The following is a 57671-nucleotide window of genomic DNA, read 5'->3' as shown; positions in this document are numbered from 1 at the left end:
CCCCGGGCACAAGCAGCGTGCCACCGACGGCGTGCTGGCCACGGTCGCCGGGGGCTACTGCCTGCGGCTGCCGCCCGCGCACCTGGACAGCACCGGGTTCCTCGACCTGTGCGCGCTGGCCAGGTCCCTCCGCGACCGCGATCCCGACGCCGCCGCCAGGCAGTTCCGCGCGGCGCTCGACCTGTGGCGCGGCACCCCGCTCCAGGGTGTGCCGGGGCCGTTCGCGCAGGCGGAGCGGGAACGGCTGACCGCGCTGCGGCTGTCGGCCGTCGAGGACTACGCGCGGCTGATGACGGGCCTGGATCGCACCGACATCGTTGTCCAGGAGCTGACGCAGGTCATACGCGACCACCCGTTGCGCGAGTCCGCGCACGCCCTGATGATGACCGCACTCGAACGCGGCGGCCAGCGCGACGAGGCCATGCGCCTCTACGAACGCCTCGACCGCCGGCTGCGCGCGGAGCTGGCGGTGCGGCCCGGGGCCCGGCTGCGCGAGCTGTACCGGCAGCTGCGCGAGGGCAGCGCGTTACGGGTGCCCGGGCCGGGCGGCGCCAGGGCGCCCGGCGCACCTGCCGCGCCCGCGGCCTTCGGCGGACCGGCCGGACCGGTGGCGCCCGGCGTGTCCACGGCACCGGCGGCGGTGCCGGCCGCACCCGGTGAACGCGCCGCACCTCACCGCTCCGCCACACCCGCCGCCCCGCCCCCCGGAGCCCCCGCGCACGCACCGGCGGCCGGCTCCGGCCACGGGGCCGACATGCGCCAGCTGCCGCCGCGAGCGGGGCGGTTCGTCGGACGGCACAGAGAACTGGCGCGGCTCGGGGAGGTGTTGACGGCGGCCGGGGAGGGGCCGCGGCTGTGTCTCGTGACGGGCAGCGCCGGTACGGGCAAGACGACGCTGGCGATGGAATGGGCGCACCGGAACCTCGAGAAGTTCCCCGACGGCTGTCTCCACGTCGAACTGCGGGGCTTCCACCCCGGTGCGCCGCCGCTCAGTGCGGGCGAGGCGCTCTACGACTTCCTCGTGGCGCTCGGCGTCGCCCCGGACCGGATACCGCTCACCGGCACCGCCCGGTCCGCTCTGTTCCGGTCCCTGACCAAGGACCGCAGGCTCCTCGTGCTGCTGGACGACGCGCACTCCACCGAGCAGGTGCTGCCGCTGCTGCCGACCGGGGCGGGCTGCGCCACACTCGTCACCAGCCGCCGCCGCCTCGACACCCTGGTGGTGCGCAACGGCGCACACGCCCTCTTCCTCGGACCGATGAGCCACGAAGGGGCCCGCGAGCTTCTGGACGCCTGCGCGGGCGTCGGCCGCACGCGCCCGGAACCCACCGCGGCGGACGAACTCGTGCGGTACTGTGCCGGGTTGCCGCTCGCGGTCGCCGTCATCGGCAACCGCGTGGTCAGCAGCCCCGGGATGCCGCTGAGCGAACTGCTGGAGCGGGTGCGGGCCGGCGGCAACCGGCTCGACGTGCTCTCCTCCGGCGTGCCGGACACCGGCGTCGACCTGCGCACCGTCTTCCGCGCCTCCGTCGAGGAGCTGTCGCCGCGGGCGCGGGAAGCCTTCCGCCTGCTGGGCCTGTTCCCCGGCACACACATCGACCTCCGGGCGGCCGGCGCCCTGCTGAACCGTTCCGCCCGCGAGTCGGCCGCGATCCTCGCCGAGCTGACCGCGAACACCCTGCTCACCGAGGCCGGCCCGGACCGTTACCGGTTCCACGACCTGCTGGGGGAGTTCGCCCGCGAGGAGGCCGAGGCGCTGCTCACCGAGGAGGAACTCGCCGGGGCCCGCCTGCGCCTGCTGCGCTGGACACTGCACGCGGTAGGCGAGGCGAGCGCGCTGATCGCGCCGCGCCCGGTGCGGGACCTCCTGCCCGCGCAGCCCACCCCCTGGTCCGCCGGCGGCCCCACCGACCGGCGCGGCGCCGTGCGCTGGCTCACCGCCCACCAGCACAGCCTGGTGGCCATCAGCGAACTGGCGCTGAACTGCGGCCAGTACGACCTGGCCTGGCGCATCCCGGTGGCCCTGACCTCCTGGTTCTACCTGCACAAGAACTGGTCCCTGTGGCTGCGTTCGCTCCGGGTGGGCGCCTCGGCGGCGCGCCGGGCGCAGTCCCGCGAGGGGCAGGCACAGATCCGGGCCGCCTCCGGCCTCGCCCACCTGTACCTGCGCCACTACCGCCGCGCGCGCAAACAACTGGTCCGCGCGGCGGCGGAGTTCCAGCGGACGGGCGAGGACTGGCAACTGGGCACCGTCCTCGTGCCGCTCGGCGACCTGTACCTGCGGACCGGACGCCCGGCCCAGGCCGCGCACGCCTACGAGACGGCCCGCCGCGCCTATCAGCGGGCCGACGACCACTGGGGCACCGCCTGGGCCCTCAGCGCGCTGGGCCGCGCCCTGATGGCGGCCGGGAGCCCGGGCCGTGCGACCGACGCGCTGCAACGCGCGATGGGCCACTGGCACAAGTCCGGCTACCCGCGCGGCGAGGCGGACGCCATGATGCACCTCGGCCAGGTGTACCTGACCCGGGGCAGCGTCCGGGACGCCGAGCGCTACCTGCACCGGGCCGACGCCCTGTACCAGAGCCTGGGCGACGGTTACCGGCACGCGCAGGCGCTGGTCTGGATCGGCAGGCTGCGCGCGGCCACCGACGACCGGGCGGGCGCCCGCGAGGCGTGGCGGTCCGCCCAGGAGGTCTTCGAGGGGCTCGGCGCCCCCGGGGGCGCCGAATGCAGCCGCCTGCTGAGCGACTGCTGAGGGCTCCTCGCCGAGGCCCGCCGACGCGGCTCCCGACCGGGGCCCACCGGGCAGGGAGGGCCGCCGGGCGGGACGGCCGGCAGGGAGGCCCACGGGCGGGAAGGCCCGGGCAGGCACGCGGGGCGGGGTCAGATCAGCCCCTCCCGGAGCGCCCGGGCCACCGCCTGCGCGCGGTTGCGGGCCCCCAGATGTGAAATGACGGAGCGCACCGAGTTCTTCACGGTGCGCTCCGAATAAGCGAGCTTGACGGCGATCTCGCTCGTACAGAGCCCCTCCGAGACCAGCCGCAGCACTTCGATGTCGCGCGGGTTCAGCCCCATGAGGGTCTGGCCCGCCGGTTCCAGCACCTTCTCCTGGAGCTGGCCGAGCTGAACCACCAGGGACCCCTGGAGCGACGGCGGGAAGATCCCCTCGCCGTTGTGCGCGCAGTGCACGGCGCGGTCGATGAGCGGGCCGTCGGTCTCCGCCCGGCTCAGTACCCCGTGGATGCGGCAGGTGACCAGGTTGTGCAGGCAGATGGCCGGTATCTCCCCGACCACCAGGACGTGCTTCGCGCGGCACCGCTCCGCCTGCTCACGCAGCCGGCTCAGCTCCGTGCCGGTCACCGCGTGCGAGGCGTACACGACGACGTCCGCGTCGGCCGCCGAGCCGACCAGGGACACCGACCCGGGTTCCAGCTCCCGGAGCATCGCCCTCAACCCGGTGGCGGACAGGGTGTCGGACGCCTGCGGGTGCACAAGTACGGCGGACATAACTCTCCCGACGGCCGAGCAGCGTTCGTGTCGGACCATTGTTTCCGCCCGCTCTGAAGACGCTCTGTACGCCGTCTCAATGCGCCCCGCACCAGCCCTCTCGCCCGCCGCCGGGCCGCCGGTCCGCAGACCCGCCGGCAGTCCGGCCGACCGCCCCGCCGGCCGTGGAACTGCGCGCCGGGGCGGTGACGGCGCCGCTCGCCGGCCCCCGGGGAGTGGCGTGTCCTGAGCGGGAAGCCCGGTGCAACCTGTTCGTGATCAGTGACCCCCTGTTGCGCTACGCGCGTTGAACATAGGCTCCGCACAGCCTGAACAGCCTCGTACTCACACAGGGGAGCCCATGACCCACCCGATCCGGCCAAGACGCCGCGCCCACCGGATACTCGGAGCCGTGGCGGCTCTGGTCACGGCCGGTGCGCTGAGCGCGGCGGCCGCGCCCGCGAACGGCGCGCCGGCAGCCCACCGCCACGGGCACGGCGGGCCTGCGGTCGACGTCCAGTTGCTGTCGTTCAACGACTTCCACGGGAACCTGGAGCCGCCCGCCGGTTCCTCCGGGCAGGTCACCGAGACCGAGCCGGACGGGACGACGAAGAAGATCGACGCGGGCGGCGTCGAGTACCTGGCGTCCTCGCTGCGTACGGCGCGCAAGGGCCACCCGTACAGCGTCACGGCCGCGGCCGGTGACCTGATCGGTGCGAGCCCGCTCCTGTCGGGTCTGTTCCACGACGAGCCGACCGTCGAGGCGATGAACAAGCTCGGCCTGGACGTGACGAGCGTCGGCAACCACGAGTTCGACGAGGGCGCGACCGAACTCGCCCGCATGCAGAACGGCGGCTGCCACCCCAAGGACGGCTGCTACGAGCCCGGCCGGACCTTCGGGGGCGCCGACTACCCGTATCTCGCCGCCAACGTGACGGACGAGAAGACCGGCAAGCCGATCCTCAAGCCCTACTGGGTGTGGAAGCACAACGGCGTCAAGATCGGCTTCATCGGCGTGACGCTGGAGGGCACGCCGGACATCGTCACCGCCGAGGGCGTCAAGGGACTGAAGTTCCACGACGAGGTCGCAACCGTCAACAAGTACGCCGACATCCTCGACAGACAGGGCGTCAAGTCAATCGTCGCGCTCATCCACGAGGGCGGCCGGCCCGCCTCCGCCTCGTACGACTACGACTGCGACTCCCCGGGCGCCGGCGACGGCATCTCCGGACCGATCGTCGACATCGCCGAGAACATCACGCCCAAGGTCGACGCCCTGGTCACCGGTCACACGCACCAGGCGTACGTGTGCACGATCCCCGACCCGTCGGGCCGGCCGCGCATGGTCACCTCGGCGTCCTCGTACGGCAAGCTGTACACCGACACCACGCTGACCTACGACCGCCGCACGCAGGACATCGTCCGTACCAGCGTGAAGTCCGCGAACCACGTGGTGAGCCGTACCCAGCCGAAGGCCGCCGACATGACGGCACTCATCTCGCGCTGGAACGCGCTGGCCGCGCCGGTGGCCGACCGGCCCGTCGGCTACATCTCCGGCGACATCGACGGACGCGGGGCGACCACTCCCGAATCCCCGCTCGGCGACCTGATCGCGGACGCCCAGCTCGCGCACGCCAAGTCGCTCGACCCCAAGGCCGCGTTGGCGCTGATGAACCCCGGCGGCATCCGCTCCGACCTGGTCTACAAGGCCAGCGGAAGCGAGGGCGACGGCGTCGTGACGTACGGCGAGGCCTTCACGGTCCAGCCGTTCAGCAACACGGTCAACCTGGTCGACCTCACGGGCGCTCAGCTGGTCACCGCTCTGCAGCAGCAGGTCAGCGGCCCGAACGAGGCCTCACCGAAGATCCTTCAGGTCTCGCGGGGACTGACCTACACCCTGGACCTCACCCGGTCGGGCGCGGCCCGCGTCGTCGCCGGCTCCGTCCGGCTGAACGGGACGCCGATCGACCCGGCCGCCACGTACCGGGTGGCCATGAACTCCTTCCTCGCGGGCGGCGGCGACGGCTTCACCGAACTCGGCAAGGGCAACAACCCGCTGGTCGGCGCGGACGACCTGAAGGCGTTCAACGACTACCTGACGGCCAACTCCTCGGCGGCGGCGCCCATCGAGCCGCCGGCCGCCGACCGGATCACCGTCCTGCGGTAGCGACGTCCGAGGGCAGGGAGCGGGGCGGCCGGGGGCACGGTGCCGCACTGCCTGCGTGCCCCCGGCTCACGGCACGGGCCAGCGGCCCGCGCCCGGGGGCGGTTGCGGAGAAGTCCGCAACCGCCCCCGACCGTCGCCGAGGCTCGCTCCGCGCCGGCACCGGCTCAGCCGGTGTGGAGGATCCGGAAGCGGTCCGGTTGCGCCGGGTCCCGGTCGACGACCTGGACCGGTGCCCACTCCCACTGCCACACGCTGATGCCCGGTGCGCGGGAGAACCGGATCGGCCCGCGGGTGCCCTCGACCGCGACGTGCGGCCAGGCCGCGGCGGTGCGCGCCCGGTCGTCCGTGCCGTGGGAGCGCAGCACGTCGGCGAGGACGGCGATCGTGTCGTAGCCCTCGAAGGCGACGAACGACGGGGCGGCGCCCGACTCCTCGCGCAGAGCCGTCCCGACGCGTGCGCCGAGGGGACCGAAGCGCTCGGGCAGGTAGCGCAGGAACGGGACCGCGGCGCCGTCCTCACCCAGCGAGGCCGCCCATCCGGTGAACTCGGGCTGCCCGGCCGGAGCCCCGATCAGGACACCGGCCAGGCGCGGGTCACGGCGTACGGCCCGGACGACCGGCACCGCCGGTTCCGGGTGACCGGCCAGCAGGAGCAGGGCCGTCGCGCCGCTGCCGGCGAGTTCGTCGCACAGCGCCGCCGGGGTGAGCGCGCGCACGTCGAGTTCGACGACCGAGCCGGCGCGCGGGGTGAGACGGTCCCGCAGGATGCGGGTGCCGGACGCCCAGTAGACGCTCGGCTCGGCCGCCACGGCGATACGGCTGTGGCCCGCGCCGAGGAGGAAGTCCGCGTAGATCCGCCAGCCGTGGGACTGCGCCGGGGGCAGCCGCGCGACCCAGTCCGTGGGCTGTTCGGTGAGTGCGTCGAAAACGGCCGACGAGCACAGGAACGGCACGCGCAGGGCGTCGGCCCTGGCGGCGGCGGCACGGGCGACGACGCTGTGGTACTCGCCCGCCAGGGCGGCCACGCCCAGGCGGGCCAGCTCGTCCACGGCTTCCGCGGCCCTGCCCGGATCGGCGGCGGTGTCCCTGACCAGCAGTTCGATCGGCCTTCCGGCGATCCCGCCCGCGTCGTTGACGTCCCGAACGGCCAGTTCCAGGCCGGCGAGCAGGTGCCGGCCCGCCTCGGTCCAGCCGGGGCGGGTGAGCGGCACGAGCGCGCCGATCCGGACGGGCGTCCCGCCGGCCCGTGCCGCTTCCGGTGACGATGATGGCGTGTGCATGCGTGGGCGTCTCGCGTCTTCTGTGGGACGAACCGGCCGCGGCTCGGCCGGCCGGATCGCGGAGTGAACGGGGGCGGCGCCGACAGTAGCCGAGCGGGCCACGGACTCCTGCGCCGCCCCTGCGGAGCGGTCCGGCCTCCGGAACAGCCGCTCGGGCCGGGGCCGTTCGGTGCGGTGCTCCCCTGGGCCGGGCCGGGAACCGGCGCGCACCCGCCGCCCGGTGGACGCCCCCTTGACTGCGGCTCCGGGCGGCCCGACACTCCAGAGAGGAATCCTAGTGAACGGGTAGGGAATCATGAGGCGCCTTGAGCCGGTGACCGGCCGTGCGAGCCGTACGTCCCGGCCGTCGCCCGCGCCCGGCGCGCCCCCGCGTGACCTGCCCCCGCGCGGCGCGCCTTCCCCGCCCGGCGCGCCTCCGGGCAGCCGGCGTTCCCCGCTCGCCGGGCCGCCGCTCGCCTCGCCCCTGCTGACCTCGCGCCGCCACATCGACCTGCTGCGCGTCTGCAGCGCGCTCGGCGCACCCGCCGCCGCCCAGGGCGCACTCGCCGCCCCCACCCCGCTCGGCGCCCTCCGCGCCCTCCGCTGAGCCGGGCGCCCCAGGTCCGCAGGCCCGGGGCCCGGTTCCACGCTTGACACCGCTTCCGCGGCGCGTGCCCCCGCGCGTGCCCGTACCCGGGGAGACCCATGTCCGTCACACCGCAGGCCGCCCGTCCCGCCACCCGCCCCGCACCGGCCTTCCGGGGGCGCATCGGCCGGGACGCGCGCAGCGGCCACTACGCCGTGCCCGGCCGCTACCGCCTCCACCTGTCCACGGCCTGCCCGCAGGGACTGGCCATCGCCGTCACGCACAGCCTGCTCGGCATCGGGGACAGCTGTCCGGTGACGTTCCTGCCGGCCGTGCCGGACGGTCCGGACGGCGGGCACTCGGCCCTGCGCCCGCTCTACGACGCGAGTGCCCACCGCCACCCGGGACCGGCCCTCGCGCCGGTCCTCAGCGACGGCTGGTCGGGCCGGATCGTCAGCACCCACGCCCCCGACATCACGCGCGACCTGGACCGTCACTTCGGCGACGGCAGGGCTGCCCTGTACCCCTGCGGCTCCGCCGACGCCGACGCCGACCCGTGGAACGACGTCGAGGCCGTCGAGCGGTTGTGCGCGCGGGGTGTCGAGGAGGCCGCCCAGCGCGCCGGGCGGGCGGACGGCGACCCCGCGGAACGCGCCGGGGCGCTCGACGTCCTGTTCCGTGCCCTGGACGAACTGGAGCACCGGCTGAGGGACCACGACCACGTCGCGGGTCCCCGGCTCACCGCCGCCGACGTGACGCTGTGGGTCACCCTCGTCCAGCTCGACACCGTGCACCGCCACCACCTCGACGCCCGTGCCGTGCACCGCGTCGCGGACCACCCCGCCCTGTGGGGCCACGCCAGGCGTCTCACCGCGCACCCGGCCTTCGGCACCCACCTCGACCTGGCCGGGACCGCCCGCCGCCACCAGGCCCGCTGCCGGGGCCGGGAGGCGGCCGGCGCGGCCGTCCCGATCCTCGACTGGGCCGCCCACGCGGACCGCGCCAGGCGGGCCGGCCGGCCCTGAGACCGCGGCGCCGGCCGGCCCGCCGGACCGGCCCGCCCGGCTGTCTGGCCGGCCGGTGCGCCTGCCCCGTCCGACGGACGGACCGGCGCCGACTTCCGCACGGACGACTGACTCGACTCGGAGCTGCGAACAAGACGGGCGCCCGGCTCGCGACGCCCGGCACGCACGGTCGCGGCGTTGCCGAGAGGCCCTGGCAGCTCCGCCGCAAGGACCTTCCGGTGCCTTGAGCTCGCACGCGCCGGGCGCCGCGAGCTGATCGGACTCCCCTTTCGTTCGCGGCTCTCACGGCTCGGAACGGCCGCGCACGGGTGCCTCGCACCCGCCCGGGCCGTACGGCCCCGGGGACTTCGGAGGGCCGCCGTCCGACCGTCGGGCGACAGGTGAGGGACATGGACGCAGCTCCCCGGACGGCCGCAGGCCTTGGCCCCGGGCCGCGTACCGGCGTCCGCGCCTGGTCGCAGACCGCGCCGTCGACCTGCTGCGGGTCAGCAGCGCGCTGTGCACCGCCGGGAGGCGCCCGCCGCCGGGACTGACGACCTCCGGCCCCGCGCGGCCCCTGGCCGCGCACCGCCCGGACCCGGCTTCCGGCCTCCGCTCGGGGGGGGGCGGGGGAGCGGTACGAGCGGGGTTCTCCTCCTCCGCAACCCCTGGTCCTCGGTCACCTCGCCACGCCCGGCCGCGCCTGCGGTTGCTCACCGCCGTCCCGCCCGTGCTCCGTCCGTCCTGCCGGCGGTCCCGCTCAGGCGGCGCCGAACGCGCAGAACGCCCACCCGGTCGCCTGGTGCGTCGCGTCGCCGGGCACGGCGGCCCGGGCGTCGCGCAGCGCCTCGGCCAGGGAGAGCCCGGCACCGATGCCCTTGTGCAGCGCGAGCATCAGCGGCACCACCGCCTCGTCGTTGACGGGCGCGCTGCACGCCACCACCCCGGCCGTGCCCAGCGGCAGCAGCGCGGTCACCAGACCGAGCAGCTCGTCCGCGCCGACGGAGGCGAACCGGGCCGTGTCGCAGCAGGACAGGATGATCCGGTAAGGGCTGCGGTCCAGGCGCTCGAAGTCGTGCACGATGAGCGGACCGTCCGCCATCGTCAGCGACGAGAACAGCGGGCTGTCCGCGCGGAAGGTGCCGTGCGCGGCGATGTGCGCGAGCGCGGCACCGTCCAGCTCCCGCAGCACCCGCGAGACGTGCGCCGCGCCCTCCTCCAGCACGGTCGCCGTCCCGTACCGGCCGGCCAGCTCCGCCACCTCCGCACCGCCGGTCGCGAGCCCCGGGCCGCGCACCAGGACCGGGCGGCCGACCGGCGGCGGCGCGGTCTCGCGCGCCCGCAGCCAGCTGCCCGCCGACGGGGACACGCTCAGCACCCGCTCGCGCAGCGCCGGCAGCAGCGCCCACGGCACCCGGTGCAGCGAACCCGGCGGCACCACCACGACCGGACCGGAACCCAGCTGCCCGGCGGCCGGACCGAGCAGCAGCTCCTCCAGGCGGCGGCCCGCCGCCTCCACCAGCGGCAGCCGGGCCGCCGCGCCGGGATGCGCCAGCCGCCGCAGTCCCGCCTGCACGTGCTCGGCCTCCGTCACCGCGTCCGCGAGCCGCCCCGCCTCGAACCGCCGTACCCGCCCCTGCCCGCACAGCAGCACGTGCACCCGCCCGTCCAGCACGGCCAGTTCGACCAGGCACCCGTCCCCGAGCCGCTCCAGCAGCCGGGCGGGCGCGAAGCGGTCGCCGCCGCCGGGCGCCTCGCCGCGCAGGTGCAGGGTGCGCGAACGGATCTCGCGCTCCAGGCGCCGCTGCTCGCGCTCCAGGGCGGGCACCGGATGACCGTCCTGCCGGGCCTCCTGCGCACGGGCCGCGATCTCGCGGAACGCGGTCAGACCGCTGAGCAGCGCCGGATCGGCGGGCGGCCGGGTGGGCGGCGCGGACAGCACGGTGGCCCGCCAGCGTTCGCTCCACACCAGCAGCCGCCGCGGGCTGCCGGAGGCCAGCGCCGCCTGCTGGGCCAGCGCGGCCAGTTCGGCGCCCTGCGCGGTCGCCCGGGCCCGCAGCTCGGAGGCGCCCAGCGTCATCCGGTGGTCGTCGAGCACGTCGAGACCGCGCCGGCACGCCTCCAGCACACCCCGGCCCGAACCGGCCGCCCGCGCCCGCAGCGCCTGCGCGGCCCAGCCCGTCATCCGGGCCAGTGGCGGCCCGCCGCGCCGGCTGCGCGCGGCTACCGCCAGATGCCGCTCGGCCTCCGCGGGGCGGCCCAGGGCGAGCGCGATCCGGCCCGCCAGCAGCGCCGCCTCGGGGGCGGCCGGCGAACCGAACGCCGCCAGCTGCCCGGCCACCGCCGCCGCGTCCGCGACCAGCCGCCCGGAGCGGCCTCCGGTGGCGGCCCGCGCCTCCAGGAGCACCAGCCGGGCGTGCGCCGCCCACCAGGCGCGCCGCTGCCCGCCGAACAACCGGACCGCCTCCGCCGCCCGGGCGATCGCCGTGTGCGGGTCGTCGGCCAGCCGCGCCGCGCGCGCCGCCGCCAGCAGCAGCTCCGCCTTACGGGTCGACTGCCCGCCCAGCCGGTCGAGTTCGGCGATCGCCGCGTCCGCCTCGGCCAGCGCCTCCGGCGCCAGACCGGCCGCCATCAGCACCTCGCAGCGCCGGATGTTCAGCATGAACGTCGGCGTGCCCAGCTTGGCGTACCGCTCCTCGGCCTCGTCGAGCAGCCGCAGGGCCGCCGGCACGTCACCGCGCCGGAACGCCGCCAGACCGCGGCTCTCCACGGCGTCCGCCTTGTCGTGTTCCTGCCCTGTGGTGTCCCACAGCGCCTCGGCCGCGGTGAAGTCGGCGTCCGCCCGCTCCACCGCGCCGAGCGCCAGGTGCACGGTGGCCCGCAGCGTCAGCGCCCGCGCCGTCCAGATCACGTCGTCGGCCTGGCGCAGCACCCCCACCGCGCGGCGCACGTCCTCCAGCGCCTCCCGGTGCCGCCCCAGCACCCACCACACGTACGCCCGCCGGTACCTGACCCGCGCCCGGGTGTGCCCGGTCCCGCGCGCCACCCCGCGCTCGAACGCCGCGAGCCCCTGCCGGGTGCGCCCCGCGTGCACCAGCGCCACCCCGAGCGTGGCCAGCACGTCGGCCTCCCGCTCGGCCGACTCCGCCCGCGCCGCCAGGTCCCGGGCCCGCCGCAGGTGCCGCAGGGCCAGCCGCAGGTCGCCGAAGTCCCGCTGCCAGATACCGATCACCTGGTGCGCCACCGACGCGTGCAGCGGCGAGGGACGGGAGTCGAGCAGCGCACGGGCCCGCGCCAGCGCCTCGCCGGGGTCGGCGAACACCATCGGCAGCAGGTCGAGCACCGATTCGCTTCCCGCTGTCACCTACCGGATGGTAGTGGTCCTCGTGCGGCCCCGGAACCGCGTCCCAGGGCTCCGGCACCCCGCCCGCTGTATCAACCGGGGCCCCCGCGGCTCTGACTGACGACCACCGTCCCGACGGGAGGACACGCGCGCCATGGCACCACAGCGTTTCCACGAGCAGTTCGCGCAGATCCAGCGCTCGATGCCGCACGTCCCGCTGGCGATGGGCCCGGACGACTCCGCCGAGTTCCTCTACGAGAAGGGCGTGGTCCTCGCGCGCGACGGCGAGGAGGCCCAGCTGGTCGAGGACACGGTGCGCACCCACTTCGAGGCGGCGCCGGAACTGACCGCCGACCGGGTGCGCCGGGCGGGCCCCCAGGCCAACCGCACCGGCGTCACGCGGATCCAGGTGGGCGACGCCGGGGAGGGCGGCCGCGGCGGCGACCTCGCCGTCGCGCACGCGCTGCGCGCCCTGCGCGAGCACGAGGGACGCGCCGGACGGCGGCTGGTCAGCCGCAACCACGTGGTGTCCATCGCGGTCAACGCCTGCCCCGGCGACGAGCCGGTGCCCGCACCGCGCACCGCGGGCACCAACCCCGCCCCCGACAGCACCCCCTACGACCCGGACACCGCCGTGGACGTCCTCGTCGTCGACACCGGACTCATGCACGACCACGGCGCCGTTCCGCTGCTCGCCCGCGTGCGCGGCGACCGCCAGGTCCGGGAGACCGACGAGAACGGCGTCCTGGAGCAGTACGTCGGGCACGGCACGTTCATCGCCGGACTGGTCGCCGCGGTCGCCCCCAACACCGACATCACCGTCCGCGGCAGCCTCAACGACGCGGGCGCCGTCCTGGAGTCCGACTTCGGGCACCGGCTGTTCGAGGCCGTCGACGCCGGTGGCTGGCCCGACATCATCAGCCTCTCCGCCGGCACCTCCAACGGCCGCACCGACGGCCTGCTCGGCGTGGACGCCTTCATGCGGGAACTGCGCGCGCGGGGAACCCTCCTGGTCGCCGCCGCCGGCAACAACTCCAGCGCCACGCCGTTCTGGCCCGCGGCCTACGCCGACCGGCCCGGCTACGAGGACTCGGTGCTGTCGGTCGGCGCGCTGCGCGGCGACGGCGAACACGGCGCCTGCTTCAGCAACCACGGCCACTGGGTGAAGGCGTACGCCCCCGGCGAGCGCCTCACCAGCGCACTCACCGGCTTCGAGACGCCCGTGCCGTACGTCTACCGGCACTCCACCTACGACGCCTGCCGGTTCGGCTTCCGCTACGCCTGCACCTGCCAGTGGCCCCGGCACGCCGGCCTGTTGAGCGAGGACGGCGACAGGACCCCGGCCAAGCCGGACCAGGTGATGTTCGACGGGTACGCGCACTGGAGCGGAACCTCCTTCGCCGCCCCCGTGGCCGCCGCCATGGTCGCCGCCCACATGACGGCCCACGGGGAACGCGACCCGAGAGCCGCCCGCCGCCGGCTCCTCGCCGCCAACCGGGAGTACGCGGAGGTGCGCGGGGCGCACGTACCGGCGCTGCGCCCGCCCACCTGGCGGCCGGTCCCCGTCCGACGGCCGGCTCCGCCGGCATGAGAACCGGAACGCTCCCCTCCACGGCGTACGATGACAGGCCGTACACGAGGGGTGGAACGGTGGACCGTGCAGATGTCGGCGTGCTCGTCCAGTCCGCGGTCGACGGTGACGCGGCGGCCTGGAAAGCACTGGTGGAGGGGCTGAGCCCGCTGGTGTGGTCGGTGGTGCGCGCCCACCGGCTCTCCGACGCCGACGGGCACGAGGTGTACCAGACCGTCTGGTTCCGCTTCGCCCAGCACCTCGGCCGGATCAGGGAACCCGACAAGGCGGGCTCGTGGCTGGCGAGCACCGCCCGCAACGAATGTCTCAGGACGCTGCGGAGCCTGAGCCGGCTGACGGTGACCGACGACCCGCACCTGCTCGACGGGGTCAGCGAGGTCGGGGCGCCCGAGCAGTCGCTGCTCGACGCCGAGGAGGCCGCGGCGCAGAGCGAGCGGATCCGGCGGCTGTGGCAGGAGTTCGAGAGACTCGGCGACCGCTGCCGCCAGTTGCTGCGGGTCCTGATGGCCTCGCCGCCGCCCAGCTACCAGGAGGTCTCGGCCGCGCTCGGCGTCGCCGTGGGCAGCATCGGACCTCTGCGCCAGCGCTGCCTGCGGCGCCTGCGCGCACGACTCGACGACGCACGGGGGACCTCGTGAACGACCAGACCGGCAACCACGACCACGACTGCGAGGGCGGTGACGTCACGGAGGCGGCACAGGGCCTGCTGGAGGAGGAACTGCGGCAGGCCGCCGCCGTCCTCGACCCGGTCCCCGACGAGCTGCGCCAAGTCGCCCTGGAGGCCTACGCGCTGCACGACCTCGACGCCCGGATCGCCGAGCTGACCTTCGACTCGCTGCTCGACGCCCTTCCGGTCAGGGGCTCCGGGGAGGTGCCGCGGATGCTGACCTTCCAGGCGGGTGACCTGACCGTCGACGTGGAGGTCAGCGGGGACGGCCTGCTGGGGCAGGTGATGCCGCCGCAGCCGGCCCGGATCGAGGTGCTGCACGGCCCCCGGCCCGGCGCCCGGCTCACCGCCGACGACCTGGGCCGCTTCGCCTCCCAGGCGCCGCCCGCCGGCCCGTTCGCCCTGCGACTGCGCACGGGCTCGGACGTGGTGGTCACCGAGTGGCTGCGGGCGTGAGCCGCGCGGGGGCGCCCGGGGCGGTCCTCACCAGGTGACCGGCAGGCTCTGCGGGCCGCGGATCATCGTCCTGCGGCGCCAGGCGACGTCGCCGGGCGGCACCGCGAGCCGCAGCCCCGGCAGCCGGTCGAGCAGGGTGTCCACGAGCAGTTCGGTCTGCAGCCGGGCGAGGACCGCGCCGGTGCAGTAGTGCGGGCCGTTGCCGAAGGCCAGGTGCGGGTTGGGGTCCCGGTCGGGGTCGATGGTGTCCGGGTCGGGGAAGACCGCCGGGTCACGGTTGGCGGCCAGGTAGGAGACGTAGACGGGATCACCCGCGGCGATGCGCACGCCGCGCAGCTCGACGTCCTCCAGGGCGATCCGGGCCAGGCCCACGGTGCTGCGGTGCGGGATGTGGCGCAGCAGCTCGTCCAGGACCGGGCCGCGCTCGGCGGGCCGCTGCCGCATCCGCGCCATCAGCTCCGGCCGGGTCAGCAGCAGGTACAGCATCTGCCCGCAGTTGTGGGTGACGGCCTCGCCGCCGATCTGCAGCGGCCCGGCCAGGCCCACCGCCTCGTCCTCGCTGATGTCGCCCCGGCCCACGGCCGCGCCCAGCAGCGACAGCACGTCCTGGCCGCCGCTGTCCCGGCGCGCCCGGATCGTCCGCGCGATCCACCCGTACATGCCCTCCTTGGCGCGGTCGGCGGCCTCGGCGCCCCCGCACATGGAGATGATCTGCCGGGTCCAGGTGTGCACCTGCTCCCGTTCGGCGGGCGGCACCCCCATCACCTCCGCGACCACCGCGATCGGGAAGGGTTCCAGGATCCGCTCCACCAGGTCCGCGGGCGGGCCGGCGCGCAGCACCGGCTCCAGGAGCGCGTCCAGGAGTTCCTGCGCGCGGGGCCGCAGCCGCTTCATCGCGCCGACGGTGAAGGCGCCGGCGACGGGCCTGCGCAGGCGGTTGTGGTCGGGCTGGTCGGCCCAGGCGAGCGAACCGGGCCGCGGCTTGAAGTGCGGGGCCAGCCGCGTCACCTGGCGGCCGGTGACCTCGGCACGGCTGAAACGCGGGTCGTTCGTGATCAGCTTGACGTCGTCGTAGCGGGTGGCCAGCCACGCCCAGCCCTCACCGTGGGGCAGCCGTATTCGGGTGATCGGTCCCTCGCGCATCAGCGCGGCGAGTATCGGGTCGAACTCCGGGCCGTCCAGGTCCAGTGCGGGCCACTCCCGCACCGGGGGCGGCGAGGGGGCCGGCGGTTCCGCGGTGATCGGCACGACCCGGGCGGCGGGCCGCGGAGCCACCCGGTCGGGTGAGGGCGTCGTGATCTCCTGCGTCATGCATCCACCCTCACCGCGACGGGAGCGCTTGTCGCGTGGGAGTGCTCCGGCGTTGGGCCGTGCGAGGGACCGGTGACGCCGGGCGCCGGGTCCGGTGACGGCGCGCGCCGCCTGCGCCGACGGCGCCGCGGCCGGTTCGGTGACCGCGTCGCTCCGGGCGACCGTATCGCTCCCGTGCCCCGGTCCCGGCGCGCGGCACGTCCGTCGGCGCTGGCGGTGACCGCGTCGCTCCCGGTGCGGTGACGGCACCGCACCGGCCGTCCCGGCGCGCTCCGTACGGGTGCCGCGGACGGCTCCGCCCCGGACCGCGTGGTGCGGGCCGGGGCGGAGCGGGCGGACCGTCAGGTCGGAGGTGTCACCCGGGTCAGCCCAGGGTCGCCAGCGTCTCGTTCCAGGTGGCCGACGGACGCATCACCTCGGCGGCCTTGGCCGGGTCGGGCTGGTAGTAGCCGCCGATGTCCACCGGCTTGCCCTGGGCGGCGATCAGCTCGTCGACGATCTTCTGCTCGTTCGCCGCGAGGGCCTCGGCCAGCGGCGCGAACGCCTTGGCGAGGTCGGCATCGTCGGTCTGCCGGGCCAGCTCCTGCGCCCAGTACAGGGAGAGGTAGAAGTGGCTGCCGCGGTTGTCGATGCCGCCGACGCGACGGGTCGGGGACTTGTCCTCGTTGAGGAAGGTCGCCGTGGCGCGGTCGAGGGTGTCGGCGAGGACCTTGGCCCGGGTGTTGCCCGTGGCCTCGGCGTACTGCTCGAAGGACGGCACCAGCGCGAAGAACTCGCCGAGGGAGTCCCAGCGCAGGTAGTTCTCCTTGACCAGCTGCTGCACGTGCTTGGGCGCGGAACCGCCGGCGCCGGTCTCGAAGAGGCCGCCGCCCGCCATCAGCGGGACCACCGACAGCATCTTGGCGCTGGTGCCCAGCTCCAGGATCGGGAACAGGTCGGTCAGGTAGTCGCGCAGCACGTTGCCGGTGACGGAGATGGTGTTCTCGCCGCGGCGGATGCGCTCCACCGACAGCTTGGTCGCCTCCACCGGGGAGAGGATCTTGATCTCCAGGCCCTCGGTGTCGTGCTCCGGCAGGTACTGCTCGACCTTGGCGATCAGGTTGGCGTCGTGCGCGCGGGTCGCGTCCAGCCAGAAGACGGCCGGGTCGCCGGTGGCGCGAGCGCGGGTGACGGCCAGCTTCACCCAGTCCCTGATCGGGGCGTCCTTGGTCTGGCAGGCGCGGAAGATGTCACCGGCCGAGACGGCCTGCTCGATCACGACCTCGCCGGCCTGGTCGACGAGACGGACCGTGCCGGTGACCGGGATCTCGAACGTCTTGTCGTGGCTGCCGTACTCCTCGGCCTTCTGCGCCATCAGACCGACGTTCGGGACGGAACCCATGGTGGACGGGTCGTAGGCGCCGTTGGCGCGGCAGTCGTCGAGGACGGCCTGGTAGACGCCCGCGTAGGAGGAGTCCGGCAGGACGGCGAGGGTGTCGTGCTCCTGGCCGTCGGGGCCCCACATGTGGCCCGAGGTGCGGATCATGGCCGGCATGGAGGCGTCCACGATCACGTCGGAGGGCACGTGCAGGTTGGTGATGCCCTTGTCGGAGTCGACCATGGCCAGCTCCGGGCCCTCGGCCAGCTCGGCGTCGAAGGACGCCTTGATCTCGGCGCCCTCGGGCAGGTTCTCCAGGCCCTTGAAGATGCCGCCCAGACCGTCGTTCGGGGTCAGGCCGGCCGCGGCGAACGTCTCGCCGTACTTCGCGAACGTCTTCGGGAAGAAGGCGCGCACCACGTGACCGAAGATGATCGGGTCGGAGACCTTCATCATCGTGGCCTTCAGGTGCACGGAGAACAGCACGCCCTCCGCCTTGGCCCGGGCGACCTGCGCGGTGAGGAACTCGCGCAGTGCGGCGACCCGCATGACCGAGGCGTCGACGACCTCGCCCTTCTGCACGGGCACGGACTCGCGCAGCACCGTGGTGGAGCCGTCGTCGCCCTTCAGCTCGATGCGCAGCGCGCCGTCCTCGGCGACGACGACGGACTTCTCGGTGGAGCGGAAGTCGTCGACGCCCATGGTCGCCACGTTCGTCTTGGACTCGGCGGTCCAGGCACCCATGCGGTGCGGGTGGGTCTTGGCGTAGTTCTTCACCGAGGCCGGGGCGCGGCGGTCGGAGTTGCCCTCGCGCAGGACCGGGTTGACCGCGGAGCCCTTGACCTTGTCGTAGCGGGCGCGGATCTCGCGCTCCTCGTCGGTCTTCGGGTCGTCCGGGTAGTCCGGCAGCGCGTAGCCCTGGCCCTGCAGCTCGGCGACGGCGGCCTTGAGCTGCGGGATCGACGCCGAGATGTTCGGCAGCTTGATGATGTTGGCCTCGGGCGTCTTGGCCAGCTCGCCCAGCTCGGACAGCGCGTCGGGGATCCGCTGGTCCTCGTTCAGGTACTCAGGGAACACCGCGATGATGCGCCCGGCCAGCGAGATGTCACGGGTCTCCACAGCCACACCCGCCTGCGAGGCGTACGCCCGGACCACCGGCAGGAAGGAATACGTCGCCAGGGCCGGGGCCTCGTCAGTGTGTGTGTAGATGATGCTCGAGTCAGTCACCGGGTGCTCCGCTCCACGTCTGCAACATTGCTCGACATCAAGATATCTCGTGATCGGCCTCGGCTCGACAGGGGTCCGCGCCGGATCCGGCCACCACACGGCCGACGGGCCGGATCCGCCCGCGCGGCACCCGCCCGGACCGTGTCCGTGCGGGCACCCCGTGCGTGCGGTGACCGGCGGGACCCCGCCGGTGCGGCGCCCGCCCGCGACCCCGGCCGTACGGGCACCCCGTCCGGATCCGGTTCCGTGCGGGCGCCCGGCCGGTGCGGCGCCTACCCGGCCGTCGTCCGCACGAGGACGCGGCCGTGCCGGGACCCGCCCGGATCCGGTCCCGTGCGGGCACCCGCCCGGACCCGGTCCCGTGCGGGCGCCCCGTCCCGGTCCGGTCCCGCGCGCGGGCACCCGCCCGGACCCGGCTCCTACGCCGAGACCGCGCCGTCCCCCGCGCCGCGCGGCTGCGGTATGACCACCGGGCTCTGCTGGAGCGCCACCGTCCGGGTCGGGGCCGGGATGCTGATGCCCTCCCGGCGGTAGCGCCGGTGCAGCCGCTTGATGAACTCGTGCTTGATCCGGTACTGGTCGCTGAACTCGCCGACGCCGAGGATCACGGTGAAGCCGATCCGCGAGTCCCCGAAGGTGTGGAAGCGCAGGGCGGGCTCGTGCTCCGGCAGCGCCCCGGTGATCTCGTGCATCACCTCGGCGACCACCTCCAGCGTCACCCGTTCGACGTGCTCCAGGTCGCTGTCGTAGCCCACGCCCGCTTGCACCAGGATCGTCAGCCGCTGCTCGGGCCGGGTGAAGTTGGTCATGTTCGTCTTGGCGAGCTGCCCGTTGGGGATGACGACCAGGTTGTTGGAGAGCTGGCGGACCGTCGTCTGACGCCAGTTGATGTCCTCCACGTAGCCCTCCTCGCCGGTGCTCAGCCGGATGTAGTCGCCCGGCTGCACCGTCTTGGAGGCGAGTATGTGGACCCCGGCGAACAGGTTGGCGAGGGTGTCCTGCAGGGCCAGCGCGACCGCCAGACCGCCCACGCCCAGGGCGGTGAGCAGCGGGGCGATGGAGATGCCCAGGGTCTGGAGCATCACCAGGAAACCGATCGCCAGGACCAGTATCCGGGTGATGTTGACGAAGATCGTGGCCGACCCGGCCACCCCGGAGCGTGACTGCGTGACCGTCCGCACCAGCCCGGCGATCACCCGCGCCGCGGAGAGCGTGACCACCAGGATCAGGAAGACGGTCAGCGCCTGGTGCACATGGTGCCGGGCGGCCCGGGTCAGCGGCAGGACCGCCGCCGCGCCCGCCGCGCCGCCCGCGATGGCCGCCCACGGCACCACCGTGCGCAGCGCGTCCACGATGACGTCGTCACCGCTCCAGCGGGTCCGCTTGGCGTGCCGGGCCAGCCAGAGCAGCAGCGTGCGCGACAGGAAGGCCACCGCCACCCCCGCCGCCACCGAGATCCCGGCGAGGACCAGATCGTCCAGGGTCACGGCGCGGTTCACCGGCCGCCTCCGCGCAGAGCGTCTGCACGATGGGTGGCCGTCCACGGCCGTGGGCGATGCTGCGTCACGTGATCACCTGCTCGATTTTCGGATGCGCGACCGCTCATCCTGCCCCATGCGCAAGGGTAGTTCGTACATGACCGGCGCCCGGGGCGCACGCCACCGGAGCCCGGGAGCCATCCGGCCGGCGCCCCGGGCGCGCCCGTGCGCCCTCACCCCCCGCGGCCCGGTGTTGACCTCAACGTTGCTTGAGGTCCTAGGTTCTCCTCCATGAGTATGGAGACCACCGCCTGGACGCAGCTGCACAGCGTGATGAACGCCCAGCAGGAGCGCCGCCCCTTCGCCCGCGAGACGCTGCGCCGCATCGGTGCCTTCGCCCGCCCGCACCGCCGCCGCATCGCCCGCTTCGTCGCCCTCGGAGTGGTGACCGCCCTGCTCGCCGTGGCCACCCCGGTCCTCGCCGGACGAGTCGTCGACGCGATCGTCTCGCGCGGCGACCGGGCCACCGTCGTCCACCTCGCCCTGCTGATCGCGGCCATCGCGATGGCCGAGGCGGCGCTCGGCATCCTCGGCAGACGCCTGTCCGCGACCCTCGGCGAAGGACTCATCCTCGACCTGCGCACCGCGGTCTTCGACCACGTGCAGCGCATGCCCGTCGCCTTCTTCACCCGCACCCGCACCGGCGCGCTCGTCTCCCGCCTCAACAACGACGTCATCGGCGCCCAGCGCGCCTTCAGCAACACCCTGTCCGGAGTGGTGAGCAACGTGGTCACGCTGCTGCTCACGCTCGCCGTGATGCTCACCCTGTCCTGGCAGATCACCCTGCTCGCCCTCGTCCTGCTGCCGGTGTTCGTGATCCCGGCCCGCCGGATGGGCAGCCGCATGGCCCGCATGCAGCGCGAGGCGGCCACCCTCAACGCGGCGATGGGCACCCGGATGACCGAGCGGTTCTCGGCCCCCGGCGCCACCCTCGTCAAGCTCTTCGGCCGCCCCGAGGAGGAATCGGCGGAGTTCGCCGCCCGCGCCCGCCGGGTCCGCGACATCGGCATCCGCACGGCGACGGCCCAGTCCGCCTTCATCACCGCCCTGACCCTCGTCTCCTCCCTCGCCCTGGCCCTGGTCTACGGGCTCGGCGGCTGGTTCGCCCTGCGCGGCACCCTGGAGCCGGGCGCCGTCGTCTCCCTCGCCCTGCTGCTGACCCGCCTGTACGCGCCGCTCACCGCGCTCGCCGGGGCGCGCGTGGAGGTGATGAGCGCCCTCGTCAGTTTCGAGCGGGTCTTCGAAGTCCTCGACCTCCAGCCGCTCATCGAGGAGAAGCCGGACGCCCGCGAGGTGCCCGAGGGCCCGGTCGCGGTGGAGTTCGACGGCGTCCGCTTCGGCTATCCGTCCGCCGACAAGGTCTCCCTGGCCTCCCTGGAGGAGGTCGCGAGCCTGGACACCCGGGGCGGCGCCGAGGTCCTGCACGGCGTCTCCTTCCGCGCCGAACCCGGACAGACCGTCGCCCTGGTGGGATCCTCCGGCGCCGGCAAGTCGACCATCGCCCAGCTGCTGCCGCGCCTGTACGACGTCGACGAGGGCGCCGTGCGCATCGGCGGCGTCGACGTGCGCGACCTGAGCGCCGCCACCCTGCGCGCCACCCTCGGCATGGTCACCCAGGACGGCCACCTCTTCCACGACTCGGTGCGCGCCAACCTGCTGCTGGCCCGCCCCGATGCCACCGAGGAAGAACTGTGGGACGCCCTGCGCCGCTCCCGCCTCGACGACCTCGTCCGCTCGCTGCCGGACGGCCTGGACACCGTCGTCGGCGAACGCGGCTACCGGCTGTCCGGCGGCGAGCGCCAGCGGATGACGATCGCCCGGCTGCTGCTGGCCCGCCAGCGGGTCGTCATCCTCGACGAGGCCACCGCGCACCTCGACAACACCTCGGAGGCGGCGGTCCAGGAGGCTCTGGCCGAGGCCCTGGCGGACCGCACCGCGGTGGTGATCGCCCACCGGCTGTCCACGGTGCGCGCGGCCGACCTCATCCTCGTCGTGGAGGCGGGCACGGTCGTCGAACGCGGCACGCACGACGAACTCCTGGCGGCGGACGGCCGCTACGCGCAGCTGTACCGCACGCAGTTCGCCCAGCAGCGCCACCAGGGCGGACAGCGGCCGGGGGAGCGGCCCGGGGGAGAGCCGCAGGAAGGGGACCGTTCCACGGAGGGGAACCCGTCCACGGAGGGGGAGCAGCAGCCGGCCGGCGCACCGCCGGCCGCGGACAGCCCGGTCGCGGCGGGGCCCGTCACCGACGGCGCGGAGGCGGTGGCGTAAGCGCGGTGCGCCCGGCCGGACCGGTGCACCGTGCCGGGGTACCGCGCGGTGCCCCGGCACGGTGCACCGGCTCGGGCCTCCGCGTACCGGGATCAGGACCGTCGTGCGCCCTGGCCCGGCCCCGCGACCGGGCAGGGGCCGTGGTGCGTCCCGGACGGGCCCCGTACCGGGCCACGACCCTCGTGCACCGGGACCCGGACGCCACGGCGCCGCAACCGGGACCCGGGCGCCCCGGTCCAGGTGGCGGCACCGCCGTACGCCCGGCCGGGGGCCGTTTCTCAGCGAGGGCCGGTCGGCAGCAGCGTCCGCCGGTGCGTGGCGTTGATGACGGCCGCCGCCGAGGCGTACCAGGCGGTGAGCCCGGTCACGATGCCGAGCCAGCCGCCGACCTGCGTCATCACGCGCGGCGGCGCCCCGCCCTGGAACGCCCCGACGGCCAGGAAGACGTAGGTGAGCGTGAGCAGCACAAGCACCGCCAGCACGGCGAGGCTGACCCGCAGCGCGGCCACCGCCATGTAGGCGGTGAAGATGCCCCAGCCGAGCAGGTAGAGCCCGAGGGCGTTGTGCACGTCCCCGGCGACGCCGAGGTGCTGCACGAGCCACCAGTAGGTCAGCCAGAAGGCGCCGTAGGACATGAACGCCGTCGCGCCGAAGGTGTTGCCGCGCCGGAACTCGAACAGTCCCGCGACGAACTGCGCGATGCCGCCGTAGAACGCCGCGACGGCGAGCACCGGGAGGATCGCGCCGCTCTCCTTGAGGAGGCCGGTGTTGATGATGGACAGCAGCAGCGTGGTGAGCGCGAAGCCGGCGAGGCCCACCGGGGCCGGGTCCGCGTAGGCCCGTGCCTGGGGGTCCGCGGGCCGCGCCTCCTCACGGACGGAGCCGCTCGTGTCGTCAGCCATGACCACAAATCCCTTCGCCCCGAGGCCGGCAGGACGGGCCACCGGGTACCCCGGCCCGCGTACTCTCAGTCGGCGTCGGCGGGTGCCCCGGGAACGAAGTGACGGACGCCGGCCCGGCGCCGTGGCGCGCGACCGGGCGCCCGCCGCGCGCAGCCGCCCCGCCCCCGGCACGCGAGTCCGGCAGCCCTGACGTCCGCCTCCTCCGCCGGGCCCGCCGCGGCCGGCCCGGCCCGGCCCCCCCGGGTGTCCGTGTCAGCGCCTGGTGCGCCACAGCCACCCCGCGGCCGACGCGGGCAGGACGATCTCGACCGCGGCGGCGAGGCGCTGGGGCGTCACCCCGGCCGGGTCGACGAAGTACAGGAACACGTCCAGCGCGGCGGTCAGCACGACCGCGACGAGCGTGGCGAGCGACTTGTCCCGCACCGACCAGCGCGGCGAGATCCACAGCAGCACCAGCGCCGCCACCCGCGCCAGCACCCCCAGCGGAAGCCAGAGCACGGCCAGCAGCCCGACCAGCGCCAGCAGCAGCACCACGACCAGCGGCGGCAGGCCGCCCCGCCGCTGCCCCGCGTCGCTCTTCCCGGCCCGGGGACGGGCGCCGGCCTGTGCGTCGTGCGAAGTACTCAATTCGCACTCTCTCGCCGTGAACGGACGGGTACGGACCGTGTGACCACGGCACCTTCATGATCATCATGCCGGTCGGTCCGCCTCCGGAAGCGGAGAGTCCGCGCGGATGCGGCAAAGGCCCCGCGAAAGCCGCTGCGACGGAGCGCGACCCGGAATTCCGCCTCGGTCCGGGCCCACGCCTGGGACGTGACCGGGACGGGTTCGCTGTGGAGGCTGCTCGTCACGGGAGGTGTGGACGTCTGATCAGCCTCCTTCGAGACCGCCGATGCGCGAGGAGCCCTCCGGGACGGAGGCGGCGGCCGTGGGCGCGGGCGGCGGGTCGCCGAGGAAGCCGGCGGTGGGCACGTGGAAGAGGCAGCCGGTGACCGCGGTGGAGAAGTCGAGGATCCGGTCGTGCACGCCGGGCCGGTCGCCGAGGAACATGTTCCGCAGCATCTGCTCGGTCACCGCGGGCGTGCGCGCGTACCCGATGAAGTAGGTGCCGAACTCGCCCGCCCCGACCCGGCCGAAGGGCATGTTGTCCCGGACGATCTTGTGTTCGGTGCCGTCCTCGTCGGTGATCGTGGTGAGGGCGACATGGGAGTCGGCGGGTTTGACGTCGTCGGGCATCTCGACGTTGTCAGCCTTCGAGCGGCCGATGACCCTCTCCTGCTCCTCGGTGGGCAGCGCCTTCCAGGCCGTGAGGTCGTGCAGGTACTTCTGGACGATGACGTAGCTGCCGCCGGCGAAACCGGGGTCCTCCTCGCCGACGAGGACGGCGTCGGCGGCCGGCCGGCCCTCCGGGTTCTCGCTGCCGTCGACGAAGCCGAGCAGGTCGCGCTCGTCGAAGGACTTGAAGCCGTGCACCTCGTCCACCACGGTGGCGGCGCCGCGCAGGCGTTCGCCGATCAGCTGGGCCAGTTCGAAACAGAGGTCCATGCGCCGGGCCCGCAGGTGGAACAGCAGGTCGCCCGGGGTGGAGGGGGCGTGGTGACGGGCGCCGGCCAGCGGCACGAACGGGTGCAGGTCGCGCGGGCGCGGCCCGTCGAAGAGGCGGTCCCAGGCGGTGGAGCCGATGCCGACGACGCAGGTGAGGGCGTCGTCCGGTGCCCGGAAGCCCACCGACCGCTTCAGCCCGGCCACGTCCGGGAGCAGGTCGCGGACGGCGGCCTCCCCGCCGGGGGCGACGGTGCAGACGAGGAACAGCGCGGAACGGGCGGGCGGGGCGATCACGGACTGTGACTCGGCCACGAAGCATGCCTCCAGGCTCGGTGCGCACGGTGACGCGTGGTCATGGGCTTCCGGGGCGCGGGCGCCCTCCGGGCGGACTTCGCGGGCTCGCCTTCACGACGGACCAGGACCCGCCGTACGGCTCCCGGTCACGAGCCGTGGCGGTCCGCACCGTTCAGCCAGGCGGCGAGCACCGCGGCCTCACTGCGGTCCACGTCCTTGGTCGCGGTGAGCAGGGTGACGTCGTCATGGGCCATCAGGTCGTGCAGGCGTTCGACGGCGGGGTGGTGGTCGGGGTCGTCCAGCTCCGCGAGGTAACGGCGGCGGAACTCGGCGAAGCGGTCGGGGTCGTGGTGGTACCAGCGGCGCAGATCGGTGGAGGGGGCGACGTCCCGCAGCCACTCGTCGAGCCGCGCGTCCTGCTTGCTCACGCCACGGGGCCACAGCCGGTCGACGAGCACCCGCTTGCCGTCCCGCGGCGACGCGTCCTCGTAGATCCTCCGGTAGCTGATGCGTCCGGTCATGACGGCACCTTTCCCGTCGCGTGAGCCGGCGGCCGGCCCGGTCACATTCTATCGGCGGGCCCCGCGTTCAACCCGGGCAGCGGCCCGGCGGGGGACGCGTGGCGGTGCGAGGGGCACCAGTACGTCTTCGCTGTACGGCGCGGGCGGGCGGGGCGGACTCTGGCTCCGGGACGGAACCGGCGTGAGCACCGCGGGCGGTCGCGGGGCGAAGCCCCGTCCGCTCGAACAGTCACCCCCGGAAAGGACGCAGGGGAGGCCGAGTGCGCTGCCAGGCAAACCGCAGTGCGCTCACCAGAAACCCGGGCAGGGCCGACCGGCATAGCGTGACCGGCGAAGCGGCCGCCGCGGCACGGCCTCCGTGCACCTCGCGGACATCCCGTCCGGTCCGAGCGCGCGGCCTCCCGGCAGATCCCACGCAGTTCGTCCCGCAGGAGGTTGTCGAAAGGTGTCCACAATGCCGGTCGGCGGGCTGATTCCCCGCGCCACCGACGACGCGGCGGACCTCGTCGTCCGCGACTCCTCCCCGGCCGGCGGCCCGGCTCCCGGTCCCGGCCGGCGCGTTCCCTCCGTCCTCGTCATGTCGCTCGGAGCCCTCGCGGGAGCCCTGCTCCTGGGGCACGCCGAGCCCCTCCCCGTCCTGGGGCCCGTCCTGCTCCTGCTCACCGCCGCCTCGTCAGCCGCCCGCCGCCTGTCGGTCCGCGCCCCCGCCTGGACGGGGCCCACCGCATGAGGATCGCGGACGATTCGGCCTGGGCGCCGCTCGCGGCGCGTGTCTTCCGCGCGCTGTGGATCGCGCAACTGGTCTCCAACACGGGCACCTGGATGCAGACGGTCGGCGCCCAGTGGCTGCTCGTCGGGCACAGCGCCGCCCTGGTCACGCTCGTGCAGACGGCCTCCAGTCTCCCCGTCGTCCTGCTCGCGCTGCCGTCCGGTGTGCTGGCCGACCGCTACGACCGGCGCAGGGTGCTCCTGGCCGCCCAGTTCGCCCTGCTCGCCGTCTCCACCGTGCTGACGGCGCTCGCGTTCGAGGGCGTCCTCGCCCCGGGCGTTCTGCTCGGCCTCACCTTCCTGCTGGGCTGCGGCACCGCGCTGATGGGCCCGGCCTGGCAGGCCATCCAGCCGGAACTGGTCGAGCGCGAACAGCTGGGGCAGGCGGCTGCGCTGGGAGCCGTGAACATGAACCTGGCCCGCGCCGTGGGCCCGGCCCTCGGCGGCGCGGTGGTCGCGGCGGCCGGCGCGGGATGGGTGTTCGCCTTCAACGCCCTGTCCTACCTGGGCATCGTGTCGGTCCTGCTGCTGTGGCGAGGGTCCGCCGCACGGCAGCCCCTGCTCCAGGGCGAAGGACTCCTGGCAGCCGTGCGGGCCGGCCGCCGCTACGTCTGGCACGCCCCCGGCGTCCGCCGGGTCCTGCTGCGCACGGTCTTGTTCATCCCGGGCGGAGCCGCCCTGTGGTCGCTTCTTCCGCTCGTGGCGAGCCGCACCCTGGGACTGGGCCCCGGCGGCTACGGGCTCCTGCTCGGTGTCGTCGGTGCCGGAGCGGTGGGCGGCGCCTTCGCGCTGCCCGCGATCCGCCGCAGGACGGGCGCCAACGGCACCCTCGCGGCAGGGGCGGCGGTCTTCGCCGCGACGCTGGTGGTGCTGGCCACGACCCGCACCCCCTGGCTCGCGGCGGCTGCCCTGCTGCCCGCGGGCCTGGCCTGGATCGGGGTGCTGTCCACCCTCAACGCCGCTGTCCAGCAGAGACTGCCCGGCTGGGTCAGGGGCCGGGGACTCGCCGTCTACCTCGTGGTCTTCCAGGGCGGGCAGGCACTGACCGCACCCCTGTGGGGGGCGCTGGCCGACACGGCGGGACTGGGCGCCGCCCTGCTGGTCGGCGCCGGGCTCCTGGTGGGCAGCGCCCTGAGCGTGCGCAGGTGGCCGTTGCACGCCACGGAGGGACTCGATCCAAGTCCCTCCGCGCACTGGCCCGTTCCGCCCCTGGTGTTCGAACCAGGGCCGCGGGACGGCCCGGTCCTCGTCTCCGTCACCTACCGGATCGCCCCCGAGGACTGGGCCGCCTTCACCGGCCGGATGCGGCAGGTGGCCCGTTCCCGGCGCCGCACCGGAGCGGTGACCTGGGGTCTCTTCCAGGACGGCGACGACCCCGGCCGGTTCATCGAGAACTACCTGGTCGCCTCCTGGTCGGAGCACCTGGCCCAGCACCACAGCCGGCTCACGGCGAACGACCGCCGCTTCGAGGACGAGGCGCGGAAGCTGCTCGTGGAAGGCACCGTCCCCGAGGTGACCCATGCCTTCGACGCCTCCGCCGGACCCGTCGTCCGCGGCCCGGCCGGAGAAGACCCGGCCCCGCTCGCACCTGACAAGGGATAGACGCAACGTTCCAGTACGTTCTCGTGGCGGTCGCCCCGGCCCTTCCCGCCGCGGCCGCCGGGCTCCCGCCCGGAAGGTCCGCTACGGGCTCGTGCCGGTCACTGGACCAGCTCGATGTGGGGATGGGACGGGTCGGCAGGACAGGCGTGGAGCTGGAGGTTGTAGCCGCCGACGATGTCGATCCGGGTGAAGTCGCCGTCCCGGGCGCCCAGAGGAGGCGGGCCCGGGTTCGCCGGTTCCTCCTCGGCGATCCAGGACTTGCTGATGCCGTCCCATTCCGAGGAGGCGATGGTGAGGAGCGGGACCTCCTCGGTACCGCACTCGGGACAGGGGCGGTCGACGGGGTCGGTGGGGTCCCAGCGGGACCAGCCTCCTGTCTTCCAGCCGGGGGCGGTGGAGAGGCTGCCGAGGTAGAGCTCGCCCGGGTCGTACGCGTACGCGTCGTACCGCGCGGGATCGATCGTCTCCCAGCGGCTGGAGTCGTCCAGCTGGTCCCGGATCTCCTTGCCCAGCTCCCTGGGGTGGGGGTATTCGGTGACCTGCTCCGGTGAGAGCAGGCACGGCTCCGGGAGATAGTGCGCGGACTGGATGACCGGCGGCTCGGGCGGCGCGTCGAGGACGTCGGTGACGGTGGCGGCGGAGCGCCAGAAGAGCGCGGTCCGGGGATGGGGGTGTTCCGCGTGGTCGAAGGGGCACCACAGGACCTGGAGGAGGTCAGCGTCGGCGGGGCGCGGGAAGGGGACGTCGCGGGCGTAGAGCTGGGCGACGGGGAGAAGAGGGACCGGGCCGTCGGACCACGGGCGGCCCCCCTTGATCCGCTCCCAGTTCTCCCGCTCCTCGGGAGTGACCTCGGGGGCCTCGGGGTCGAGACGCAGCCGCTCGGTCGCTGCCGCGAGGTCGCGGCGCAGGAGCCGGACGTCGTCCGGGGAGTGGACCACCGGCGCCGCGTTCCGGTCGTGCGGCTCGTCGCAGTGCGGCCAGGGCTCGCCGGCGGGCCACAGCAGCGGCCCGCCGACCGAGCTGTCGTGCACGGTCGGCGACGCCGGCCGCGGGTGCAGCCGGGTCGCGATGCGCGCCAGCGGGGCCAGTTGAGGGAAGAGCGCGGTGACGTCGAACGGCCGCGGTGGGGTGGTGAAACTCATGCAGGCTCCCGTTGGCGCGAACTGGGCGGGTCAGTTACCCAGGTTGAGTGATCCGGTGTTCTGGTAGGTGTTGGTGACGTAGACGTTGGGGAACAGTTCCTCGGTCGTCCCGTCCGCCCGTTGGATCGTCGCGTTCATCGTGACACCCGTCGGGATGGTGCTGTTCGTGTCCTTGTAGACGGGCGTCACCTGGTAGAAGAGCGCGTCGTTCGCTCCGAAAGCGGCGATGGGGCCCTTGATCAGGTCCTGCGCCTTGGTCTCGAACGTCCGCATGCTGGGCGTGCCCGTGTTCATCCCCGACTGCCAGCAGGGGACGAGGTTGTAGCGAGTGAGCGCACTCGTGCCCTGTCCGCCGAGGATGTTCGCGATGAGATGGCACCTGGCCAGCTGGTAGGTGACGTTGTTCGCCTTCTTGAACGCCTCGGCGTCCTTCATGCCGGTGACGGGGTCGCTGGTTCCGGTCCCTCTGCCGGTGTTCCGCCCCAGGCAGGCCTGCGCCTGGGTCGGCCGCTGTCCGGGCCCGCTCGTCGGGTCGGTCTGGTTGACCAGCGCAACCGGCTCGGTGGTGTTCTTGAACCAGCCGTCACCGTTGGGAAGCGCGCCGGCCGGCGGCTGGTCGTTCAGGCAGCTGGCCTGCGGTCCCGTGTCCGGCGTCGAGACCGTCAGCTCGAACTGGTCGGCGTCGATCACCCGCTGGTCCGCGAAGCCGCCGGCGAGCTGTGTGTCGGCGAACTGCTTCTCGGTGGGCGTGACGTGGGCCTGCACACAGGGTGAGGAACGGTCCAGGGCATGACCGTCGTTCAGGATGTAGGTGTCCCATTCGCCGTTGCCGAGGTTGGGGATCACCTGGACGCACTGGCTGCCGGCGGCGCCACCCTCCTTCGCCTCGCCGAACGGGAAGTCGCCGCAACTGTCGGCGTCGACGAGATCGGTCTGGGCCGTGAAGCCGGTGCAGGTGGCGGCGGTGCGGCCGGCCACGCCGCTCGTCGAGCGGGTCAGCGGCCTGCCCTTCGTCCCCCAGGCCCCGTCGAGGTTCTTCTGGGCCCAGCCGTAGGCGGCCACGGCGCCGCCCGCGTCCGCGCTCGTCGCCTTCATCGGCACGACGGCCATGACGGAGGGGACGGCACAGCCCGCCACCGAAGTGCCGCCGACCGCGTCGTCGCACCTGATCTGACGCGCGTTCTTCCACGACGCGTTCGGGTCGGTCGCCGTCGCGCCCGGGGACGTCACGTACATCGCGTACGCCGTGTAGAAGGAGGCGGAGGAGCCCGCCGTCTGGGGCGAGGAGTACGTGACGGTACCGGTCAGGGTCTGGCCGAGGGTGAGGCCGCCGCCGTACCAGGGCGCGGTCTTGGTGGCCGTGCAGCCGGCGTCGCAGGAGGCGCGGAACTTGGCGTTCAGCGCGGCGACGTCGCCTTGGGCGCTGGTCATGGTGACCGTGACCTGCTCGTTCCAGGTCGTCGCGGTCGGGGAGAGGCCGGCGCTGGTGGACACCGCCAGGGTGCCGCGCCCGATCTCCCGAGCGTTGCTGTCGCGCAGGATGTAGGTGACGTTGATGCCGGTCACGCAGTACGAGAAGCGCTCGTAGCTGTAGGTGCCGGGGCTGGTGAGGTCGCAACTGCCGGCGGCGGCCAGGGTGGTGGCGGGCGCGGCGACACCGGTGCGGGTCTTCGCCCGCACCGGTGCGGGGGCGACCGTCACACAGGACTCGACGGCACCAGCGCGGCGCTCCTTGGAGCCCGGCGCGGTGGGGGTGCAGTCCTCACCGGAGCCCGCCGCGAACCTGCTGGACCCGGTGGTCCTCGCGCCGGACGCCGTGGACTTGGCGGCGGACGGGGCCTTCGCCGTCGCGCGCGGCTCGGCCGCCTGGCTCGTCGCGGCCGTCGTGAGGAGGGTCAGGGCGGTGAGGACGGTCAGGACCGTCGAGCGGGCGCGTCTCCTTGCCGCGCGCCCGCCACGTATTCCATGCATGGGGACAGGAACTTTCCGTGAGAGGAGGGGAGAAGGGGGCGCCGCCCGGCGGCGGCGCCCCGGAAGAGGGGGCGGGCGGGATCAGGCCGCCAGACCCCACAGGTCGCTGAGGCCCTTCGTGATGCCGGAGACCAGGTCCTCACCGGTGTCCGTGATCTTGCTGACGACGGGCTTGACGAGGCCGCCGCCGAGCGCCTTGTCAGCGGCGCCGACCCACTTGTAGGCGCCGAAGGAGACCAGGCTCAGGCCGGTGCCGGCGGCGGACTCCCAGAAGGCGCTGCTGGTGAAGCCGTGCTCGATGCCCGTGAAGAGGGTGCCGAGGGCGCCCGCGCCCGCGGAGACGCCGGCGAAGAAGCCGGCCGCGCCGAGGGCCGGCGGGAAGACGATGGCGGCGAGGGCGCAGCCGGCCGACAGGAACCCGGCGCCGACGCTGATCGCGTTGGCGGCGTCCGCGTAGAACTGGGCGTCGTTCCACCACTCGTCGGCGTCGCCGTCCGCGGTGCCGTTCGGGTTGACCTGGTTGTTCTTGTCGGAGTTGGCCGGGTCCTGCTTGGCGTCGCGCAGCTTCTGGGCCTGGGCCGCGGCCTCCTTGGCCTTTGCGATGTCCTCGGCCCGCTTCTTGTCTGCGGCGATCTGCTTGGCCTGCGCGTACGCGGCGGCGGCGGCCTTCGCGTCCGCGGAGGCGGCGAGTTCGGCGGCGCGGGCCGCGGCGGCGGAGCGCTGGGCCGCGGCGGAGGAGGCGAGCGCCGCGCGCGCCGAGTCGACGGCCTTGTTGGCCGAGTAGTTGGCGGAGCGGGCGGCGCTGCGGGCGGTGGCGGCGGCGTTCTTCGCCGTGTTGGCGGAGGCCTGGGCCGCGGCGGCCGACTTGTCGGCGGCGTCGGCGTTGTCCCGCGCCTGCTGGGCGTAGTCCTCGGCCTTGGCGGCGGAGTCCAGCGCCTTCTGCGCCCACTCCTGGGCCTCGGCGGCGGCCTTGCGGGCGTCGGCGGCGGCCTTCGAGGCGAGGGCCGCGTCCTCCTGCGCCTTCTGCGCGATCTTCGCGGCGGCGGCGATGGCCCCGCGGATGGCGGCGACGTGAGTGGCGGTGTCGAAGTCGAGCTGCGCCGTGCGGTACTGGATCACGGTGATGAAGTTGCGCAGCATCCACGCCGGTCCTTCGAGCGCGACCTCCGCGTAGGCCTTGGTGAAGGCGCCCGCGGTGTTGATCAGCTCGGAAGCCCGGACCCGGTCGTCCTCCTGGACGGCCAGCGGGTAGTCGTGGTCGAAGAAGTAGTTGAGGGACTCGGTGGTGTTCTCGTCGAGCGCCTTGTTGGCGGCCTCCTTGACGGCCTTGCCCGCGTCATCGTCGATGATCTTGTTGATGGCGACGCGCAGGTCCTCGTCCGAGGCACGCTTCATGCCGCCGGTGAGGAAGTCGCCGACGGCCTTGGAGTCGCCGCTCTCCAGCGCGGCCGCGGCGGCCGCGGCGACCTTCGGTCCGCCGACCGTCGCCACGTGGAGGGTGGTCTCGCGGTCGTCCTGCGTCTGGGCGAGGGCCCGGTCGAGGTCGATCCAGGCGTAGACGTCGTCGTCGGAGCCGGCGAGGGCGTGCTGGGCGGCCTGCCGGGTGTTGGCCCCGCGGGCGTCCATCAGGGCGACCGCGGCCTGCCGGCCCAGGGTCGCGGCGGCCGCCATGTCGCCCGAGTACAGCGCCTGTTCCGCCTTGGCGATGAGGTCCTTGGTCGCCTGGGTGGTGCGCTCCTCCATCAGCCGCTTCTCGCGGACGTCGTAGAGTTCGGTCTGCTCGATCGCGGCGAGCTGCCGGGCCTCCTCGATGGCCTGCTGCTTGTCCTGCTCCAGGGTCTGCGCCTCGGCGGCGCGGGCGTTCTTCTCCACCTCCAGGGCGTCGCTGACGGCCTGGGTGGCGGTGTTGGCGGCCTTCACGGCCTCCGCGGCGTGGGCGGTCGACTTGTTGGCGTAGTCGACGGCCTGACCCGCGTACTTCACGGCCTCCTCGGCGGCGTCCGCGGCCTTGTCGGCGTGGGCGGCGGCGGAGTTGGCGGCGTCGCGGGCGGTACGGGCCGCCTTGGCGGCGGCGGTCGCCAGGGCCTGGGCGGCGGAGGCGGCGTTGGTGGCGCGGTTGGCGGCGCTGGTGGCGATGGCGGCCTGGCGCTTGGCCTCGGCGGCCTCCGCCTGGGCGGCACCGGCGGAGACGGCGGCCTGGGCGGCGGCGGTCGCGGCGGCGGCCGAGTTGCGGGCGGCGGAGGCGGCGGCCAGGCCGGCGTCCGAGGCCGCGTCGCCGGCGAGGGCCGCCTTGTCCGCCGCTGCGGCGGCGCTGCGGGCCTTGGCCGCGGCGTTGCGGGCGGCGACCGCGGCGTTCTTGGCGTCCTGCGCCTTGCCGGCGTCCTTGGACGCGGCGATCGCGGCGTTGTAGGCGCGGGCGGCGGCGTTGCCGGCCTTCGCGGCGGCCTGGGCGGCGCCCGCGGCGGCCCAGGAGGCACGGCGGGAGGCCTGCACGGCCGCGTTGGAGGCGTTGACGGCGTTGCGGGCGGCGTCGGCCGCGCCCTTCGCCGCGCTCGCCGCCTTGCGGGCCGCGGCCCCTGACTTCTGCACGTCGCTCTGGGCGGCGGCGGCCTCGGCGGCGGCCTTCTCGGCGGCCTCCTTGGCCTTGGCGGCGGCGGTCTCGGCGCGCGCTCCGGCCTCGATGGCCAGGTTCGTCTCGCGTTCGGCGCGCTTGCCCTCGCGCTCGACGACGGCCACCAGCTCCTCGATGGTCGCCGACTCCTGGTCGCGGGCGCGCGCGATGTGCTGGCCGGTCTCGATGAACCACTCGACGTCCTTCGCGGTGCCGCTGAGCGCGCGGTCCGCGTACTTCTGCACCTCCGGACCGCCCGTCATCAGCATGACGCTGACCTGGACCCGGGTGTCCTCCAGCCGCGCGTCGTACTGCTTGTCGGCGAGGAAGGCGAGGAGCGCCGGCTCGGTGCCGGCATCGAGGGCGGCGTTGGCAGCACGCACCACGCCCTTGTCACCGGTGGACGCGACGATGCTGGTGGCGACCTGGAAATCCTCCAGGATGGCGGGGGCGAAGCCCTTCGAGAGGAAGCCGGCTATCGCCTCGTCGCCGTTGTCCAGGGCGGCGACGGCCTCACGGCGCAGGCCCTTGCCCGCACGGTCCAGACTGCGGACGATCGCGACCCGGTTGTCCTGCACGGTCTGCTGCGGCAGCGTCTCGGCGAGGAAGGTCCGGATCTCGGTGTCGGTCCCGCACAGGGCCGTGGTGGCGGCGGCCTTGACGCCCTTGCCGCCGGTCAGCCACGCGCGGACGGCCTTGGCGCGCTCGGTGTCCGGCAGCGGCACCGGGTCGGCCCCTCCCGTCTCGGCGGCCGCGGCGGTGGCCGGCCGCAGGACCGAGGGGGTGGCGGCGACAGCGGTCGCGGCCGCGAGCGCGCCGAGGACGCGGCGTCTGCTCCAGAAAGCTGTCTGCATGCGGGGCTTGCCCTTCTACGAATGATGCGGTGACGTGTCGGATTTCGCGCCGTGACGGACGGCGGCTCCGTGGACCGGCCCCCGCCACAATTCGTGGACAGTATCAACATGCTCGAAAATCCGGGGAAGTTGTGCCCACCAATACGGCAACAGTGCATCGAATCATGAGGATGTGACGATCCGGCACCTTTCTCCATGAAATCGTGACGTCAGCACCTGCGGCCCTTTCCCGGCGTGACGCAGGTCACCGCGAGCTTGCTTTCAATGTCCGGGTATGGGCAGTTCACGGCGCTGGACGTGGGTGCGTCACCGTGCTGGGATGCCAGGGCCGATGACGATCACCGGGGGTTCGGGCAGTGCGTCGCGGAGGCGTGCCGAGGGTGCGCGAGGGGGGCTTTCATTTCGTGTGTGCGGCTTCCCCTGTCCGCGACGGGTCTGGGCGACCGGTTTCGGAACCGGTGTTTTTTCAGGCCCGGGCGGTGGCTACGGAATTGGGGATGCAATGAAGGAAATCAGCACCGACGCCGGAAAGTCGCGGAGAATGCGGCTCACGGTACGGGTACTCGCCGCCGCCGCCGTCGGCGGCGCGCTGGCCTGGACCGCGGTGGCCGGCGGCGCGCAGGGCTCGGGTGCGGGCACCGCAGAGGCCGCCGACACCGCCGCGCTGGTCGCTGGGGACGCCCCCGGCTATGCCGTGGAGAACTTCGACTACCCCCAGGCCGACAAGATCCTGGCGGAGCGGAACATCGTCCTCAAGCGCGGCGACGGCCACATCACGCTCGCCGACTGCGTCACCGGAACGGGGCAGTTGGAGCTTCTGGCCCGGGACAAGGCCGACAAGATCTGTTTCAACACCGTCGGCAACGAGGGCTGGCTGACCCTGGAGATCCCCGCCGTCTTCTCGATCAGGGGCAACGACTACTCCACCACGGTCGACATGACCGTGGGCAGCGAGGAGAAGTCCTACGAGATCAACAAGAACAGCTGGACGCCGGTGGGCGAGTCGGCGGACCCGGAGGGCCGCGACCACATGCTCGTGGAGATCAGGACCTCGAAGTAACCCGTCCTCGGCGTCCCGTGCGCCGGGATCTTGCCAGGCCACCTGCGACTGGCCGGACGTCACCGCCTCGCCACGCTCCCCACGGCGCGCGGCGAGGCGCCGCCGACGCCGGGCGCCGCGCCCGGGAGCGTCGCCTTCGGTCCGGCGTACGGAGCGCACGGTGGTCCCGTCCCGGCGATCTCGACGGGTATCAGGCCGGCGAGCCGGGCACGCGGACCCCTCGGTGCTCCCCGGTCGTCGTGCCACCCGGCAGGCACTGGCAGGCACTGGCAGGCACCGGCAGGAACCGGTGGAGACCGAAGGACACCGGGCGGCACCGCCCCTGCCCGGCGCTGGCCGCCACAGCGTCTCCCGGCCCGTCCTGGCATGCCCAGCCACTGTCACGTCGGCCTGTCCGTCTCACGTCGGCCTGTCCGTCTCACGTCGGCCTGTCCGTCTCACGTCGGCCTGTCCGTCTCACGTCGGCCTGTCCGTCTCGCGTCGGCCTGTCCACCTTGCGGAGGACCAGCGTGCGACCGTGACGGGCCCGCGCCGCCGCCTACCGACCGTGGCGGTCCAGCCCGCCACAGTGACGGACCACCTGCTCACATCGTCTTGCCCCGCCCGCGATCAACCCCAGGAGGAAGTACCTTGCGCACCACAGGAATCCGCACCCGGCGGGCTCGCGGCGCCATGACCGCCGGCGTCGTCCTGGCGGTCGCCGCGGGCGTGCTCAGCGCGGCGCCCGCCGCGCAGGCGCTCTCGGGCAAGCCCGCGGCCGCGGGTGACCAGGCTTTCACCGCCCGGCTCGTCATCGGTGAGGGCGATTCCATGCGCTCCTGTTCCGCCGCTCTGGTGCACCAGCAGTGGCTGCTGACCGCCACGAGTTGTTTCGCGCCCACGCCGGGTGCTGTGGTCAAGCCGGGCAAACCCGCGCTGAAGACCAGGGCGACCGTGGGCAAGCAGACCCTCGACGTCGTCGAGGTCGTCCCGCGCGACGACCGGGACGTGGCCATGGCCCGGCTCGCCGAGCCCGTGACCACGGTCACGCCGGTGGCCCTGGCCACCGACGCCCCCGAGGCGGGGGAGACCCTGCTGGGTACCGGATTCGGGCGGACCGGTACCGAGTGGGTCCCGGACCAGTTGCACACCGGTGAGTTCCGGGTGGACTCCGTGGCCGACACCACCGTGGCGCTGACCGGTCAGGACGGAGCCTCGGTCTGCAAGGGTGACGCCGGTGGCCCGGCCCTGCGCGGCAACGGCGGCGCGGTCGAGCTGACCGCCGTCCACAGCGTCTCCTGGCAGGGCGGGTGTCTCGGTGAGACGGAAACCCGGACCGGTGCGGTGGACGCCAGGGTCGACGGCCTGGCCGACTGGGTGAAGGACGTCCGCAACCGCGACCGGAGTCACTCGGCCGACGTCGACGGTGACGGCAAGGCCGACTTGATCGTCCTCCGCTCGAACGGTGACGTCGTCGTCTACCGCAACCAGGGTGACACCTTCGCCCCGGGCAAGGTCATGTCCGGCGGCTGGGACCGCTTCGTGACCTGGAAGGATCTGGGCCGGCTGTACTTCGCGGACGTCGACGGCGACGGCAAGGCGGACATGATCGTCCACACGACGGACGGGAACATCGCCGTCCGCACCAACCGCGGCACGTACTGGGACCAGGGCAAGCAGTGGTCGGGCGGCTGGGCCCGCTTCATCGGATCGTCCACACGGCGGACGGGAACATCGCCGTCCGCACCAACCGCGGGATCGTCCACACGGCGGACGGGAACATCGCCGTCCGCACCAACCGCGGCACGTACTGGGACCAGGGCAAGCAGTGGTCCGGCGGCTGGGACCGCTTCGTCGACGGCACCGGGCTGGGTGTCCTGGAGTTCGGTGACGCAGGCGGCGACGGCAAGGCCGACTTGTTCGTCCTCACCAAGGACGGCAAAGTCGCGGTCCGTACGAACCACGGCACCTACTGGGACCAGGGCAAGGTCGTGCTCACTCTCTGACGCCGCAGCTCCGCGGGCAGGGAACCGCCTCGTCCGATGTGAAGACCGGTATCCCCGGCGTGAGTCGTGCCCTGTGTTAATGTCATGCGTTTGCGTGGTCGTCGCGGTGGGCGATTCTGCTTGTTCGGTTCCGCTCGTCCGTGGGCTGTGCCATCCTGCCGGGCCTTCCTCGGTACGTCTCCCTGCGGAAGGCTGTTCATGAAGCACCCCGACGACTCCGGCACCGCTCACGGCGGTCCCGCCCAGCCCGGGGCCGGGACTCCGGCGCTGCTCCCGGCCCCCTCCTTCGCCGGTCTCGGACTGCCGGCGGAGGTGCTGCGGACACTGAGCGGCCTCGGGGTGCACGCACCCTTTCCGATCCAGGCCGCCACGCTGCCCGACGCCTTGAAGGGGCGTGACGTCCTGGGGCGCGGACGCACCGGATCGGGCAAGACACTCGCCTTCGGCCTGCCGCTGCTGACCCGTACGGCCGGGCGGCGGGCCCAACCGAAGCAGCCCCTCGCCCTGGTCCTCGTGCCCACGCGGGAGCTGGCCCAGCAGGTCACCCAGGCGCTGGCGCCGTACGCCGAAGCGCTGCGGCTGCGGATGGCCACGGTCGTCGGCGGCATGTCGATCGGCCGGCAGATCGCCGCGCTGCGCGAGGGGGCCGAGGTGCTTGTCGCCACCCCCGGACGCCTGCACGACCTGATCGAGCGCAACGCCTGCCGCCTGGGACGGGTAGGGATCACCGTGCTGGACGAGGCCGACCAGATGTGCGACCTGGGATTCCTGCCGCAGGTCGTCGACGTGCTCGACCAGGTACGCCCCGACGGTCAGCGGATGCTGTTCTCGGCCACCCTGGACGGCGACGTCGATCAGCTGGTCCGCAGCCACCTCCACGACCCCGTCGTCCACTCGGTCGATCCGTCCGCGGGCACGGTCTCGGCGATGGAGCACCACCTTCTCGTCGTCCACGGCCCTGACCGCTACGCCGTCACCACGGAGATCGCCGCCCGCGACGGCCGCGTACTGCTGTTCCTCGACACCAAGCACGCCGTCGACCAGCTCACCCGCCATCTGCGGGCCAGCGGGGTGCACGCCGGGGCCCTGCACAGCGGCAAGTCCCAGCCGCAGCGCACGCGGACCCTGGCGCAGTTCAAGAGCGGCCAGATCACGGTTCTGGTGGCGACCAATGTGGCAGCCCGCGGCCTGCACGTCGACGACCTCGATCTCGTCGTCAACGTCGACCCGCCCACCGACCCCAAGGACTACGTGCACCGGGCCGGCCGCACCGCCCGCGCCGGTGAGTCCGGCAGCGTGGTCACGCTCGTGCTGACGGGCCAGCTCCGTGAGACGAGCCGCATGATGGCCGGGGCCGGCATCCAGCTGACCGTCACCAAGGTGCGCTCGGGCGAGGCGGAACTGAGCCGGATCACCGGCGCCAAGGCTCCCTCCGGCACCCCGCTCGACGCAGGTCCCGCCGCTCCCCGGCCCAAGAACACCAATGCTCCGTTCCGCGGCCTGGGCACCACCAAGGACCCCTCCCGCGGCGCCGGCGGCAGGTCCCGGAAGGCCGGCGAGGCCCGCAAGCTCGCCGAGGCCCGCAGGGCCGCCCTCGTACGTCGCAACGGCTGAGAGTCGTCGCCCTGGCAGTGAGTGTCCGGGCCAAGGGTTCGACCACCCTCGGCCCGGCCCGAAGCCCGCCCTGTCCCCCTTCCATTCACGAAGCGAACGCCTTCGACGGCGCCGGGGACACCCGCAGAAACGGAGCGGGATGAGGTGGCCGGCGCCCCGCACCACGCCCGGCATGACAAGCTGTGCTTGCCCACCCCCGAACCCAGGAGGTCACCATGACCGCAGAGCCCGGAACGACGGAAGGTTCGGAGCCGGACGGCGCCGAGACGTCCCCTCTGGCGCCGGACGAAGACGGCAACTACGACCTGAAGCGCAAGTTCCGTGAAGCTCTGGCGCGCAAGCGCGGTGCGCAGGCGGAGGCGGCCGACGTCGCCGCCAACCCGGACGCGTCCAAGGTGCGTGCGGCGCACGGTCCGGCTGCGAGCCAGCGGTCGTTCCGGCGCAAGAGCGGCGGCTGAGCCGATCAGTCCCGCGGTCCGGCCGCCTCACCGGCACTCCGCGCGCCGTCCACTCGCGCGCCCGGTGCCATGGCCCGCAACGTGCGCATGTCCATGTGCGCGTTGCGGGCGAGGCGCGGCCGGCGGCCTCGCCCGCGGGAGGGGCCGTGGTCGTGGCGGTACCGGTACTCGCCCACGCCCAAGAACTCCCGAAGAGCGACTGGTCCTACGGCCGTCATGCCGTCATGTTTCTGATGTGCCGCCAGGTAAGTCAGCATCTGAGCGGCGCCAGTCCCCGCGCATTCCGGGACAGGTGTCCGAACCGACGCTTGGCCGACGGTGCCACAAGCTCGCACGGATGCACAGGTTCGGACCCGCCTCGTCGGGGGAAACGACGGGATCCTTCCGGCCCGGCTCGGCAACTCGCTCGCGGTACGGGGTCGTTCTTCAAGGACTGCGGCTGAGCCAGGCCGACCCGGTGCCCGCACCCCTGCACGATCCGTTTCCGCGACGGTCTGGGCAAGCAGGCCGAAGAGGGCGGTTTCGGCACGGAGGGACCACGAGATCGAGCGCCTCACGCTGATCCGTGCGGAGAAGGAGCGCACGGCGCAGTCTGTCGCAAAAACGCGCCGTGAGCTGGGGCGGAAGACGGTCGCGGACCACATGAAGCGGTGGCTGCCCCGGCGCGCTGGAGGACCGGATACTCCACGGGCGAGCAGGTCAACAGCTCCATCAACGTCGCTCCTCGCTCCGCGCCCGGGCTCACGAGAGCTGATATCCGTGATCCCCGTCGTGGAGGAACGATTCCTGGACGAGTTGTGGGCCGACGGCGTCGGCCGGGGCGATCAGCTCGCCATTCTGCGTACTCGCCCACTACCGGGAGGGGCTTCAGCTCGGCCCGGCGCGCCTTGAGGGAGGTGCCCGGTTCTTGCCGCCGCTCATGGTTCCCGTGTGGCAGCGGCCTCATCGCAATGGGGTCAGCCGGGCAGCGAGCGGTCGGTATCGGTGCTGGTGTCGGTGGGGGCTGAAGCCGGGGCGTTGGCCCAGGAGGCGAGGATGCGTAGAGCGTCGTGGGAGGGGGAGCCGGGTTCGGCGGACCAGACCACGAGCTGCTGGTCGGTGTCGGTGGTGGCGGCGAGGGTGTCCCAGTCGAGGGTCAGCTCGCCGACGACCGGGTGCCTGAGCGTCTTCGTACCGACGCCGCGCGTCGCGACGTGGTGGGCGGCCCACCACCGGCGGAAATCAGCGTCCTGGACCGACAGCTCGCCCACGAGTGTGGTGAGGCGCGGATTGTCGGGGTCGCGGGCCGCCTCCATGCGCAGCTGGGCCACACAGGTGTGGGCGACGTTCCTCCAGTCGGCATACAGCTCCCGCATCTTCGGGTCGGTGAAAACCAGGCGTATATAATTCCGGTGTTTCTCCGGAATGCTCGAAAAATCGGCGACGAGAGCTGCTGCGAGCGGATTCCACGCGAGAATGTCCATGCGCCGGCCGAGAATGATTCCCGGGATCGTGGCCAGGTCGTCGAGCAGTCGCTGCAGCCGGGGCTGTGCTTTCTGGACGGCGCGACGTGCCGGCCGGTCCGAGAGGCGCCCGGCAAGCTGGAACATGTAGGTGCGCTGGTCGTCGTCCAGGTGAAGGACGCGTGCCAGTGTGTTCAGCACCGGGGCCGACGCTTGCATGCGGCCCTGTTCCAGGCGGGTGTAGTAGTCCGTGCTGATCGCGGCCAGGGCGGCGACCTCCTCGCGGCGTAGCCCCGGGACACGGCGGCGGCCTCCACTCTCGGACAGGCCTGCCGTTTGCGGGCTCAGGTCGGCCCGGCGGGCCTTCAGAAAGGCCCCCAGCTCATCGGGGCGCGCACCACTGCTCATGGTCTCCAGTATCCCCCGGCACGCCACTGCGGAGGCAGGGATATTTTTATCCCTGGATGGACCCCTCCCAGGATGGAAGTCTCCTCTGGTAGGAGTGCCTGGCGCGTGCGAGTGTGGTCCTGTGACCAAACGAAGAATGACGGAGAGGCGGATATCGCCGATCTCTCATGATTCAGAGCCGAGACCTTTCGTGTCCGGCTGACGGAATCGAGCAGGCGCCATGATGCCGTCTCGGTGCCCCGCCCACATGGCCTTGTACGGCAAGAACCAGTACGAGTGGCCGGCTCGCCCCCCCCGCCGGCGGAATTCTTCACGGAGAACTTCTCGGCTCGGGCTGCCCCGACGACGAATCGGACGCGTCCTCCGCTCACGGGCCACCCGCCCTCTTCCAAGCAGCAGGGAAATCGGAGCCACCCTCCTTATGAGCGTCGAGGACACCGCCGACCTCCCCCTGGGGCGCCGATCGAACCGGCCCGCGTCAAGAACGACCTTGCGTACCGGCGCACCCACTGAAACCACACCACACCGCACCCCCAACAGCAGGAGCAGACGATGGAAGCCATCACCTTCCCCAACGGCCAGATCACCATGGCGGGCAACCTCTACACGCCCGAGGACTTCGACCCGAACGGCAGCCACCCGGCGATCGTCGTCGTCCACCCCGGTGGCGGTGTGAAGGAGCAGGCCGCCGGCCTGTACGCGAGCAAGCTCGCCGAGCAGGGCTTCGTGGCGCTCGCCTTCGACGCCTCCTTCCAGGGCGACAGCGGCGGCGAGCCGCATCACCTGGAGGACCCCTACGCCCGCGTCGAGGACGTCCGCGCCGCTGTCGACTACGTCCAGTCCCTCGACCACGTCGACCCGGAGCGCATCGGCGCCCTGGGCGTCTGCGCCGGCGGCGGCTACAGCGTCAACGCCGCGATGACCGACTACCGGATCAAGGCGCTGACCACCGTCAGCGCCGTCAACATCGGCACCTCCTTCCGCCGCGGCTGGTACGGCACCGACTCCGACGCGGCCGCCGTGCCCACACTCAGGGCTCTCGCCGAGCAGCGGACCGCCGAGGCCGTGAAGGGCGCCGACCCGGCCTATCTGCCCTACGTCCCGCCGGAGCCTGATGAGAACACCCCGCGCGACCTGGTCGAGGCCGGCGACTACTACCTCACTCCGCGCGCCCAGCACCCCAACGCCAAGAACAAGTTCCTGTTCACCAGGAGCGTCTCGCGGATCTTCACCTTCGACGCCTTCCACATGGTCGAGGACCTGCTCACCCAGCCGATCCTCATCGTGGCCGGCAGCGACGCCGGGTCGCTGTGGATGTCCACCGAACTGCACGGCCGGGTCCGCAGCCCCAAGCAGCTCCAGGTCGTCGAGGGCGGCACGCACATGTCCTTCTACGACGTGCCCGAGTACGTCGACCGCGCCGTCTCCCAGGCCGTCCCGTTCTTCCGGGAGCACCTGACCGGCGAGCCCGCCGACCAGGGCTGACCACGTCCGCGACCAGTGGTCCTGCCACCGGTCGCTCGCAACCCCGCTTCACCGACGAGGAGTCGTACCCATGACCGACAACATCCAGCACGTCGCCGTCAGGGCGCTCGCCTGGGACCTGGCCGCCGACATCTACCTTCCGCCGGGCTTCGACGAGAGCAAGGCCTACCCCGCCATCGTCAGCGTCCACCCCATCGGCTCCTGCAAGGAGCAGACCGCCGGGAACGTCTACGGCTCGGCGCTGGCGGACGAAGGGTTCGTGGTCATCGCCTTCGACGCCAGCTTCCAGGGCGCGAGCGGCGGTGAGCCGCGGTCGGTCGAGGACCCGGTGTTCCGTGCCCAGGACATCAGCTATGTCATCGACCACCTGGTGACGCTGCCGTACGTCGACCCAGCCCGCATCGGGGTCATCGGCGTGTGCGGTGGTGGCGGCTACGCCGTCAACGCCACCATGACCGACCGCCGTATCAAGGCCGTCGGCAGCGTGACGGGCGTGAACTTCGGGCGCCTCATGCACGAGTCCTTCAGCGGCTACGACCCCATCGGCGCCCTCGACGCCGTTGCCGAGCAGCGGACGGCCGAGGCGCGGGGCGGGGAGCGGCGGGTCACCCAGTACCTGCCGACGTCTCCCGAGGCCGCCGAGGAGCAGGGGCTGACCGAACTCGACCTGTCCGAGGCCACCGAGTACTACCGCACCGAGCGCGGCGAGAAGCCCGGCGGCCGTACCGAGGGACTGTTCTCCCGGCAGGGGTCCGCGATCGGCTGGGACGCCTTCCACCGTGCCGAGGTTCTCCTGACGCGGCCGCTGTGCGTCGTCGTCGGGGACCGGCCGGGTGCGTTCGGCGCGTACCGGGACGGCCTGGAGATCTACCGCCGCGCGGCGTCGGAGGACAAGGAGCTGGTCGTGGCGGAAGGCTTCTCCCATTACGACCTGTACGACCAGCCCGAGCCGGTCAAGATCGCCCTGGATCATCTGATCCCGTTCTACAAGAAGCACCTCGGTCGGTGAGGCCGCCCCGCCCGGCCGGACGGCCGTCGGCTGGGCGGGCTGTACCTGACGGCGGCGGCCGGGCGGTCATGTCCGGCCGCCGCCACCCGGCCCCGACCGGGGTAGACGAAACGCCTGCCCGCAGCTCAGACGCAGGAGAACCCGAAGATGAGCAGCGTGCCCGAGCCACTCAGACCGCGTCGGCCGGCCCCCCTGGAACTGTTCTACGACCTCGTCTTCGTCTTCGCCGTCTCGAAGCCCTCCCACCACCTGCCCGAGCACCAGGACGGGCGCGGAGCACGAGAGACCGCGGTGTTGCTCGTCGCCGTGTTCGGCACCTGGACCTGCACCGGCTACGAGCACCCGTCGCAGGACGCCTCGACAGTGTGGGCGCTGCTGTTTAGGATCACGCGTACGCATCGCGTGTCGGTCACCGGCTGGGTGAGGCATGGAGGTGCCGTGAGGTGCCTTACGGAGGCATTCCACACATGTCAGTCGAGTTGAATCACACCATCGTCCATGCACGCGACAACCGCGAGTCGGCCGAGTTCCTCGCGCACATCCTGGGACTTGAGGCCGGGACCGGGTGGGGCCCGTTCATTCCAGTGGCCACCAGCAACGGGGTCACCCTGGACTTCGCCGCCGTTCCGGCGGAGTCGATCGTCATGCAGCACTACGCGTTCCTTGTTTCCGACGAGGAGTTCGACGCGGCCTTCGCGCGTATCCAGCAGGCCGGGATCATGTACTACGCCGATCCGCAGATGAAGCAGCCTGGAGAGATCAACCACCATCACGGTGGGCGCGGACTGTACTTCCTGGATCCAGCCGGGCACGGCATGGAGATCATCACGCGGCCCTACGGCAGCCATCAGGAGTAGCCGACGGCACAGTGAGGCAGTGGCAGGCCAGGGCGTTCCCCGGCCTGCCACTCCGGGCGGGCATCAACTGCCGTGAGGTTCCTGCGAGTCCGGCCTGCCGGCGACGTGAGGAGAAGCGGCTGCGTGCCGAGGGCGTCGAGAGCGTCGTGCCGCTGCGCGAGGAGCCGTGGGGTGAACGCCTCTTCCAGGTCACCGACACCAACGGCGTGATCGTCCAGTCGGTCGAGCGGGCCGCCCCGGCCGGGGCCCCAGAACGCCTGACAGCCCACTGCGTCAGGCCGCGTCCGGGCCCCGCCCCGGCGATGCACACCCCGGACCGTGTACGGCATTCTGCAACCGCGCAGTCCCACAACGCCCGCAAAGGAATTCAGCCTTGTCACCTGATCCGACCACCGTGCACCCGCTGCCCGCCCACGACCGCGTGGTGTTCCTCAAACCGCTGGTCACCTCACCGAACATCGCCGTGGGCGAGTACACCTACTACGACGATCCGGACGGTGCCACGGACTTCGAGCACCGCAACGTCCTCTACGCCTACGGGCCGGAGCGTCTGACCATCGGCAGGTACTGCGCGATCGCCGCGGGAACCAGGTTCCTGATGGCCGGTGCCGAGCATCCGGCGATGGGTGTGTCCACGTACCCGTTCACCATGTTCGGCGGCCGGTGGGCCGAACAGACCCTGGACATCGTCACCGCGATGCCCAGCCGCGGCGACACGGTCGTCGGCAACGACGTCTGGTTCGGCTACCAGGCGACCGTCATGCCCGGCGTGCGGATCGGCGACGGCGCCATCATCGCGGCCGGCGCCATGGTGACCGCCGACATTCCGCCCTACACGGTCGTCGGCGGCAACCCGGCCAGGCCGATCCGGCAGCGCTTCGGCGACGCCGACACCGAGCGGCTGCTGCGCGCCGCGTGGTGGGACTGGCCCGCCGACCTGGTCACCGAACACGCCCGTACCATCATGGCCGGAACGCCGGCCGACATCGAACGCATCGCCGCCGAGCACGGTCTGGAGAAGCCCCTTTGAGTCATGCGCCCCAGGTGTCCGTCGAAGAGTACGCGGTGGCCGACGCCGCGGCCGGACCCTACGCCCTCACCACGGGACCGGACGGCGCGCTGTGGTTCACCCTCGTCCGCAGCGGCCGCAGCGGCCGCATCGGCCGGCTCGTCCCGGGCGAGGAACCGACGAGCCACCGGCTCGAGCCCGGCTGCGGGCCGACCGTCATCACGCCCGGCCCCGACGGTGCGCTGTGGTTCACCGAGTACCGGGCGGACCGGATCGGGCGGATCACCACCGACGGCGTCATCGGCGAATTCGGCGTGCCCACACCCGGCTGCGGGCCGTTCGGCATCGCGGCAGGGCCCGACGGTGCGCTGTGGTTCACCGAGACCGCCGCCGACCGCATCGGCCGCATCACCGTCGACGGCCGCATCACCGAGTTCCCGCTCCCCGTCACAGGCGCGTTCCCGTCCGCGATCACCGCCGGGGGCGACGACGGGATGTGGTTCACCCTCAACCAGTCGAACGCCATCGGCCGGATCGGCATGGACGGTGCGATCACCCTGCATCCCCTGCCGACGGAGGCGGCGGCGCCGGTGGGGATCGCCGCGGGCAGCGACGGCGCGCTGTGGTTCGCCGAGATCGCCGCCGGTCAGATCGGACGGATCACTCCCGGCGGGCAGATCACCGAGTTTCCGCTGCCCGATCGCACCGCCCGGCCGCACGCGGTCACCGTCGACGCCGACGGCGCCGTCTGGTTCACCGAATGGGGAGGCAACCGCGTCGGCACGATCACCCCCGACGGCTCCCTCACCGTCCACGACCTGCCCACCCGCCACAGCGAACCGCACGGCATCACCCCTGGTGCCGACGGCGCCGTGTGGACCGCATTGGAGATCGGCGCACTCGCCCGTATCACCCGCCTGGACGTCACCGCTTGACCAGGCTGCCCACACACCGTCAGCAACGCTCGCCCGTACGGCGGCATGTTCACCGTTCTCCCAGGTAACGGACCCCGATCCGGCACGGGCCGGAAACCGGTGGGAACCGAATCGGCCGCCGCGGTGTAACAAGAGTGTGAGGACGCGGGAGGGGGGGCCGCATCGTCGATGAGGCCGCGGTGATCGCACGCGTACGCGCCGGAGAGCCGGAGGCGTACGCGGAGCTGGTGCGGGCCCACACGGGCATCGCGCTGCGAGCGGCCGCCGCGCTGGGCGCCGGTGCGGACGCGGAGGACGTGGTGCAGCAGGCCTTCGTCAAGGCGTACTGCGCGCTGGGACGGTTCAGGGACGGGTCCGCGTTCCGGCCGTGGCTGCTGTCGATCGTGGCCAATGAGACGAGGAACTCAGTGCGTACGGCGGTGCGGCAGCGCACGCTGGCCGGCCGGGAGGCAGCCCTCGTGGAGGCGGAGCCGTTGCTGCCGGAGTCGGCGGACCCGGCCGTCGCGACGCTGCACACCGAGCGCCGCGCGGCGCTGCTGGCCGCCCTGGAGCGGCTGAGCGAGGAGCACCGCCTGGTCGTCACCTACCGCTACCTGCTGGAGATGGACGAGGCCGAGACCGCTCAGGCCCTGGGCTGGCCGCGTGGGACGGTGAAGTCACGCCTCAACCGCGCACTGCGCAAGCTGGAGCGCCTGCTGCCGCAGTTCCGGCCGCAGGAGGAACAGGACCTGCCAGGTGGTCGGGAAGGAGGTGGTGAGCGTGGGGGCCGTGGGTGAACCGGAGGGCGTGGCGGAGCACGGGTCGGCGGAGACGCGGTCGTCGCTGCCTCACGAACTGCGGGCGCTGGGACGGTCGCTGGGCGGCCCGGCCGGCCCGGGCGGGGCGACTGGACCGGCCGGAGCGGAGCCCGCGGGGCCCGGAGACCTGGGGTCCGCCCTGAGCGCGGAGACGATGGTCGAGCGGGTGCTGGCGCAGATACTCACCGAGCACGTGCCGGCCCCGGTGGCCGAGCAGGAGGGTCCGGGTGAGCGGCTGCGGGCCGCGCGGCGCTGGACCGGCAGGCGGTGGCGCTCGCTGACGGCGGCCCTGTGCGGACTGCTGACGGTGCTCGCGCTCACGCCTCCGGTGCGGGCGGCGGTCCTCGACTGGTTCGACTTCGACGGGGTGAAGGTCAGGTACGAACCGTCGGCGGTGCCGTCGCCGGGCGCCCAGGTGCCCGGCTGCGGCCGGTCGCTGTCGCCGGCCCAGGCCGGCCGGCGGGCGGGTTTCACACCGCTGGTCCCGGACGCCCTGGGCACACCGGACGCGGTGACGGCCGTCGCCGAGCCGGGCGGGCGGTTCCTGCTGACGCTGTGCTGGCGCGGGCAGGACGGCAGCACGACCCGGCTCGACGAGTACCCGGCGCGCCTGGACCTGGGCTTCGTCAAGACCGTGCGCGAGCCGCCGGAATGGGTGCCGCTCGGCCCCGGGCCCACGGCCGGGGACGTCCCGGACTACGCCCTGTGGTTCCAGCGACCGCACCTGCTGACGTTCTGGCTGGTGGACGCGGACGGTCACCGTGTCACCCGCACACGGCGTACGGCCGGCCCGACGCTGCTGTGGACCCGGGCGACCCCAGAGGGCGCGATGATGCTCCGCCTGGAGGGGATCACGGATAAGGGGCGTGCCGTGGCCGTCGCACGGAACAGCCGGGGTTGGTCGGCCCTGAGCGGGAACCGCTGAGGCCCGGCCGGTGTACCAGAAGTGACAGGCGGCCGGGACGGGCCGCTCGGGGATCGACCTGACGGTTGGGGGGTCGGATGGTCAGGAAGGCGAGCAAGGACGGGCAGGGCGCGCAGGGCAGGCAGCAGGGGCCGAGCCGGCAGGACGGGCGGTGTCGGCGGGCTGGGCGCGGGAGACGTGAAGTGCGCGCGCTTCTGACAGCTTTGGCGGTGCTGTGCGCGCTGATGCTGTGGGGGGCCGCCGCTGCGGAAGCCGGCGGGCCGACGAGTGTGCTCGTGACCTCGCCGCGCAGCGGAGAGGCGGCCGCCCTGTTCTTCTCCGACGCCAAGTACGAGGAGCTGGAGCAGCTTCTGGGCCCGGCCGGCGAGGCCGGTGAGGGTCTTCGTGTGGTCCCGCCGCAGGCCGACCTGGCGCGCGCCCGGCAGATCAACGTCACGTGGATGGTGCACGACACCACGCCCCAGCGGATCGACCGGCTCTTCTCGGTGAGCGGCGAGGACGTCGTCTGGATCCACACGGCGGCGGACGTGCCGGGCTCGCTGGCCGGTCACTGGCACCGCGCCGCGCACCCCGCCCGGTTGCGTGCCTTGCTCGGGAGGCTGGGCGTGCTGGGCAAGGACACGGGTGCCGGGTACGAAGGCGTCTTCCCGGCCCCCTGGCAGACGGTGCCGCCGAACCCGGCGGCGCAGGAGGAGAAGGTCACCAGGGTCACGATCCGCACCGGCGGCGAGGAGGGCGGCACGGACCGGTGGTGGGCGATACCGGGTGCGGCGGCCGGAGTGGTGGCCGGGCTGCTGCTGCGGTCCTTCGCGTCGCGCGTGCCGCTCGGCCTTCCACGGCGCGGCGAGGACCCTGGGCCACGGCAGGAACTGCGGGACGTGTGACCGGTGAGAGCAGCGGGAGTGAAACGGCGGGAGTGGGATGTGGAGCGCGGCGGGAGCGGTGGAGTACGGGGACAGAGGAGGGGCTGATGGGGGCGCGGGGCCGGAGGGTTCGCGGACGGTTCGCGGCTGTGCTGCTGCCCAGCGTGGTGCCGGTGCTTGCGGCGGGGGCGGTCGTCCTGGGAACGGCCCCGGCGGAGGCCGCGGCCGGTGGAGAGGCGAGGCGCGTACCGGATGTGGCGCTGGTCGTCGCGGGCGGTTCGGGGCGGACGACGACGCTGCGTTCCGGGGAGTCCGGTTTCCTCCGGCTGCGTCAGTTGCTGGAGCCGGAGCGCACCGGGACGGAGCCGGTGCCGGACGCCTGGGCGGAGGGCCGGTATCCGCCGGCGCGGCTGACCGTGGTGTGGGGCCTGACGGGGGTCGGCGGGTGGCCGCAGACCGACCGGGCGCCCGGTGGTGACGTAGCCGTCGAGCGGCAGGACCAGCTGATCGTGGCCGCGGACGGCACGCCGTGGGTGCGTTCCGATCCAGCGCCGGACGTGGAGGACGACGACATCCGGTGGCACCGGGCGCCGCGGGCGCTGTACGGACGGTTCGACTGGCAGGGGCTCCTCGGCAGCGGGGCCGAGGCGGCGGTGAGCGGTGGGGGCCGGCACAGGGCCGGGGGGCTCTCGGCCGGTGGGCGTGGATGGTGGGCGGTCGGAGGGAGTGTCGCGGGGGTCGGCACAGGAGCCGTCGGCGTGCTGCTGGCCGGCCGTATACGCCGCGCGGCGGCCCGGCGTGGGGCCGGACCGCCGCGACAGGAGCTGATCGACCGGTAGCGGCCGGCCGTGTGCGGGCGGGGCCGGCCCGGGGCAGCCGAGGTCGGTCCCCGGCCACGATCCGGCTCCGTGCGCTGGGCGATGCCGGCACGCACGGTGGCGCGCCCGGAGCCCTGTACGTCACCGAGCGCGTCCATGGCTGATCCACCGCGCCGTATTCGGCCAGTTCCGATGGTTTTGTGCCATTCGTCGGCAATCCGCCTCCGACATCACCAAGACGCCGCTACACAGGAAGGCCGGGGCGGCGTCCTGCCGCCCCGGTGGCGTGGTGGCCGGTCGGTGGGGGAGGTCTGGACGGTTGCTGACCATCGATGTGACGCTGCTGCTCGCAGTCATCGTCGTCTGGCGACTGCGGCGGCGTACGGAAGCCCGCAGCCGCTTCGACGAGAGGATGACCGTCGTCATCGTTCTGGCGCTGGGCGTCCTGATCGCACCCACCCCGGCGGGCCATGGAATCTTGAGCATCCTGGGGCAGCTCGCGAACGGCGTCACCCGGGCCAGCCGATGAACCCCCGCACAAGCACGGGCCGGACGGAGCCCGTCGGCGCCCGCCTCGGACCGCTTCTCGCAGGAGTGGGGGAATGATGGCGGCACGCCGACGGCGCCGGCGCCTGAAGAAGCGGACCCGCAGGCAGCTGCAGGGCTGGGGCGCGGTGGCGGCGGTGATCGCCGTGGTGTGGGTGGCCGGGCACTGGTCGGTGGTGTGGCCCGTCCTGGTGGCCGTGCTCGTCGCGGCCGCGGTGGGCGGGGCCGGATGGGCGCTGTGGCGGGCGCACCGCCTGGCGGTCGGCCAGGACCGTGCGTGGCGGGCGCAAGAGGAGGCCCGTGCACGGGAGTTGTCGATGGCCCAGGTCGACGCGCTGTCGTGGCAGGGGTTCGAGACGTACGTCGCCGAGCTGTGCCGGCGGGACGGCTGCACGAAGGTCGTCGTCAGCGGCAGGAGCGGCGACCTGGGCGCGGATGTCGTCGGCTACCTGGCCGACGGCCGCAAGCTGGTGATCCAGTGCAAGAAGTACGCGCCGCACCGGAGCGTGTCCTCGCAGGACATGCAGAAGTTCGTCGGCACCGCACGCCCCGAACACGGCGCGGACGTCGCCTTGTTCGTCACCACAGGCCGCACGTTCACGAGGGACGCGCTGGGCCTGGCGGTGCGCCAGGACATCGTGGCCCTGCACCGCGATCTGCTGGGCTCCTGGGTCAAGGGCGCTCACCTGGAGAGTCTGATCCCGCTGAACGGCAGCGGCGGCGGTACCAGGCGGCGTCCCTCTGCCTGACCGCCGGCGTGGGCCGGCCCGGGCCAGGGACACCGCAGCGACACCGTGACCCGGACCGTGGCTTCCGCCTCACGGCGTCCAGCCGGTCGGGGGCGTCGGCATCAGCTTGGTGCACCGGTGTGGTCAGAGCGTCAGGAGGCGTCCTCGACGGTGCCGGAGAGGCGGTAGGCGGTGGAGGTGTCGTCGCCGAGGACAGCGAGCAGGTCGAGGGCGGCGGTGAGGGGCGTGGCTCCGGCCAGGCGAGCGGCGGCAAGGCCGGCGGGCAGGCGGCCGGTGGCGATCAGCGCTGTCCACTGAGTGCCGGAGAGGGCGAGGTAGCGCAGGCCGGCGAGATCGGCCAGCAACGACAAGTCCGGCGTGGGGCAACGCGACAGGTCGAGAGAGCGCAGCGCAGAGAGGGTGCGCAGCGGAGCGAGGTCGAGCGGGGTCTCGGAGCCGACGGCGAGCGAGGCCAGGTGCGGGTGGCCCGCGAGCGGGATGAGGCCGGCCTCGGGGGCGAGGTCGACGGCCAGGTCCTCGACGGGGAGCACTGCCAGGGGCGACAGGTCGGTGGTGGCGCATCGGTTGAGGTGCAGGCGCCGCAGGACCGGGGTGGCGGAGAGCGGGGCGAGGTCGACGGGCGACGGGGCGTCATTGAGATGGATCGCCTGGACACCCGGCGCGAGCCGCTCGTCCAGGGTCGAGACCACCAGCTGGCGAGAGCCGCCCGCGGACTGCCGCGGGGCGTACGGATCGGGCCGGCCCAGAGTCTGGCCGAGCCAGGCGGTGACCGAGGAAGCGACGTAGCGCGGGCCGTCATGGAAGTCGCGGCCGACCTCGATCACCTGGCCGGGACGGCCGTCCGCGGCAGGCGCGAGGTCCACGGCGAGGAAATTGCCGTCGAAGCAGGTGGCGAAGGGAAGCCAGCCCGGATGCCCCGAACAACGGCGCACCGTGTTCGGCGGGTCGGCGTCGAAGACCACCTGCTGCCGGCCGAGTTCCCAGCCGAACCAGGTCGGCACTCCGATGTAGTCGTCGCGCTCGGCCAGGGCCTCGTCGAGCGGCAGCCAGCAGTATCCGGCCAGCGCCTCGCTGCCGCCATCCCCGTCTGCCTCCAGGTAGAGCGCCCGCAGGTCCGCGGGCAGCGGCCGGCCCAGGTGGCGTTCCGCGGCGGCGAGCTGCGCCTCGGTGACGGGCGCTGGCATCTCCGGTTCCGCGCCGAAGTGCTCGGCGTGCTGCCGGAGCACAGCGCGCAGCCACTCGACCGCCTGCGCCGGGTCCCCGGCCTGGCGCAGCCCGGACGGCTCCGCGCTGTCGGTCGCGCCCGGTTCGGACCGTTGGAAGCCGGGGCGGAGGGTCAGTGTCCAACCGTCCTCGGGGCCACCCCCGGGCTGCAGTACGTCCTGGAACACCACCAGCTCGAAGGCTCCCGACGGGCGGCTGACCAGCTCCAGGACGATGCCCTCCCAGCCATGGGTGTCACGGAACCAGGCTGCCAGTGAGCCGAGGCCCTGGTGCGGGAACGGCATGTCGAAGAAGAGGCCCGGACGGCTCGGTACCACGTACCCGCCGCCGGACAGGCCCACCCCCCTCTGGCTCCCGTGCCCCCGCAGCACGCACTCCGTCCAGCCCTCCGGCGCCCGGGCGACGACCTCCGCCGTGATCTGCCGTGCCACCTGGTCCACCGTCAGGTCCATTCCCGCCCTCTCGTCCGCACAGTTCGGACGATCATGTCAGCAGCCTGTGACAGCGCGTCCGGCGCCCGGCCCCGACGAGTCACTGCTGCCGCCTCCGGTCATCCACGGCACTGTCCTGGACGTCCCCAGGGCTCGTCATCCCGGCGCCGGCGCGACGGCTCGGCCGAGGCAGCAATGTTCCATGGTCACGAGAATCGCCGGTTTGACAAAGCAGTGGTTCCTTGATCAATAGTCGCGTCCATTCGGCGCTCGGGATCCTCGATGAACCTCGGCCGCCTGCACCTGCTGGGCGGTACGGAGGCGCTCCGGCCGGCCGACCCACGGCGATGCGTGGTCCGGCTCCCGCTCGAGCGCCGCCGCCTCGGACTGCCCTCCAGGCCGCCCGAGTGACGGTCATCACGGATGCCATCGAGGGGGTGCTGCGTAGGCTTGAGCCGTCGTCGCCGCGTGGGCCGGGAGAGCCGGTGGGGCTCTCCTCCAGTCGCCTGACGACGCGTCAGTGAGGTCGGCGAGTGGTCAGCACGGGTCCTGGAAAACCCGGGGGAAGCCGCCCGGGCACACGACTCGTTGTAGGGTGTGGAAACAGCCCTTGACCTGCAAAAACGCAGGCAGGGAGCCTACTTGTGGGAGTGCCCCGATGTTGCGTACCATGTTCAAGTCCAAGATCCATCGTGCCACCGTGACCCACGCCGACCTGCACTACGTCGGCTCGGTGACCATCGACGCCGATCTGCTCGACGCCGCCGATCTCCTGCCCGGAGAGCTGGTCCACATCGTCGACATCACCAACGGTTCGCGTCTGGAGACGTACGTCATCGAGGGCGAGCGCGGGTCGGGGGTCATCGGGATCAACGGAGCCGCGGCACACCTCGTGCACCCCGGGGACCTGGTGATCCTCATCAGTTACGCCCAGGTCACCGATGCCGAGGCGCGGGCCCTGGTGCCGCGGGTGGTGCACGTGGACGCGGACAACCGGATCGTGGAGCTGGGCGCCGATCCGTCCGCCCCCGTGCCCGGCTCGGACCAGGAACGCAGCCCGCGGTCCGTGCCCGCCTGACCGACACCCACCCCGGGCGGCGGCCGTCCGGACACTGCGAGGAGATTGCCCATGAGTGACATCGAGATCCGCGACGACCGGGAGGCCGGCCGGCTCGAGGCCGTCGCGGAGGGTGAAGTGGTCGGCCGTATCGAGTACTTCGTCCTGGAAGCGCCCGGGCGTGCCCTCGTTCCGGTCCACACGATCGTGGAACCGGCCCACGAGGGCCAGGGCATCGCCGGCTCCCTGGCGCGCGAGCTGTACGCGACGGCGGAGCGCGAGGGCGTCGCCGTGGCCCCGCTGTGCCCCTACGTCATCAAGTGGGCCGAGCGCCACCCGGACGAGGCCCCCGCGCCCGCCCCCGGGATGCGGCAGGCCGCCAAGGCGTGGCTGGCGGCGCACCCGGGGCGGTTCTGAGCACGACCGGGGAGCCTGCCGTGCCGTCCGCACCGGCCGGTCCACGCGCTCCGGCCGCGCCCGTCGTGCTCGCGCTGCTGCACACCTCGCCCGTGCACGTGCCGGTGTTCGACGCCCTGCGCGAGCAGGACCATCCTCGGCTGCGGGTGCGGCACTTCGTCGACGAGGACCTGCTGCGCAGGGCCCGCCGGGACGGCCCGGAGACGGTGGCCGACGACGTCACGGCGGTGCTGGAGCGGGCCGTGGCCGAGGGCGCGGGCGCGGTTCTGTGCACCTGTTCGACCATCGGCGCGGTCGCGGAGGCCGCCGGTGCCGGACGCGTGCCGCCCGTGCTGCGGGTCGACCGTCCGATGGCGGCCCAGGCGGTGGCCGCGGGGCCCCGGGTGGTGGTCGTCGCGGCGGTGGAGAGCACCCTCGCCCCGACCGCCGCACTGCTCCTTCAGGAGGCCGAACGCGCCGGGCGCCGCCTCCGGGTGCGCCCCCTGCTCGTGCCGGGTGCCTGGGCGCGGTTCGAGGCCGGTGACACCGACGGGTACGTACGTGCGGTCGCGGAAGCCGCCGACTCGGTCACCGGTGCCGAAGCCGACGCCGTCGTCCTCGCCCAGGCCTCCATGGCCCCGGCGCGGAACCTGACGACGACATCCGTGCCGGTCCTGTCCAGCCCGCGCCCCGGCCTCGCTGCGGCGGCGCGGGCCGCGACCCGGGCAGCGGGAGCGGCAGCCCCGGCCTGACCAGGACGGAGGGGCCGGCTGCTCATGGGCGCGCTGACGTCCGGAGGGGCGGACGTCCGGGACGGTAGACGTTCGGAACGGCGGAGGCCCCGGCGCGGCCGGGCCGCCCGGGCCGGATGAGCCCAGCCGGGTCCTCGCCGTCCTGCCCCCGGGTGACTGGCGGGGCGGGTGGCGGGTAGGCGGGGGAGTAGTCCAGAGCCGATGTCGACCGACTGGCCGGAGGACGCCATGACCGACCCGTACCCCGACCCCGTAGCACCACCGCCCACTCCGGGCCCCCGCCCGGACCCCGCTCCGGGCCCAGGACCCGGCCCGGACCCGGTGCCCACACCCCAGCCGCACCCGGCGCCCCAGCCGCCCCCGGTTCCGGCGCCGCCCGGCCCCGGACCGACGCCTCCCGACCCGGCCCCTCCCGGACCGCCGCCGGGGCCGGTGCCCACGCCACCGCCCCCGGGACCGCCGGAGCCCTCCCCGTCCCCGATCCCGCCGGGCCCCGAGCCGGTGCCGAACCCCGAGCCGGGGCCGCCCCTGTCCTGACGGCGGCCCGCACGCCGTCAGGCGCGGCGGCGCGGGCGGCCACCGGCAGCGGTCCCCGCGTGCCGCCTACGCGGTCACCTCGGAGCGGTCGCCGCCCCACAGCGTGTGGAAGGTGCCGTCCCGGTCCACGCGCCGGTAGGTGTGCGCGCCGAAGAAGTCACGCTGCCCCTGGGTGAGGGCGGCGGGCAGGCGCTCGGCGCGCAGGGCGTCGTAGTAGGCCAGGGCCGCCGCGAAGCCGGGGGTGGCCACGCCCTGCCGGGTCGCCGCGACCAGGACCTCGCGCCAGTCGTCCTGGGCCGCGGCGATCTCCTGCGCGAACGTGTCGTCCGACAGCAGGCTCGGCAGGTCCGGCCGGGCGTCGTAGGCGGTCCGGATGCGGTCCAGGAACGCCGCCCGGATGATGCAGCCACCGCGCCAGATCGAGGAGACGGCACCCAGGTCGATGCCCCAGCCGTACTCCTCGCTGCCCGCCGCGATCTCGTGGAACCCCTGGGTGTACGACACGATCTTGGAGGCGTACAGCGCCTGCTCGACGCGGTCGGCGAACGCCGCCGCCTCGGACTCGGACAGCGCCGACGCCTTCGGGCCCGTCAGGTGGCGGGAGGCCTCCCGCAGGGCCGCGTGCCCCGACAACGACCGTGCGAAGACCGCCTCCGCGATGCCGGACACCGGGACGCCGAGGTCGAGCGCGATCTGCACCGTCCAGCGACCGGTGCCCTTCTGCTCGGCCCGGTCCACCACCACGTCCACGAACGGCTTGCCCGTGGCCGCGTCCACGTGCGCCAGGACCTCCGCCGTGATCTCGATCAGGTACGAGTCCAGGCGGCCGGTGTTCCAGGTGCGGAAGATCTCCGCGATCTGCGCCGGGGAGTACCCGGCCACCTCGCGCAGCAGCTGGTACGCCTCGCCGATCAGCTGCATGTCGGCGTACTCGATGCCGTTGTGGACCATCTTCACGAAGTGGCCCGCGCCGTCCGGACCCACGTGCGTCACGCACGGCGCGCCGTCGGCGGCCTTCGCGGCGATCTTCTCCAGCATCGGACCGAGCGAATCGTACGACTCGGCCGAACCGCCCGGCATGATGCTCGGGCCGTGCAGCGCGCCTTCCTCCCCGCCGGAGATGCCCGTGCCGACGAAGTGGATGCCCTGCTCGCGCAGCTCCCGCTCGCGGCGCCGGGTGTCCGCGAAATGCGCGTTGCCGCCGTCGATGATCATGTCACCGGGTTCGAGCAGCGGCGCGAACTCCTGGATCACCGCGTCGGTCGGCTCGCCCGCCTTCACCATGACGACCAGCCGGCGCGGGCGCTCCAGCGCCGCCACGAACTCCTCGGCGGTCTCGGCCGGGACGAAGTCGCCTTCCTGCCCGAACTCCTCCACCAGCGACCTTGTCCGCGACACCGTCCGGTTGTGCAGCGCGACCGTGTAGCCGTTGCGCGCGAAGTTCCGGGCGAGGTTGCGGCCCATGACCGCGAGTCCCGTGACGCCGATCTGGGCTGTAGTGCTCATACCGCCTGCTCCTCAAAGATCCGTTGGACCGCAGGGTCCTGCCGTCGGTCCGTGGGGCTTCCCGAGCCGCCTGATCCGCCCGGAACTGTCAGGCTTCCCGCCTTGCGACCATCCTGGCCCGCCGGTACGCCGGCCGCACATCCGTGCCTCCTGCGTGCCCTCCCCCCCCGGCTTGACCTCCCGCCCCGCGTGCCCTTCCCCCCCGGCGCTCTCCCGTCCCGTGTCACCTCTCGTCCCGCGCGGCCCTCGCGCCTTGCCTCCCGTCCCGTGTCACCTCTCGTCCCGCGCGGCCCTCGCGCCTTGCCTCCCGCCCCGCCTCGCCCTCCACCCCGCAC

45 protein-coding genes and 1 pseudogene (1 of these 46 running past the window's edge) are annotated in these 57671 nt (G+C 73.4%); 30 read left to right on the top strand and 16 right to left on the bottom strand.

Features of this window, described 5'->3' with window-relative positions:
• Window positions 1-2755 carry the 3' portion of an AfsR/SARP family transcriptional regulator gene (locus IG64_RS31145; protein ID WP_158771683.1) on the top strand. It extends 305 nt beyond the left edge of the window, so only the last 2755 of its 3060 coding nucleotides appear in the window; the start codon falls outside the window, past its left edge; its stop codon occupies window positions 2753-2755.
• Window positions 2756-2883: 128 nt separating this feature from the next.
• Here the strand turns inward: IG64_RS31145 and IG64_RS31140 are convergent, their stop codons facing one another.
• Window positions 2884-3507 (bottom strand): helix-turn-helix transcriptional regulator, encoded by a 624-nt coding sequence (locus tag IG64_RS31140; protein ID WP_037862243.1) that lies wholly within the window; start codon window positions 3505-3507, stop codon window positions 2884-2886.
• 340 nt (window positions 3508-3847) lie between these two features.
• Here IG64_RS31140 and IG64_RS31135 point away from each other — a divergent pair, with 340 nt between their 5' ends.
• Window positions 3848-5653: a bifunctional metallophosphatase/5'-nucleotidase gene (locus IG64_RS31135; protein WP_051813532.1), complete on the top strand. Its 1806-nt coding sequence runs from the start codon at window positions 3848-3850 to the stop codon at window positions 5651-5653.
• 164 nt (window positions 5654-5817) lie between these two features.
• On the opposite strand, the gene IG64_RS31130 is transcribed toward IG64_RS31135, so the two are convergent.
• A complete protein-coding gene (locus IG64_RS31130; RefSeq protein ID WP_037862242.1) occupies window positions 5818-6933 on the bottom strand; it encodes an ABC transporter substrate-binding protein in 1116 nt (371 codons plus the stop codon).
• Between the two features lie 295 nt (window positions 6934-7228).
• Between IG64_RS31130 and IG64_RS37735 the strand changes: the two genes are divergently transcribed.
• Window positions 7229-7519 carry a hypothetical protein gene (locus IG64_RS37735; protein WP_078884327.1) on the top strand — a complete coding sequence of 97 codons (291 nt, stop codon included), beginning with the start codon at window positions 7229-7231 and terminating at the stop codon, window positions 7517-7519.
• Between the two features lie 98 nt (window positions 7520-7617).
• Window positions 7618-8523, top strand: coding sequence for a glutathione S-transferase C-terminal domain-containing protein (locus IG64_RS31120; protein WP_037862239.1), 906 nt, complete (start codon window positions 7618-7620; stop codon window positions 8521-8523).
• Window positions 8524-9262: 739 nt separating this feature from the next.
• On the opposite strand, the gene IG64_RS31115 is transcribed toward IG64_RS31120, so the two are convergent.
• Window positions 9263-11827, bottom strand: a complete 2565-nt coding sequence (locus IG64_RS31115) for a CHAT domain-containing protein (protein WP_199811686.1) — start codon at window positions 11825-11827, stop codon at window positions 9263-9265.
• Between the two features lie 172 nt (window positions 11828-11999).
• Here IG64_RS31115 and IG64_RS31110 point away from each other — a divergent pair, with 172 nt between their 5' ends.
• The 3 genes from IG64_RS31110 (at window position 12000) to IG64_RS31100 (ending at window position 14559) form a co-directional block, all read left to right on the top strand.
• Window positions 12000-13436 (top strand): S8/S53 family peptidase, encoded by a 1437-nt coding sequence (locus tag IG64_RS31110; protein ID WP_037862235.1) that lies wholly within the window; start codon window positions 12000-12002, stop codon window positions 13434-13436.
• Entirely contained in the window at window positions 13433-14074 is a 642-nt protein-coding gene (locus IG64_RS31105; RefSeq protein WP_078884326.1) for an RNA polymerase sigma factor, read from the top strand. The genes IG64_RS31110 and IG64_RS31105 overlap by 4 nt, the downstream gene beginning before the upstream one ends.
• 65 nt (window positions 14075-14139) lie before the next feature.
• The gene (locus tag IG64_RS31100; protein ID WP_234438669.1) at window positions 14140-14559 is read left to right on the top strand and encodes a hypothetical protein; all 420 of its coding nucleotides are present in this window, start codon (window positions 14140-14142) and stop codon (window positions 14557-14559) included.
• A 27-nt stretch (window positions 14560-14586) separates the two neighbouring features.
• Here IG64_RS31100 and IG64_RS31095 read toward each other — a convergent pair whose 3' ends face one another.
• The 3 genes from IG64_RS31095 to IG64_RS31085 all read right to left on the bottom strand — a co-directional run bounded on the left by IG64_RS31095 (window position 14587) and on the right by IG64_RS31085 (window position 19953).
• Window positions 14587-15870 carry a cytochrome P450 gene (locus IG64_RS31095; protein ID WP_234438668.1) on the bottom strand — a complete coding sequence of 428 codons (1284 nt, stop codon included), beginning with the start codon at window positions 15868-15870 and terminating at the stop codon, window positions 14587-14589.
• A gap of 364 nt (window positions 15871-16234) precedes the next feature.
• Entirely contained in the window at window positions 16235-18454 is a 2220-nt protein-coding gene (locus tag IG64_RS31090; RefSeq protein ID WP_037862231.1) for an NADP-dependent isocitrate dehydrogenase, read from the bottom strand.
• Between the two features lie 419 nt (window positions 18455-18873).
• Window positions 18874-19953: a mechanosensitive ion channel family protein gene (locus IG64_RS31085; RefSeq protein WP_037862230.1), complete on the bottom strand. Its 1080-nt coding sequence runs from the start codon at window positions 19951-19953 to the stop codon at window positions 18874-18876.
• A 270-nt stretch (window positions 19954-20223) separates the two neighbouring features.
• Here IG64_RS31085 and IG64_RS31080 point away from each other — a divergent pair, with 270 nt between their 5' ends.
• Window positions 20224-22263 carry an ABC transporter ATP-binding protein gene (locus IG64_RS31080; RefSeq protein ID WP_234438667.1) on the top strand — a complete coding sequence of 680 codons (2040 nt, stop codon included), beginning with the start codon at window positions 20224-20226 and terminating at the stop codon, window positions 22261-22263.
• A gap of 278 nt (window positions 22264-22541) precedes the next feature.
• Here the strand turns inward: IG64_RS31080 and IG64_RS31075 are convergent, their stop codons facing one another.
• The 4 genes from IG64_RS31075 to IG64_RS31060 form a co-directional block, all read right to left on the bottom strand.
• Window positions 22542-23165 (bottom strand): acetate uptake transporter, encoded by a 624-nt coding sequence (locus tag IG64_RS31075; protein ID WP_037862229.1) that lies wholly within the window; start codon window positions 23163-23165, stop codon window positions 22542-22544.
• Window positions 23166-23417: 252 nt separating this feature from the next.
• A complete protein-coding gene (locus tag IG64_RS31070) occupies window positions 23418-23792 on the bottom strand; it encodes a hypothetical protein (protein ID WP_037862227.1) in 375 nt (124 codons plus the stop codon).
• Window positions 23793-24035: 243 nt separating this feature from the next.
• The gene (locus tag IG64_RS31065) at window positions 24036-25022 is read right to left on the bottom strand and encodes a Dyp-type peroxidase (protein ID WP_037862226.1); all 987 of its coding nucleotides are present in this window, start codon (window positions 25020-25022) and stop codon (window positions 24036-24038) included.
• A gap of 128 nt (window positions 25023-25150) precedes the next feature.
• A complete protein-coding gene (locus IG64_RS31060; protein ID WP_037862224.1) occupies window positions 25151-25525 on the bottom strand; it encodes a DUF488 domain-containing protein in 375 nt (124 codons plus the stop codon).
• A 445-nt stretch (window positions 25526-25970) separates the two neighbouring features.
• Here IG64_RS31060 and IG64_RS42925 point away from each other — a divergent pair, with 445 nt between their 5' ends.
• Entirely contained in the window at window positions 25971-26255 is a 285-nt protein-coding gene (locus IG64_RS42925) for a hypothetical protein (protein ID WP_267883421.1), read from the top strand.
• On the top strand, window positions 26252-27895 hold the full coding sequence (locus IG64_RS31050; protein WP_037862219.1) for an MFS transporter: 1644 nt from the start codon (window positions 26252-26254) through the stop codon (window positions 27893-27895). The genes IG64_RS42925 and IG64_RS31050 overlap by 4 nt, the downstream gene beginning before the upstream one ends.
• A gap of 98 nt (window positions 27896-27993) precedes the next feature.
• Here IG64_RS31050 and IG64_RS31045 read toward each other — a convergent pair whose 3' ends face one another.
• The 3 genes from IG64_RS31045 to IG64_RS31035 form a co-directional block, all read right to left on the bottom strand.
• On the bottom strand, window positions 27994-29037 hold the full coding sequence (locus IG64_RS31045) for a hypothetical protein (protein WP_037862218.1): 1044 nt from the start codon (window positions 29035-29037) through the stop codon (window positions 27994-27996).
• A 30-nt stretch (window positions 29038-29067) separates the two neighbouring features.
• On the bottom strand, window positions 29068-31008 hold the full coding sequence (locus IG64_RS31040) for a DNA/RNA non-specific endonuclease (protein ID WP_037862216.1): 1941 nt from the start codon (window positions 31006-31008) through the stop codon (window positions 29068-29070).
• A gap of 81 nt (window positions 31009-31089) precedes the next feature.
• Complete coding sequence (locus tag IG64_RS31035; protein ID WP_037862214.1) at window positions 31090-34473, bottom strand: ALF repeat-containing protein; 3384 nt, start codon at window positions 34471-34473, stop codon at window positions 31090-31092.
• A gap of 502 nt (window positions 34474-34975) precedes the next feature.
• Here IG64_RS31035 and IG64_RS31030 point away from each other — a divergent pair.
• From IG64_RS31030 to IG64_RS31015, 4 genes are all read left to right on the top strand, one after another.
• Window positions 34976-35533: a hypothetical protein gene (locus IG64_RS31030; RefSeq protein ID WP_234438666.1), complete on the top strand. Its 558-nt coding sequence runs from the start codon at window positions 34976-34978 to the stop codon at window positions 35531-35533.
• A gap of 630 nt (window positions 35534-36163) precedes the next feature.
• Entirely contained in the window at window positions 36164-37720 is a 1557-nt protein-coding gene (locus tag IG64_RS31025) for a trypsin-like serine protease (RefSeq protein ID WP_234438665.1), read from the top strand.
• Complete coding sequence (locus IG64_RS31020) at window positions 37717-39132, top strand: DEAD/DEAH box helicase (RefSeq protein WP_037862213.1); 1416 nt, start codon at window positions 37717-37719, stop codon at window positions 39130-39132. The genes IG64_RS31025 and IG64_RS31020 overlap by 4 nt, the downstream gene beginning before the upstream one ends.
• A 215-nt stretch (window positions 39133-39347) precedes the next feature.
• A complete protein-coding gene (locus tag IG64_RS31015; protein ID WP_037862212.1) occupies window positions 39348-39590 on the top strand; it encodes a DUF5302 domain-containing protein in 243 nt (80 codons plus the stop codon).
• A gap of 956 nt (window positions 39591-40546) precedes the next feature.
• Here the strand turns inward: IG64_RS31015 and IG64_RS31010 are convergent.
• The gene (locus tag IG64_RS31010) at window positions 40547-41440 is read right to left on the bottom strand and encodes a helix-turn-helix domain-containing protein (protein ID WP_037862272.1); all 894 of its coding nucleotides are present in this window, start codon (window positions 41438-41440) and stop codon (window positions 40547-40549) included.
• A gap of 552 nt (window positions 41441-41992) precedes the next feature.
• Between IG64_RS31010 and IG64_RS31005 the strand changes: the two genes are divergently transcribed.
• The 13 genes and pseudogenes from IG64_RS31005 (at window position 41993) to IG64_RS30950 (ending at window position 51433) form a co-directional block, all read left to right on the top strand.
• Window positions 41993-42925 (top strand): alpha/beta hydrolase, encoded by a 933-nt coding sequence (locus IG64_RS31005; protein ID WP_037862211.1) that lies wholly within the window; start codon window positions 41993-41995, stop codon window positions 42923-42925.
• A gap of 70 nt (window positions 42926-42995) precedes the next feature.
• On the top strand, window positions 42996-43934 hold the full coding sequence (locus IG64_RS31000; protein WP_107474404.1) for an alpha/beta hydrolase: 939 nt from the start codon (window positions 42996-42998) through the stop codon (window positions 43932-43934).
• 147 nt (window positions 43935-44081) lie between these two features.
• The gene (locus tag IG64_RS30995; RefSeq protein WP_037862209.1) at window positions 44082-44417 is read left to right on the top strand and encodes a low temperature requirement protein A; all 336 of its coding nucleotides are present in this window, start codon (window positions 44082-44084) and stop codon (window positions 44415-44417) included.
• On the top strand, window positions 44402-44791 hold the full coding sequence (locus IG64_RS30990; protein WP_037862207.1) for a VOC family protein: 390 nt from the start codon (window positions 44402-44404) through the stop codon (window positions 44789-44791). The genes IG64_RS30995 and IG64_RS30990 overlap by 16 nt, the downstream gene beginning before the upstream one ends.
• A gap of 107 nt (window positions 44792-44898) precedes the next feature.
• Window positions 44899-45030 (top strand): annotated as a pseudogene (locus IG64_RS42535) (VOC family protein); the annotation flags it as partial.
• Between the two features lie 134 nt (window positions 45031-45164).
• Complete coding sequence (locus IG64_RS30985; protein ID WP_037862205.1) at window positions 45165-45821, top strand: CatB-related O-acetyltransferase; 657 nt, start codon at window positions 45165-45167, stop codon at window positions 45819-45821.
• 14 nt (window positions 45822-45835) lie between these two features.
• Window positions 45836-46735, top strand: coding sequence for a virginiamycin B lyase (locus IG64_RS30980; protein WP_051813529.1), 900 nt, complete (start codon window positions 45836-45838; stop codon window positions 46733-46735).
• 179 nt (window positions 46736-46914) lie between these two features.
• On the top strand, window positions 46915-47511 hold the full coding sequence (locus IG64_RS30975; protein WP_037862201.1) for an RNA polymerase sigma factor: 597 nt from the start codon (window positions 46915-46917) through the stop codon (window positions 47509-47511).
• Entirely contained in the window at window positions 47489-48457 is a 969-nt protein-coding gene (locus tag IG64_RS30970; RefSeq protein WP_420710017.1) for a hypothetical protein, read from the top strand. The genes IG64_RS30975 and IG64_RS30970 overlap by 23 nt, the downstream gene beginning before the upstream one ends.
• A gap of 182 nt (window positions 48458-48639) precedes the next feature.
• Window positions 48640-49341 carry a hypothetical protein gene (locus IG64_RS30965; RefSeq protein WP_037862199.1) on the top strand — a complete coding sequence of 234 codons (702 nt, stop codon included), beginning with the start codon at window positions 48640-48642 and terminating at the stop codon, window positions 49339-49341.
• A 131-nt stretch (window positions 49342-49472) separates the two neighbouring features.
• Complete coding sequence (locus IG64_RS30960) at window positions 49473-50159, top strand: hypothetical protein (RefSeq protein WP_051813537.1); 687 nt, start codon at window positions 49473-49475, stop codon at window positions 50157-50159.
• Between the two features lie 298 nt (window positions 50160-50457).
• A complete protein-coding gene (locus IG64_RS30955) occupies window positions 50458-50667 on the top strand; it encodes a hypothetical protein (RefSeq protein WP_037862198.1) in 210 nt (69 codons plus the stop codon).
• A gap of 76 nt (window positions 50668-50743) precedes the next feature.
• The gene (locus IG64_RS30950) at window positions 50744-51433 is read left to right on the top strand and encodes a restriction endonuclease (protein WP_063758855.1); all 690 of its coding nucleotides are present in this window, start codon (window positions 50744-50746) and stop codon (window positions 51431-51433) included.
• Window positions 51434-51564: 131 nt separating this feature from the next.
• On the opposite strand, the gene IG64_RS30945 is transcribed toward IG64_RS30950, so the two are convergent.
• Complete coding sequence (locus IG64_RS30945) at window positions 51565-53109, bottom strand: SMI1/KNR4 family protein (RefSeq protein ID WP_037862197.1); 1545 nt, start codon at window positions 53107-53109, stop codon at window positions 51565-51567.
• 637 nt (window positions 53110-53746) lie between these two features.
• Here IG64_RS30945 and panD point away from each other — a divergent pair.
• The 3 genes from panD (at window position 53747) to IG64_RS30930 (ending at window position 55293) form a co-directional block, all read left to right on the top strand.
• Window positions 53747-54166: an aspartate 1-decarboxylase gene (gene panD / locus IG64_RS30940; RefSeq protein WP_037862196.1), complete on the top strand. Its 420-nt coding sequence runs from the start codon at window positions 53747-53749 to the stop codon at window positions 54164-54166.
• 51 nt (window positions 54167-54217) lie between these two features.
• Complete coding sequence (locus IG64_RS30935; protein ID WP_037862194.1) at window positions 54218-54562, top strand: GNAT family N-acetyltransferase; 345 nt, start codon at window positions 54218-54220, stop codon at window positions 54560-54562.
• Between the two features lie 65 nt (window positions 54563-54627).
• Window positions 54628-55293 (top strand): aspartate/glutamate racemase family protein, encoded by a 666-nt coding sequence (locus IG64_RS30930; RefSeq protein WP_037862265.1) that lies wholly within the window; start codon window positions 54628-54630, stop codon window positions 55291-55293.
• A gap of 603 nt (window positions 55294-55896) precedes the next feature.
• On the opposite strand, the gene gndA is transcribed toward IG64_RS30930, so the two are convergent.
• Window positions 55897-57336, bottom strand: coding sequence for an NADP-dependent phosphogluconate dehydrogenase (gene gndA / locus IG64_RS30925; protein ID WP_037862192.1), 1440 nt, complete (start codon window positions 57334-57336; stop codon window positions 55897-55899).
• Between the last annotated feature and the right edge of the window lie 335 nt (window positions 57337-57671).

It is taken from the genome of Streptomyces sp. NRRL S-340 (genome assembly GCF_000720185.1).
In the GTDB taxonomy this organism is placed as follows: Bacteria; Actinomycetota; Actinomycetes; order Streptomycetales; family Streptomycetaceae; genus Streptomyces.
Note: the sequence above shows the minus strand (reverse complement) of the source record. Positions and strands in the feature narration are given on the sequence as shown.

Bases quoted from the DNA above. Each gene is read 5' to 3' on its own strand.
- IG64_RS31140 (WP_037862243.1), bottom strand. From the start codon at position 3,507: ATGTCCGCCGTACTTGTGCACCCGCAGGCGTCCGACACCCTGTCCGCC.
- IG64_RS31135 (WP_051813532.1), top strand. From the start codon at position 3,848: ATGACCCACCCGATCCGGCCAAGACGCCGCGCCCACCGGATACTCGGA.
- IG64_RS31130 (WP_037862242.1), bottom strand. From the start codon at position 6,933: ATGCACACGCCATCATCGTCACCGGAAGCGGCACGGGCCGGCGGGACG.
- IG64_RS37735 (WP_078884327.1), top strand. From the start codon at position 7,229: ATGAGGCGCCTTGAGCCGGTGACCGGCCGTGCGAGCCGTACGTCCCGG.
- IG64_RS31120 (WP_037862239.1), top strand. From the start codon at position 7,618: ATGTCCGTCACACCGCAGGCCGCCCGTCCCGCCACCCGCCCCGCACCG.
- IG64_RS31115 (WP_199811686.1), bottom strand. From the start codon at position 11,827: ATGGTGTTCGCCGACCCCGGCGAGGCGCTGGCGCGGGCCCGTGCGCTG.
- IG64_RS31110 (WP_037862235.1), top strand. From the start codon at position 12,000: ATGGCACCACAGCGTTTCCACGAGCAGTTCGCGCAGATCCAGCGCTCG.
- IG64_RS31105 (WP_078884326.1), top strand. From the start codon at position 13,433: ATGAGAACCGGAACGCTCCCCTCCACGGCGTACGATGACAGGCCGTAC.
- IG64_RS31095 (WP_234438668.1), bottom strand. From the start codon at position 15,870: ATGACGCAGGAGATCACGACGCCCTCACCCGACCGGGTGGCTCCGCGG.
- IG64_RS31080 (WP_234438667.1), top strand. From the start codon at position 20,224: ATGAGTATGGAGACCACCGCCTGGACGCAGCTGCACAGCGTGATGAAC.
- IG64_RS31075 (WP_037862229.1), bottom strand. From the start codon at position 23,165: ATGGCTGACGACACGAGCGGCTCCGTCCGTGAGGAGGCGCGGCCCGCG.
- IG64_RS31060 (WP_037862224.1), bottom strand. From the start codon at position 25,525: ATGACCGGACGCATCAGCTACCGGAGGATCTACGAGGACGCGTCGCCG.
- IG64_RS31050 (WP_037862219.1), top strand. From the start codon at position 26,252: ATGAGGATCGCGGACGATTCGGCCTGGGCGCCGCTCGCGGCGCGTGTC.
- IG64_RS31045 (WP_037862218.1), bottom strand. From the start codon at position 29,037: ATGAGTTTCACCACCCCACCGCGGCCGTTCGACGTCACCGCGCTCTTC.
- IG64_RS31040 (WP_037862216.1), bottom strand. From the start codon at position 31,008: ATGCATGGAATACGTGGCGGGCGCGCGGCAAGGAGACGCGCCCGCTCG.
- IG64_RS31035 (WP_037862214.1), bottom strand. From the start codon at position 34,473: ATGCAGACAGCTTTCTGGAGCAGACGCCGCGTCCTCGGCGCGCTCGCG.
- IG64_RS31030 (WP_234438666.1), top strand. From the start codon at position 34,976: ATGAAGGAAATCAGCACCGACGCCGGAAAGTCGCGGAGAATGCGGCTC.
- IG64_RS31020 (WP_037862213.1), top strand. From the start codon at position 37,717: ATGAAGCACCCCGACGACTCCGGCACCGCTCACGGCGGTCCCGCCCAG.
- IG64_RS31015 (WP_037862212.1), top strand. From the start codon at position 39,348: ATGACCGCAGAGCCCGGAACGACGGAAGGTTCGGAGCCGGACGGCGCC.
- IG64_RS31010 (WP_037862272.1), bottom strand. From the start codon at position 41,440: ATGAGCAGTGGTGCGCGCCCCGATGAGCTGGGGGCCTTTCTGAAGGCC.
- IG64_RS31005 (WP_037862211.1), top strand. From the start codon at position 41,993: ATGGAAGCCATCACCTTCCCCAACGGCCAGATCACCATGGCGGGCAAC.
- IG64_RS31000 (WP_107474404.1), top strand. From the start codon at position 42,996: ATGACCGACAACATCCAGCACGTCGCCGTCAGGGCGCTCGCCTGGGAC.
- IG64_RS30995 (WP_037862209.1), top strand. From the start codon at position 44,082: ATGAGCAGCGTGCCCGAGCCACTCAGACCGCGTCGGCCGGCCCCCCTG.
- IG64_RS30990 (WP_037862207.1), top strand. From the start codon at position 44,402: ATGTCAGTCGAGTTGAATCACACCATCGTCCATGCACGCGACAACCGC.
- IG64_RS30950 (WP_063758855.1), top strand. From the start codon at position 50,744: ATGGCGGCACGCCGACGGCGCCGGCGCCTGAAGAAGCGGACCCGCAGG.
- IG64_RS30945 (WP_037862197.1), bottom strand. From the start codon at position 53,109: ATGGACCTGACGGTGGACCAGGTGGCACGGCAGATCACGGCGGAGGTC.
- panD (WP_037862196.1), top strand. From the start codon at position 53,747: ATGTTGCGTACCATGTTCAAGTCCAAGATCCATCGTGCCACCGTGACC.
- IG64_RS30935 (WP_037862194.1), top strand. From the start codon at position 54,218: ATGAGTGACATCGAGATCCGCGACGACCGGGAGGCCGGCCGGCTCGAG.
- gndA (WP_037862192.1), bottom strand. From the start codon at position 57,336: ATGAGCACTACAGCCCAGATCGGCGTCACGGGACTCGCGGTCATGGGC.